45 protein-coding genes, 1 tRNA gene and 1 pseudogene (1 of these 47 only partly in view) are annotated in these 40,486 nt (G+C 57.4%); 39 read left to right on the top strand and 8 right to left on the bottom strand.

The window, feature by feature from the left end:
• Positions 1-377 precede the first annotated feature (377 nt).
• The 14 genes and pseudogenes from ACI2JR_RS15725 (at position 378) to ACI2JR_RS15660 (ending at position 7,355) form a co-directional block, all read left to right on the top strand.
• Positions 378-887 carry a hypothetical protein gene (locus ACI2JR_RS15725; RefSeq protein ID WP_462478942.1) on the top strand — a complete coding sequence of 170 codons (510 nt, stop codon included), beginning with the start codon at positions 378-380 and terminating at the stop codon, positions 885-887.
• A gap of 205 nt (positions 888-1,092) precedes the next feature.
• A complete protein-coding gene (locus ACI2JR_RS15720) occupies positions 1,093-1,308 on the top strand; it encodes a cell division protein FtsZ (protein ID WP_462478941.1) in 216 nt (71 codons plus the stop codon).
• Between the two features lies 1 nt (position 1,309).
• Positions 1,310-1,651, top strand: coding sequence for a hypothetical protein (locus tag ACI2JR_RS15715; protein WP_462478940.1), 342 nt, complete (start codon positions 1,310-1,312; stop codon positions 1,649-1,651).
• Between the two features lie 88 nt (positions 1,652-1,739).
• The gene (locus ACI2JR_RS15710) at positions 1,740-1,919 is read left to right on the top strand and encodes a hypothetical protein (protein WP_462478939.1); all 180 of its coding nucleotides are present in this window, start codon (positions 1,740-1,742) and stop codon (positions 1,917-1,919) included.
• A 7-nt stretch (positions 1,920-1,926) separates the two neighbouring features.
• On the top strand, positions 1,927-2,538 hold the full coding sequence (locus tag ACI2JR_RS15705) for an ERF family protein (protein WP_462478938.1): 612 nt from the start codon (positions 1,927-1,929) through the stop codon (positions 2,536-2,538).
• Positions 2,538-2,918, top strand: a complete 381-nt coding sequence (locus tag ACI2JR_RS15700; protein WP_462478937.1) for a hypothetical protein — start codon at positions 2,538-2,540, stop codon at positions 2,916-2,918. The genes ACI2JR_RS15705 and ACI2JR_RS15700 overlap by 1 nt, the downstream gene beginning before the upstream one ends.
• 22 nt (positions 2,919-2,940) lie before the next feature.
• Complete coding sequence (locus tag ACI2JR_RS15695) at positions 2,941-3,225, top strand: hypothetical protein (RefSeq protein WP_462478936.1); 285 nt, start codon at positions 2,941-2,943, stop codon at positions 3,223-3,225.
• A 13-nt stretch (positions 3,226-3,238) separates the two neighbouring features.
• Positions 3,239-3,766, top strand: coding sequence for a phage N-6-adenine-methyltransferase (locus tag ACI2JR_RS15690; RefSeq protein WP_462478935.1), 528 nt, complete (start codon positions 3,239-3,241; stop codon positions 3,764-3,766).
• Positions 3,763-4,932, top strand: coding sequence for a DNA cytosine methyltransferase (locus ACI2JR_RS15685; RefSeq protein WP_462478934.1), 1,170 nt, complete (start codon positions 3,763-3,765; stop codon positions 4,930-4,932). The genes ACI2JR_RS15690 and ACI2JR_RS15685 overlap by 4 nt, the downstream gene beginning before the upstream one ends.
• Complete coding sequence (locus ACI2JR_RS15680) at positions 4,929-5,150, top strand: hypothetical protein (RefSeq protein ID WP_073550158.1); 222 nt, start codon at positions 4,929-4,931, stop codon at positions 5,148-5,150. Before ACI2JR_RS15685 ends, ACI2JR_RS15680 begins: the two co-directional genes overlap by 4 nt.
• A complete protein-coding gene (locus ACI2JR_RS15675) occupies positions 5,147-5,719 on the top strand; it encodes a hypothetical protein (RefSeq protein WP_462478933.1) in 573 nt (190 codons plus the stop codon). Before ACI2JR_RS15680 ends, ACI2JR_RS15675 begins: the two co-directional genes overlap by 4 nt.
• Before the next feature lie 26 nt (positions 5,720-5,745).
• A complete protein-coding gene (locus ACI2JR_RS15670; RefSeq protein ID WP_462478932.1) occupies positions 5,746-5,964 on the top strand; it encodes a TraR/DksA family transcriptional regulator in 219 nt (72 codons plus the stop codon).
• A 3-nt stretch (positions 5,965-5,967) separates the two neighbouring features.
• Positions 5,968-6,060: pseudogene (locus tag ACI2JR_RS15665) on the top strand (helix-turn-helix domain-containing protein); the annotation flags it as partial.
• A 134-nt stretch (positions 6,061-6,194) separates the two neighbouring features.
• Positions 6,195-7,355 (top strand): tyrosine-type recombinase/integrase, encoded by a 1,161-nt coding sequence (locus ACI2JR_RS15660; protein ID WP_462478931.1) that lies wholly within the window; start codon positions 6,195-6,197, stop codon positions 7,353-7,355.
• An 18-nt stretch (positions 7,356-7,373) separates the two neighbouring features.
• Here ACI2JR_RS15660 and ACI2JR_RS15655 read toward each other — a convergent pair.
• A tRNA-Arg gene (locus tag ACI2JR_RS15655) sits at positions 7,374-7,450 on the bottom strand.
• 354 nt (positions 7,451-7,804) lie between these two features.
• Here ACI2JR_RS15655 and folD point away from each other — a divergent pair.
• Entirely contained in the window at positions 7,805-8,671 is an 867-nt protein-coding gene (folD, locus tag ACI2JR_RS15650; RefSeq protein WP_123755776.1) for a bifunctional methylenetetrahydrofolate dehydrogenase/methenyltetrahydrofolate cyclohydrolase FolD, read from the top strand.
• Position 8,672: 1 nt separating this feature from the next.
• On the top strand, positions 8,673-8,885 hold the full coding sequence (gene ybcJ / locus ACI2JR_RS15645; protein ID WP_004858878.1) for a ribosome-associated protein YbcJ: 213 nt from the start codon (positions 8,673-8,675) through the stop codon (positions 8,883-8,885).
• Positions 8,886-8,931: 46 nt separating this feature from the next.
• Here the strand turns inward: ybcJ and cysS are convergent, their stop codons facing one another.
• Positions 8,932-10,317: a cysteine--tRNA ligase gene (cysS, locus tag ACI2JR_RS15640; RefSeq protein WP_132728567.1), complete on the bottom strand. Its 1,386-nt coding sequence runs from the start codon at positions 10,315-10,317 to the stop codon at positions 8,932-8,934.
• Between the two features lie 172 nt (positions 10,318-10,489).
• On the opposite strand from cysS, the gene ppiB reads away from it, so the two are divergent.
• The 5 genes from ppiB to mnmH all read left to right on the top strand — a co-directional run bounded on the left by ppiB (position 10,490) and on the right by mnmH (position 14,668).
• The gene (gene ppiB, locus ACI2JR_RS15635) at positions 10,490-10,984 is read left to right on the top strand and encodes a peptidylprolyl isomerase B (protein WP_132728565.1); all 495 of its coding nucleotides are present in this window, start codon (positions 10,490-10,492) and stop codon (positions 10,982-10,984) included.
• 3 nt (positions 10,985-10,987) lie between these two features.
• Entirely contained in the window at positions 10,988-11,710 is a 723-nt protein-coding gene (lpxH, locus tag ACI2JR_RS15630; RefSeq protein ID WP_462478930.1) for a UDP-2,3-diacylglucosamine diphosphatase, read from the top strand.
• A 119-nt stretch (positions 11,711-11,829) separates the two neighbouring features.
• On the top strand, positions 11,830-12,339 hold the full coding sequence (gene purE / locus ACI2JR_RS15625; protein ID WP_462478929.1) for a 5-(carboxyamino)imidazole ribonucleotide mutase: 510 nt from the start codon (positions 11,830-11,832) through the stop codon (positions 12,337-12,339).
• Positions 12,336-13,412, top strand: coding sequence for a 5-(carboxyamino)imidazole ribonucleotide synthase (gene purK / locus ACI2JR_RS15620; RefSeq protein ID WP_132728559.1), 1,077 nt, complete (start codon positions 12,336-12,338; stop codon positions 13,410-13,412). The genes purE and purK overlap by 4 nt, the downstream gene beginning before the upstream one ends.
• A gap of 179 nt (positions 13,413-13,591) precedes the next feature.
• On the top strand, positions 13,592-14,668 hold the full coding sequence (mnmH, locus tag ACI2JR_RS15615) for a tRNA 2-selenouridine(34) synthase MnmH (protein ID WP_462478928.1): 1,077 nt from the start codon (positions 13,592-13,594) through the stop codon (positions 14,666-14,668).
• Positions 14,669-14,793: 125 nt separating this feature from the next.
• Here mnmH and ACI2JR_RS15610 read toward each other — a convergent pair whose 3' ends face one another.
• The 3 genes from ACI2JR_RS15610 to ybbA all read right to left on the bottom strand — a co-directional run bounded on the left by ACI2JR_RS15610 (position 14,794) and on the right by ybbA (position 19,218).
• Positions 14,794-15,939 carry a porin gene (locus tag ACI2JR_RS15610; RefSeq protein WP_132728555.1) on the bottom strand — a complete coding sequence of 382 codons (1,146 nt, stop codon included), beginning with the start codon at positions 15,937-15,939 and terminating at the stop codon, positions 14,794-14,796.
• A gap of 181 nt (positions 15,940-16,120) precedes the next feature.
• Complete coding sequence (gene ybbP, locus ACI2JR_RS15605) at positions 16,121-18,535, bottom strand: putative ABC transporter permease subunit YbbP (RefSeq protein ID WP_462478927.1); 2,415 nt, start codon at positions 18,533-18,535, stop codon at positions 16,121-16,123.
• Positions 18,532-19,218, bottom strand: coding sequence for a putative ABC transporter ATP-binding protein YbbA (gene ybbA / locus ACI2JR_RS15600; protein ID WP_462478926.1), 687 nt, complete (start codon positions 19,216-19,218; stop codon positions 18,532-18,534). The genes ybbP and ybbA overlap by 4 nt, the downstream gene beginning before the upstream one ends.
• Here ybbA and tesA point away from each other — a divergent pair.
• From tesA to ACI2JR_RS15585, 3 genes are read left to right on the top strand one after another with little or no spacing between them, the layout of a single operon-like run.
• Positions 19,189-19,812 (top strand): multifunctional acyl-CoA thioesterase I/protease I/lysophospholipase L1, encoded by a 624-nt coding sequence (tesA, locus tag ACI2JR_RS15595; protein WP_462478943.1) that lies wholly within the window; start codon positions 19,189-19,191, stop codon positions 19,810-19,812. The two genes, ybbA and tesA, sit on opposite strands and share 30 nt — an antisense overlap.
• A complete protein-coding gene (locus ACI2JR_RS15590) occupies positions 19,802-20,611 on the top strand; it encodes an SDR family oxidoreductase (protein ID WP_165905685.1) in 810 nt (269 codons plus the stop codon). Before tesA ends, ACI2JR_RS15590 begins: the two co-directional genes overlap by 11 nt.
• A gap of 58 nt (positions 20,612-20,669) precedes the next feature.
• Complete coding sequence (locus tag ACI2JR_RS15585) at positions 20,670-21,524, top strand: tetratricopeptide repeat protein (RefSeq protein WP_462478925.1); 855 nt, start codon at positions 20,670-20,672, stop codon at positions 21,522-21,524.
• Positions 21,525-21,632: 108 nt separating this feature from the next.
• Here the strand turns inward: ACI2JR_RS15585 and fetB are convergent, their stop codons facing one another.
• Both fetB and fetA read right to left on the bottom strand, forming a co-directional pair.
• Positions 21,633-22,415 (bottom strand): iron efflux ABC transporter permease subunit FetB, encoded by a 783-nt coding sequence (gene fetB, locus ACI2JR_RS15580; protein WP_132728543.1) that lies wholly within the window; start codon positions 22,413-22,415, stop codon positions 21,633-21,635.
• Entirely contained in the window at positions 22,402-23,079 is a 678-nt protein-coding gene (fetA, locus tag ACI2JR_RS15575) for an iron efflux ABC transporter ATP-binding subunit FetA (protein WP_462478924.1), read from the bottom strand. Before fetA ends, fetB begins: the two co-directional genes overlap by 14 nt.
• A 139-nt stretch (positions 23,080-23,218) precedes the next feature.
• Here fetA and ACI2JR_RS15570 point away from each other — a divergent pair, with 139 nt between their 5' ends.
• Together ACI2JR_RS15570 and ACI2JR_RS15565 are read left to right on the top strand one after the other, a co-directional pair.
• Complete coding sequence (locus ACI2JR_RS15570) at positions 23,219-24,136, top strand: SPFH domain-containing protein (protein WP_132728539.1); 918 nt, start codon at positions 23,219-23,221, stop codon at positions 24,134-24,136.
• Entirely contained in the window at positions 24,133-24,597 is a 465-nt protein-coding gene (locus tag ACI2JR_RS15565) for an NfeD family protein (protein WP_132728537.1), read from the top strand. The genes ACI2JR_RS15570 and ACI2JR_RS15565 overlap by 4 nt, the downstream gene beginning before the upstream one ends.
• On the opposite strand, the gene cueR is transcribed toward ACI2JR_RS15565, so the two are convergent.
• Positions 24,594-25,004, bottom strand: a complete 411-nt coding sequence (gene cueR, locus ACI2JR_RS15560; protein WP_132728535.1) for a Cu(I)-responsive transcriptional regulator — start codon at positions 25,002-25,004, stop codon at positions 24,594-24,596. The two genes, ACI2JR_RS15565 and cueR, sit on opposite strands and share 4 nt — an antisense overlap.
• A 285-nt stretch (positions 25,005-25,289) precedes the next feature.
• On the opposite strand from cueR, the gene ACI2JR_RS15555 reads away from it, so the two are divergent.
• From ACI2JR_RS15555 to ybaK, 13 genes are all read left to right on the top strand, one after another.
• Positions 25,290-27,422: a TonB-dependent receptor plug domain-containing protein gene (locus ACI2JR_RS15555; RefSeq protein WP_462478923.1), complete on the top strand. Its 2,133-nt coding sequence runs from the start codon at positions 25,290-25,292 to the stop codon at positions 27,420-27,422.
• Between the two features lie 2 nt (positions 27,423-27,424).
• Entirely contained in the window at positions 27,425-28,249 is an 825-nt protein-coding gene (locus ACI2JR_RS15550; RefSeq protein ID WP_462478922.1) for a hemin ABC transporter substrate-binding protein, read from the top strand.
• A 19-nt stretch (positions 28,250-28,268) separates the two neighbouring features.
• Entirely contained in the window at positions 28,269-29,606 is a 1,338-nt protein-coding gene (hutW, locus tag ACI2JR_RS15545) for a heme anaerobic degradation radical SAM methyltransferase ChuW/HutW (protein ID WP_462478921.1), read from the top strand.
• An 11-nt stretch (positions 29,607-29,617) separates the two neighbouring features.
• Positions 29,618-30,112, top strand: a complete 495-nt coding sequence (gene hutX, locus ACI2JR_RS15540) for a heme utilization cystosolic carrier protein HutX (protein ID WP_462478920.1) — start codon at positions 29,618-29,620, stop codon at positions 30,110-30,112.
• On the top strand, positions 30,112-30,735 hold the full coding sequence (chuY, locus tag ACI2JR_RS15535) for an anaerobilin reductase (RefSeq protein WP_462478919.1): 624 nt from the start codon (positions 30,112-30,114) through the stop codon (positions 30,733-30,735). The genes hutX and chuY overlap by 1 nt, the downstream gene beginning before the upstream one ends.
• 51 nt (positions 30,736-30,786) lie before the next feature.
• Positions 30,787-31,779 carry a FecCD family ABC transporter permease gene (locus ACI2JR_RS15530; RefSeq protein WP_207896622.1) on the top strand — a complete coding sequence of 331 codons (993 nt, stop codon included), beginning with the start codon at positions 30,787-30,789 and terminating at the stop codon, positions 31,777-31,779.
• Positions 31,776-32,546 (top strand): heme ABC transporter ATP-binding protein, encoded by a 771-nt coding sequence (locus tag ACI2JR_RS15525; protein WP_462478918.1) that lies wholly within the window; start codon positions 31,776-31,778, stop codon positions 32,544-32,546. Before ACI2JR_RS15530 ends, ACI2JR_RS15525 begins: the two co-directional genes overlap by 4 nt.
• 206 nt (positions 32,547-32,752) lie before the next feature.
• Positions 32,753-34,147 carry an MFS transporter gene (locus tag ACI2JR_RS15520; RefSeq protein ID WP_462478917.1) on the top strand — a complete coding sequence of 465 codons (1,395 nt, stop codon included), beginning with the start codon at positions 32,753-32,755 and terminating at the stop codon, positions 34,145-34,147.
• A gap of 104 nt (positions 34,148-34,251) precedes the next feature.
• Complete coding sequence (locus tag ACI2JR_RS15515) at positions 34,252-35,283, top strand: LacI family DNA-binding transcriptional regulator (protein ID WP_132728519.1); 1,032 nt, start codon at positions 34,252-34,254, stop codon at positions 35,281-35,283.
• Positions 35,258-36,277 (top strand): nucleoside hydrolase, encoded by a 1,020-nt coding sequence (locus ACI2JR_RS15510; RefSeq protein ID WP_132729013.1) that lies wholly within the window; start codon positions 35,258-35,260, stop codon positions 36,275-36,277. The genes ACI2JR_RS15515 and ACI2JR_RS15510 overlap by 26 nt, the downstream gene beginning before the upstream one ends.
• A gap of 208 nt (positions 36,278-36,485) precedes the next feature.
• Positions 36,486-38,987: a copper-exporting P-type ATPase CopA gene (copA, locus tag ACI2JR_RS15505; protein WP_462478916.1), complete on the top strand. Its 2,502-nt coding sequence runs from the start codon at positions 36,486-36,488 to the stop codon at positions 38,985-38,987.
• Positions 38,988-39,038: 51 nt separating this feature from the next.
• Positions 39,039-39,833: a TraB/GumN family protein gene (locus ACI2JR_RS15500; protein ID WP_132728515.1), complete on the top strand. Its 795-nt coding sequence runs from the start codon at positions 39,039-39,041 to the stop codon at positions 39,831-39,833.
• A 201-nt stretch (positions 39,834-40,034) separates the two neighbouring features.
• Positions 40,035-40,486: the 5' portion of a Cys-tRNA(Pro)/Cys-tRNA(Cys) deacylase YbaK gene (ybaK, locus tag ACI2JR_RS15495; RefSeq protein ID WP_132728512.1), read on the top strand. Its footprint extends 28 nt past the window's final position; only the first 452 of its 480 coding nucleotides appear in the window; its start codon is at positions 40,035-40,037; its stop codon lies off the right edge, out of view.

The raw sequence follows: 40,486 nt of genomic DNA, 5'->3' as shown, positions 1-40,486 counted from the left end.
CATAAAAAAATCCTTTAATTGTCTGTGGAATAACCAATTTATCAGTTTCCTTTGTCTGTGGAAAGCAGGGAAACCACGCGCCGGGCGTGGCTAAACATCCCGGCATAAATCGACATTATGGCTGCCATCGGGCGGCCTTTTTTATTACTGAGGGTAAGAGAATGCAGAAAGCAAAAGAAACAGTACTCGTTCTTCGTACTTGCAATGCAGATATGTCGGCTTACGGCGGCTTTGTCTGGCCTAAATCTGGCTTTGTTAAGGCTCCTGACTGGAAAAATACGACAGAATGCGGCAACGGTCTTCACGGTCTCCTGTGGGGTGAAGGCTCAGCCGGATACCTCAGCGAGAGCGACGATGCAAACTGGATGGTTTGTGAGGTGGAAAAGGATTTGGTCGTCGACCTTGAAGGCAAAGTGAAGTTTCCCGAGGCCAATGTCGTTTACTGCGGCGAGCGTGACGGGGCCATTAGTTACCTGATGGATAACGGCGGTAAAGGCTATGCGATCGTATACAGCACCCTGACCGGCGGCAATCGCAGCACCCTGACCGGCGGCGATTACAGCACCCTGACCGGCGGCAATCGCAGCACCCTGACCGGCGGCAATCGCAGCACCCTGACCGGCGGCGATTACAGCACCCTGACCGGCGGCAATCGCAGCACCCTGACCGGCGGCGATTACAGCACCCTGACCGGCGGCGATTACAGCACCCTGACCGGCGGCGATTACAGCACCCTGACCGGCGGCGAAAAAGCCACGCTCATTTTTAAACGCTGGAACGGCAAGCGTTACAAATTTTACATCGCCTATGTCGGCGAAGATGGAATTAAAGAGAGCACGGCTTATCGGTTGAATACCGCAGGTGAATTTGAGGAGTGCACAGAATGATTCGAGAAGAAGACAGGAGAGCATGGCGCTCGTTCAAGATTGAGCTTGCGGTTATTACCTACTGGCTCTGGTGTGCGCGTATGTATTCACTATGCAGGAGGCTGTATGAGCAGAAACGGCTGGCGCTCTCTCAGTTATGCACTTGCGGCATGCTCTGTGCTGTGGGTTTTAGCAATCTATCTATTGGCTAAAGCGTGGTGATGCCATGATTAATCACTACGGAACGAAAGCGCTTTTCCGGGATGAGGTTAAGCCAGGAATGTTAGTTAAACACAAGGGTCGAAACTTTCAGGTTTCAGCAGTACCGGAAGGAAAGCGAGTAATTTACTTAAATTCACTCATGGAGAAGAAGTCCGTCAAAGACCTGATGATTGAGGTTTATCTTGATGGGCGTGGTGAGCCGTTAATTGCAAGGGGGTAGTATGGAAGAACTTAAAATAGCTGAGAGTAAACAGGTTTGGTTAACTATTGGCAATACCGACAATACAGAGGGTCGTGGATTTCCTGTAGTGCTTTATGTTTGCGACTCATGGGAAACCGCCGTTCGACTTGGCAAGAAGAAATATGTGCAAGGCTCTGACTGCCCGGTAGAAAAGGCATTTGCTGTGAAGGTTGGAGCTAGATGGCTAATTCCAGGGAAGATTTATAGCGAAACAGTTGAAGACGCAGAGCGAAGAATTGCAAGAGAAAAACGCGAGGCGGTGATTGAAAAGTTAAAGTCTGCAGGATTATCTGAAGAAGAAATAGCAATCATCAGCCACTAACCCTCCCCCGCCAACCGAATAAACCAACCTACTTAACCATGTCGGCTATTACAGCGACGGGCTTCGTGCATTCTGAAAGGAGCTAAAAGTGATCCCTGTAGAACTAGCAAAAACACCAGAAGAGAGCCGTTATAAACGAGCAGTTCACCTTGCCGAGGCTCGTTACTGGAAAAGCTGCGGCAACCGCCGGATGAAGAAAGCAGCCCTGCAACTGGCCCGCAATGAGCGGATGAACAATCACTACTTCCTCGGCGATGCGCCGTTCTGAGGTAAATATGAGCAGTGAATTTTATAAGCGCCTGGCTCATATCCAGGCACATCTTAATGCCCCTAAAAACCAGTACAACTCTTTCGGGAAATATAAATACCGAAGTTGCGAAGACATTCTGGAGGGGGTTAAGCCGCTTCTGAATGGCCTTTTCCTTTCCGTCAGCGATGAGATAGTGCTGATAGGCGACCGGTATTACGTGAAGGCCACCGCGACAATTACAGATGGAACGGTCAGTCATTCTGCAACAGCAATGGCACGGGAAGAAGAGAACAAGAAAGGAATGGACTCCGCCCAGGTTACAGGGGCTACGAGTTCATACGCTCGCAAATATTGCCTGAATGGCTTGTTCGGTATTGATGATGCAAAAGATGATGACACCAATGAGCATAAACAGCAGCAGGAAGCCGAGCCACAAAAACAACCTGTCAAACAGCAAGCTTCGCCAGAACAAGTCCTAAAGGCATTTTCCGATGCGGCCGCAAAGAAAAACTCTACCGAAGAACTTAAGCAGGCATTTGCTAAGGCATGGAAGATGCTGGAAGGAACGCCTGAGCAGCACAAAGCGCAGGACGTCTACAACATACGAAAAGATGAACTTGAAGGAGTTATCGCTTAATGGCGCATTCAATCACCATCAGACTCAATAAGCCAGCACGAGAATTTCAGGCAGGAGAAAGCGTTGGCTTTAATATCCGTGCTGGCGTTCAGTATTACGATCGGCAGTCCAAGAAAAAGGAATGGACGAACTACAGTGCGGCGGTATTTGCCAAGCCTGGAGCTCAGGCCGATTACTATCGCAGCGTCTTGGTTGAGGGCGGAATCGTGGAAGTCACTGGAGAGAACATCAAGGTTGATGTTTACCAGGGACAGAACGGACAGTCAATTACCCTTGAGTTGCTAAACGCACGCATTGGCTTCGCTTCTTCAGGTCAGTCAGCGAATGGTCACGCCCACCAAACCACAGATAGCCAGTTCGACGAATCAATCCCCTTCTGATTTAACCACCAAGGAGTCATCCATGTCAGCACCTCTTAACGAGGCGAGATACCTGCGCCCCCCAGTCCGTACCGGCACAAAAGCAGAGGTGCTGGCGCGGTGCTTTGAAGCTATTTCCAATAACGATTATCAGACCCCAAGCATGGAAGAACGGCTTCAGCGTCGGTCAGAAAAGGATGTCTGGCACGACAACCTTGAAGCAAGCATGAAGCCCGGATTTGTGCCTGTTGGCCCGATGCGGCCGACAAGCGAAGACGAGAGATTCAAGCTCTACCGCACCCGCTACGGTGCCATCAGCAACGAATGAAAAGAGGTGCGCAATGACTGATTTCGGCGGATCGAAAACACCAAAAAATGAACGCGACTACTGGCAAACACCGATTGAAATTTTCAATGCGCTCGATCGCGAATTTGGCTTCTGGCTGGACGCTGCAGCCTCTGAGAGTAATGCGCTTTGCGCTCATTACCTCACTGAGCTGGATGACTCGCTGAGCAGCGACTGGACGTCACACGGCGCGATCTGGTGTAACCCGCCCTATTCCGATATCGGGCCATGGGTGGAAAAGGCTGCCGAACAATCCAGGGCGCAGTCTCAGGCTGTAGTGATGCTGCTGCCGGCTGACATCTCTACCGGCTGGTTTATCTCGGCTATGCAGTCAACTGATGAACTGCGGCTGATAACCGGCGGTCGCGTCCAGTTTGTTCCGGCATCCGTTACAGGCAAGCGCCATAGCAACCCAAAAGGCTCGCTGCTGTTTATCTGGCGCCCGTTCATCAGTCCGCGACACATCATCACATCCGTATCGCTGGCTGAGTTAAAGCGGATCGGCACTCTGGAGGCAGCATGAGCGCGGCAGCTTACTACAACGAGATCGACCCATTCGCGGCGCAGTGGCTGCGCAACCTCATAGCCGCTGGGCATATCGCCCGGGGCGAAGTTGACGAACGGAGTATTGAAGATGTCACACCTGACGACCTCAGAGGATTTACCCAGTGCCACTTTTTCGCCGGAATCGGCGTCTGGTCTCACTCACTCCGCCTCGCCGGATGGCCTGACGATAAACCAGTCTGGACCGGCTCCTGTCCGTGCCAGCCTTTCAGCGCGGCAGGCAAAGGAGATGGGTTTGCTGACGAGCGGCACCTTTGGCCGCACTTCTTCCACCTCATCAGCGAGCTCCGACCTCAGCATGTCTTTGGCGAACAGGTTGCAGCAGGTAACGCAAATGCTTGGTTCGACCTTGTACAAACAGACCTGGAAGGAATGGGATACGCCTTTGGGCTTGTGCCGTTTACGTCAGCGGGCATCGGTGCGCCGCACATCAGAGAGCGGGCCTACTGGGTGGCCAACGCCAACGGCGTCATCAGTGACCGGCGCGGGGACGTCAGGGCGTCTGGGCGGTATGAATATTCAAACGGCGGCGATGATGTCTGGCTGGCCGACGCCGACCACGATAGACAACAACCAAATTGCGGGGGCGGGTGCGGCCGCCAATGCGCCAAAGAGAGGAACCACGCTGGGAGGCGCATCGAGGATGGCAGGATGGGTAACGCCAACGTCACGCGACTGGAAAGACTCGGCGGGAATGACGGCGCAGCGGGAAGGGAAAGACAGACTGGACCAACTGCCGCGCCAGGCGTTCATGACTGGATGGCCCACTCCGAAAGAAACAGATGCACAGAAGGGGGCAAGAACACTGGATGGGGCGACGAAAGAAGCCGAGAGGCGAGGATGGAACAACGAGCTTGGCGTGACGGTTCATGCCTGCGGCCCCTTGAGGTTAACGGTTTTTGGCGAGATGCGGACTGGCTCTTTTGTCGAGATGGCAAATGGCGTCCAGTTGAACCCGGCACATTCCCGCTGGTTGATGGGGCTGCCGCACGCATGGGACGAGTCGAGCCCGGGGTGGCAAGAGTGGCAAGCAGCAACCGCGTCGGCCGCCTCAAAGGCTACGGTAACGCCATAAACGCCCAGGCAGCAGCGACTTTCATTCGAGCTTATATGGGGGTCGCATGACTCCAGAAGAAAAAGAAAACGCCCTCCGCGCCCAGGCTCGTCGCTGCGCAGAAGAGCTAACCAAGGCGATGAGCGTAAAGCCTAAACCGAAGTGGAACGCTGTATGCCCCCCCATCCTTCGCAAGCACTACGAGAAGGTCCGGCCTATGGGTGTCAGCCTAGTGAAATTTGTCAGTGTTATTGGTCGGCTTAGCGGCCGCTATGGAGTGGAATCATGAAAGAACGCGGAATGATATTTAACGCTGAGATGGTGCGCGCCATTCTCGACGGTCGCAAGACGCATACACGGCGGATTGTTAAAGGGGCTGCCGGCGCCGTGAAGTTCTGCAAGGAATGGGACATCAACGGAGAAGAAATTTTCGTTGTTCTCGGCGAAAAAGATCACACAGGAATGAATCCTGTTTTGGGTGCCACTTCCTGCCCCCTCGGTGCTGTAGGCGATCGCATATGGGTACGGGAGACGTGGAACAAATACAGCGGTCTTCTCACTTATCGCGCCGACCATGACTGGATTAATGAAATGCGCAAGGAGACGGTATGCACAGCTAAATGGCGTCCATCAATCCACATGCCGCGCTGGGCCAGCCGCATTCTGCTGGAAATCACCGACGTGCGTGTTGAGCGGCTGAACACTATCAGCGAAGAGGATGCAGGGAGAGAAGGTTATCCGGCAGATCCGGCGCCGTATGGCGGGGGAATGGATAAATGGCTGTGGTTCCGTCAGTTGTGGGACAGCATCTACCCAGAACAGAGCTTCAAGCACAACCCCTGGGTATGGGTTATCTAGTTCAAACGCGTTGAAGGCGGTGCAGCATGAGCTCAGAAATCATCGATCAGGCCAACGAATTGGCAGAGCGCCGCCTAGAAATGACCATCCAGAACATGCGGATCAACCATAACGCAGTTTCAGCTACTCACTGCTGCGATTGCGGGGAAGAGATACCTGAGCGGCGCCGGGAGGCGGTGGCTGGCTGCCAGCGCTGCGCGGAGTGTCAGGAAGAGGTAGAAGAACGCGGAAAGCATCGGAGGTGATTGATGGAATCACATAGCCTTACTCTGGACGAAGCCTGTGAGTTTCTGCAGATATCACGGCCTACAGCCACTAACTGGATACGATCAGGCAGGCTTATGGCAACCAGAAAAGACCCAAGTAAACCAAAGTCACCATACCTCACAACCAGACAGGCATGCATTGCGGCGCTAAACTCGCCGCTGCATACTGTCGGAGTGAGCGCGGGTGATGCACATAAAGAGGATCGCAAATGTCCATCTTCCGCAGAGGTGAAATATGGTACGCCTCGTACTCGCTCCCGGGCGGGAAGCGAATTAAGGAGTCTCTTGGGACAGCGGAAAAGCGGCAAGCTCAGGAGTTGCACGACAAAAGAAAGGCTGAACTCTGGCGAGTAGACAGACTCGGCGACTTTCCTGAAGTGACTTTTGAAGAAGCATGCCTCCGTTGGCTGGAAGAGAAAGCAGACAAGAAATCTCTCGATACCGATAAAGGCCGGATGGGATTCTGGCTTGAGCATTTCGAAGGGGTGAAGCTAAAGGATATTACCGAGGCAAAGATTTATGCCGTGGTTAGCAGGATGCAGAATAGGAAGGCAAAGGAGATATGGCAGCAGAGGGTTGATGCTGCAAAAAGGAAGGGAAAGGAAGCGCCAATATTTGAGGCTAAGCCTGTGACCACATCGACCAAAGCTAAGCACCTGGCACTGATGAAAGCCATCCTGCGCGCAGCGGAGCGAGACTGGAAATGGCTGGAGAAAGCGCCAGTAATCAAGATACCGTCAGTGAGAAATAAGCGCGTTCGGTGGCTTGAGCATGAAGAGGCGAAAAGGCTGATTGATGAATGTCCGGATCCGCTAAAGTCGGTTGTTAAGTTTGCGCTGGCAACCGGCCTGCGTCGTTCGAACATCATCAATCTGGAATGGCAGCAAATCGACATGCAGCGTCGCGTTGCCTGGGTTAACCCGGAAGATAGCAAATCAAACCGCGCTATTGGCGTAGCGCTTAATGATACTGCCTGTAAGGTTCTGCGCGATCAGATAGGGAACCATCATAAATGGGTGTTCGTCCATACGAAAGCATGGCATCGACCTGATCGCTCATTAACGCCTGTGGTAAGGAAAATGCGCGTTGATGACAACCGGGCGTGGAACTCTGCATGCAAACGAGCAGGAATTGAGGATTTTCGTTTTCACGACCTCCGGCACACCTGGGCAAGCTGGTTAATTCAGTCAGGAGTTCCACTTTCTGTACTGCAGGAAATGGGTGGATGGGAAAGCATCGAAATGGTCCGTCGATATGCTCACCTTGCACCTAACCATTTAACTGAGCACGCACGTCAAATTGACTCGATTTTTGCAGAAGATGTCCCAAATATGTCCCACAAGGAAAAATCAGCGACTGGAGGAAGTTGATAAGTGATTGATTATTAATGGTACGCCCTACAGGGTTCGAACCTGTGACCTACGGCTTAGAAGGCCGTTGCTCTATCCAACTGAGCTAAGGGCGCACTGAGGAAGCGGGAGCTTCGTGGAGTGAAACCGCCTGGAATTATACGGTCAACGCTCGGTGAGTCAATGCATTTTGCCACGAAACTGTTGATGCGTAACTGACTTGTCTACATATCCTGCAAAGGTTGCTCAAGGATTACTCAGCACCTGTTTTCAGCATGTTGTGCATTTGTGGCAATAAACCGCCAAAATCCCCCATTTAGCCCCTGATACCCCTTTATTTAACGGTGTCTTTAGCCTTCTGTTCGGTCAAAGAGGGATAAAAAATCAAACGAGGACTGACAGCGAGGCCGGCTTCTGACAAAATATCCGCATCCCCCTTTCGTTACGATACAGATGGAATCCTCTCTCTGATGGCAGCAAAAATTATTGACGGTAAAACGATTGCGCAGCAGGTACGCTCTGAGGTCGCGGAAAAAGTGAAGGCCCGTACTGCGGCCGGCAAACGCGCTCCAGGGTTGGCCGTCGTGCTGGTCGGCAGCAACCCGGCCTCGCAGATTTATGTCGGCAGCAAGCGCAAGGCGTGTGAAGAGGTGGGGTTCATCTCCCGCTCATACGATCTCCCGGAAACCACCAGCGAGGCGGAGTTACTGGAGCTTATTGATACGCTGAATGCCGATAACACCATCGACGGCATTCTGGTTCAGTTGCCGCTGCCCGCCGGCATCGACAACGTGAAAGTGCTGGAGCGCATTGCGCCGGACAAAGACGTCGACGGTTTCCACCCGTACAACGTTGGCCGTCTGTGTCAGCGCGCACCGCGCCTGCGCCCGTGTACGCCGCGCGGAATCGTCACGCTGCTTGAGCGTTACAATATCGACACCTATGGCCTGAACGCGGTGGTTATCGGTGCATCCAACATCGTGGGCCGCCCGATGAGCATGGAGCTGCTGCTGGCGGGCTGCACCACCACCGTTACCCATCGCTTTACCAAAAACCTGCGTCAGCATGTCGAAAATGCTGATCTGCTGATCGTCGCGGTCGGTAAGCCGGGCTTTATTCCGGGTGAGTGGATCAAAGAAGGCGCCATCGTGGTTGACGTTGGTATTAACCGCCTGGAAAGCGGCAAAGTGGTCGGTGACGTGGTCTTCGAAGACGCCGCCGAACGCGCTTCTTACATTACGCCTGTACCCGGCGGCGTCGGCCCAATGACTGTCGCAACCCTGATTCAGAACACCCTTCAGGCATGCGAAGAATATCACGACATTCAGGAGGCCTGAGATGGCGAATTTTTCTCTGGGTAAACACCCGCACGTTGAACTGTGCGATCTGCTGAAGCTGGAAGGCTGGAGCGAAAGCGGCGCGCAGGCGAAAATCGCCATCGCCGATGGTCTGGTTAAGGTTGACGGTGCGGTAGAAACCCGCAAACGCTGCAAAATCGTCGCCGGTCAAACGGTGAGCTTTGAAGGCCAGAGCGTCACCGTTACCGCCTGATCCCGAGACATAAAAACGCCCGGCATGCCGGGCGTTTTCTTATCGCTTACTTACGGCGCCAGGTGGTTCCCTGCGGGCCGTCTTCCAGCACAATCCCCATCTCGTTCAGACGGTCGCGCGCGGCATCTGCCGCCGCCCAGTCCTTCGCTTTACGCGCATCCAGACGCTGCTGAATCAGAGCTTCGATTGCTGCCACTTCGCCATCATCCGCCTGCGCACCGCTTTGCAGGAACGCATCCGGTTCCTGCTCCAGCAGCCCCAGCACGCCGGAGAGTTTGCGCATGTGCGCCGCCATGGCGTTGGCGGCGGCGACATCTTCCGTCTTCAGACGGTTGACTTCACGCGCCATATCGAACAGCACGGAATAGGCTTCCGGGGTATTGAAATCGTCATCCATCGCTTCAACAAAGCGCGCTTCAAAAGCTTCGCCGCCGGCTGGCGCCGCTGATTTGTCGGTCCCACGCAGCGCAGTGTACAGACGTTCGAGGGCAGAGCGCGCCTGCTTGAGGTTTTCTTCACTGTAGTTCAGTTGGCTACGATAATGGCCGGACATCAGGAAGTAGCGGATAGTCTCTGCATCGTAGTACTGCAGCACGTCACGCACGGTAAAGAAGTTGCCCAGCGATTTCGACATCTTCTCGCGATCAACCATCACCATGCCGGAGTGCATCCAGTAGTTCACATATTCGCCATCGTGCGCGCAGGTGGACTGGGCAATCTCGTTTTCGTGATGCGGGAACATCAGGTCCGAACCGCCGCCGTGAATATCAAAATGGTTACCCAGCTGTTTGCAGTTCATCGCCGAACATTCAATGTGCCAACCCGGGCGCCCGTTGCCCCACGGAGAAGGCCAGCTCGGCTCCCCCTCTTTCGACATTTTCCACAGCACAAAATCCATCGGGTTACGCTTTACGTCGACGACGTCAACGCGCGCGCCGGCCTGCAGCTGGTCCAGATCCTGGCGCGACAGCTGACCGTAGTTCGGATCGGTCGGGACCGAGAACATCACGTCGCCGTTGTCCGCCACGTACGCGTGGCCGCGCGCAATCAGCTGTTCGGTAATCTCAATAATCTCCGGAATATGGTGCGTCGCGCGCGGTTCGAGGTCCGGGCGCAGAATATTCAGCGCATCGAAGTCATGATGCATTTCGGCAATCATGCGATCGACCAGCGCGACAAAGCTTTCACCGTTCTCATTAGCGCGCTTAATGATTTTATCGTCGATGTCGGTAATGTTGCGGACATACTTCAGCTTATAGCCGAGAAAACGCAGATAGCGGGCAACGACGTCGAAAGAGACGAAAGTACGGCCATGGCCGATATGACAGAGATCGTAAACGGTAATACCACACACGTACATGCCCACTTCCCCGGCATGGATAGGTTTAAACTCTTCTTTTTGGCGCGTCAGTGTATTAAAAATTTTTAACATCGAAGATTCCGTGTAGACGTGTGTGGATATAGGTCGCGTATTCTAACCTTAATTCAACCCCGAAGCAGCACACAATGCAAGGTGATCGAACCCTGCGGTTATGCTATAACAGCCCCTTATGTCACGCCCAACTTTGGGTTTAGCACCACAATTATCGGAACAGGATGCAAAAATGGTTACTTTCCACACTAATCATGGCGATATCGTAATCAAAACGTTTGACGACAAAGCGCCGGAAACAGTTAAAAACTTCCTGGACTACTGCCGCGAAGGTTTCTACGACAACACCATTTTCCACCGTGTTATCAACGGGTTCATGATCCAGGGCGGCGGTTTTGAGCCGGGCATGGAGCAGAAAACCACCAAATCCCCGATTCAGAATGAAGCCAACAACGGCCTGAAAAACACCCGCGGTACGCTGGCAATGGCCCGTACTCAGGCGCCTCACTCCGCCACCGCGCAGTTCTTCATCAACGTTGTCGATAACGACTTCCTGAACTTCTCTGGCGAAAGCCTGCAGGGTTGGGGCTACTGCGTATTTGCCGAAGTTGTTGAAGGCATGGACGTGGTCGACAAAATCAAAGCGGTTGCTACCGGCCGTAGCGGCATGCATCAGGATGTGCCGAAAGAAGACGTTGTGATCAAAAGCGTCACCCTCAGCGAGTAATTCGTGGCGACACTTTTTATTGCGGATTTGCACCTGCAAACAGAAGAACCGGCGATCACCGCCGGTTTTCTGCGCTTTTTGCGTGGAGAAGCCCGCGAGGCCGATGCGCTGTATATCCTCGGCGATCTGTTTGAAGCCTGGATCGGCGATGACGACCCAAACCCGTTGCATCAGGAAATCGCCTCTGCGCTGAACGAGTTAACCCGCTCGGGCGTCCCCTGCTATTTCATTCACGGTAACCGTGATTTTCTCATAGGCCAGCGCTTTGCACGCGCCTGCGGTATGACCCTGCTGGCGGAAGAAAAGGTGCTCGAGCTGTACGGTCACCGGGTACTGATTATGCATGGCGACACGCTCTGCACCGATGATGCCGGCTATCTGGCCTTTCGCGCCAAAGTGCATACGCCGTGGATTCAACGTCTGTTCCTTGCCCTGCCGCTGTTTATTCGCCGTCGCATTGCCGCGAGAATGCGCGCCGACAGCAAGGCGGCCAACAGCAGCAAGTCGATGGCGATTATGGATGTTAATCCGCAGGCCGTGGTTAATGTCATGGAAAAACATCGGGTGCAATGGTTGATTCATGGCCATACCCATCGCCCTGCCATCCATTCATTAAACGCCAACGGCGAACCCGCTTTTCGCGTGGTCCTCGGGGCGTGGCACAGCGAAGGCTCAATGGTCAAAGTCAGCAAAGACGACGTCGAACTGATTCCTTTCCCGTGGTAATTTTCCGCGTTTTTTCACCTTATCTCAGGTGACGCAACCGTTTTCCTTGCCAGAAGATCATGTTATTCTCTGTGGCCTCTAAAGCAGTGTGAAGCACACCCACAGGAGTTTTAAGACGCATGTCTTCCCGCAATAATTCGGCGCGTATCGCCATCGTGATGGGGTCCAAAAGCGACTGGGCTACCATGCAGTTTACCGCAGAAATCCTTGATGCCCTGAACGTGCCGTACCATGTTGAAGTGGTCTCCGCACACCGCACGCCCGATAAACTGTTCAGCTTCGCCGAAGGCGCGGAAAGCAACGGTTATCAGGTGATTATTGCCGGCGCGGGCGGCGCGGCGCATCTGCCGGGCATGATTGCGGCGAAAACGCTGGTGCCGGTCTTAGGCGTTCCGGTACAAAGCGCGGCGTTAAGCGGCGTAGACAGTCTTTACTCCATCGTCCAGATGCCGCGCGGGATCCCGGTCGGCACGCTGGCCATCGGCAAAGCCGGTGCCGCCAACGCGGCCCTGCTGGCGGCGCAGATTCTGGCTCAGCACGATGCTGAACTGCATCAGCGCCTGCGCGCCTGGCGTCAGGCCCAGACCGATGAAGTGCTGGAGAATCCGGACCCGCGGGGTGCGGCATGAAGCAGGTCTGCATCCTCGGCAACGGCCAGTTAGGCCGTATGCTGCGTCAGGCCGGCGAACCGCTGGGTATCGCCGTCTGGCCGGTCGGCCTTGAGGCCGATCCTGAAGCGGTGCCGTTTCAGCAAAGCGTGATCACCGCAGAAATCGAACGCTGGCCGGAAACGGCGCTCACCCGCGAGCTGGCGCGCCATCCGGCGTTTGTTAACCGCGACGTATTCCCGATTATTGCCGATCGTCTGACGCAAAAGCAGCTGTTCGACAAGCTGGGGCTCGCCACCGCGCCGTGGCAGCTGCTGGCGGATAAAAATGAGTGGCCGGCGATATTCGCGCGTCTCGGCGAGCTGGCCATCGTGAAACGCCGCGTCGGCGGTTACGACGGTCGTGGCCAATGGCGCCTGGCTGAAAGCGACATCGCCCAGCTGCCAGATGATAACTACGGCGAATGTATCGTTGAGCAGGGTATCAACTTTTCTGCCGAAGTCTCACTGGTTGGCGCCCGCGCGCGGGATGGCAGCACGGTATTCTATCCGCTGACCCGCAATCTGCATCAGGACGGTATTCTGCGCGCCAGCGTCGCCTTCCCGCAGGCCAATGCCCGCCAGCAGGATCAGGCTGAAAACATGCTTTCAGCGATTATGAACGAGCTGAACTACGTCGGCGTGATGGCGATGGAGTGTTTCGTCACCGCCGACGGCCTGCTGATTAACGAGCTGGCGCCGCGCGTGCATAACAGCGGCCACTGGACGCAGAACGGCGCCTCCATCAGCCAGTTCGAGCTACATCTGCGGGCGATCGTCGGATTACCGCTGCCGCCGCCGGTGGTAAACAGCCCGTCGGTGATGATCAACCTGATCGGCACCGGGCTTAATTACGACTGGCTGAAGCTGCCGCTGGTACATCTGCACTGGTACGATAAAGAGGTACGTCCGGGGCGCAAAGTGGGTCACCTGAACCTGACCGATAGCGATACCGACCGTCTGAGCGCGACGCTGGAAGCGTTGAAACCCTTACTGCCGCCCGAGTACGCCAGCGGTGTTTTCTGGGCACAATCTCAGTTGACCTCTCTCTCCTGACCCATGCAGGTTGCAGAACCGCCGCCAGCGCATCTGCAGCCTGCATGCGAACGGCTATTTGCCGGGGAATTGATCTTCCCCCTTCCCCGGCATACATTCAGGCGCGTAGAATCCCCTCCTTGCTTTAAAGATTTTCTCGCTTTAAAGATGCATTCCGTTTGACTTCAGAAGGATGACCCATGACAAATGGGACGGATTACCGCACCATTCTCACGGCGGATACGCCACTCATTGACGTCCGCGCCCCGGTCGAATTCCGCCAAAGCGCGCTCCCCGCAGCGCTTAACCTACCGCTGATGAATGATGAGGAACGCGCAGCCGTCGGTATCTGCTATAAACGCCAGGGAGCTGAAGCGGCTTTAGCGCTGGGCCATCGGTTGGTGAACGGCGAACTGCGGGACAGCCGCATCGCGGCATGGCGTGAAGCCTGCCTACGCTATCCTCAGGGCTATCTGTGCTGCGCGCGCGGCGGCCAGCGTTCCCACATCGTGCAGCAATGGCTGCGCGAATCCGGCATCGATTACCCGGCGATCGTCGGCGGCTATAAAGCGCTGCGCCAGGCCGCCATGCAACTCACCGAAGAGCTGGTCCAGCGGCCGATCGTGCTGATCGGCGGCTGCACCGGCAACGGTAAAACCCAGCTGGTCTGTTCACGTGCCGATGGGATCGATCTGGAAGGCCTCGCCCACCATCGCGGTTCATCGTTTGGCCGCACGTTGCGCGAACAGCACGCGCAGGCAACATTTGAAAACCACCTGGCCGTGGCGATGCTAAAAAAAGCGCGGCAGCACAGCCGCTGGGTGCTGGAAGATGAAGGGCATACGATCGGCGCGAATCATCTGCCGGAATGTCTGCGTCAGCGAATGGCGCAATCGCCGCTGGCGGTGGTCGAAGACCCGTTTGCTATCCGTCTGGAACGCCTGCGGGAAGAGTATTTTGAACGTATGCACCGCGACTTTATCGCCGCTTATGGCGAGGAGAAAGGCTGGCAGGAATACAGCGAATATCTGCATCACGGCCTGTTCGCCATTCGCCGTCGCCTGGGACTACAGCGTTTTGCCCAGCTCACCGCCCTGCTCGACGACGCGCTGGCGAAACAGTTGCGCAACGCCAGTAGCGAAGCTCATTTCAGCTGGCTGATTCCGCTGTTGCAAGAATATTACGATCCGATGTACCGCTATCAGCTCAGTAAAAAAGCGGACAAAATCATCTTCCGCGGTACCTGGTACGACGTCGCCTCCTGGCTGGCGCGCTGACCTGCGGCTCCCGGGTCGCGGTTTACGCCTTACCGGGCTACCTCTTAAGCCGTCGTTCTTGTAACCCGGCTAAGCGCAGCGCGAACCGGGGATAAACGGCATCGCGCTGCGCTGAGGGTGATGGCTTAGAAGTCGTAGCGCAGACGCACCAGATTCATATCGCCCAGGTTGTCGGTGCTGGAGGTAAAGACGTGCTCGTAATCGACGCGGAAACCATAATCCAGCTGGAAGCTAATCCCCAGACCGTTATCAATTCGCTGATAGTTGCGGCCATTCACGTACTCCAGGCGATCGCCCATAAAGTACGGCTGAACAGATTTAACCGCGTACTGACCAACCGGGAAGGTATACCCGGCGAAGTACTCAATCCCCCAGGCATCTCCGGCGAAGTAGTTGTCGACGTCGGCTTTTTTGGTGGTCAGGAAGTTCTGATACCAGCCGCCGCCGAAGGAGAAGGTCCAGTTATCCGGCGTCCAGCTTAGCGCCGTACCCACGATATTCTGATCGTAGGATTTATTATCCGCGCTTGACGGATCGCGCATTTCGGCACGGGTGTAGTTCCACGCGGTACCCCAGGTCAGATCTCTGGTGATGTGGTAATCCGCGCCCACCGAACCGCCGCCTTTACGCTTATAGCGCAGGCCATTGCCCGGCAGATATTCGCTATCCTCGAACAGATAAGAGGCATAAAGATCGACATCGCCAACGGTTTTCTTATATTTCAGCATATTACGAGAGCGATACGAACCATCGTAGTCGCCGTTAATCCCGTTGCCCGGCGCCTGGGCGACCATGTCGTAATCCCAGATATCGGTTTTCACCCCGACCACGTCGTAGTAGATACTGTTTTGCTGACCGTAGGTTAAGGTCCCCCAGGTGTCGCTCTTCAGCCCGGTATAGAGCATACGGCGCGAGGTATTATTGGCGCCTTCCGCATAGTGGTTATCCCAGTCAAACAGCGCCGGAATATTCACCCCCAGCTCGTAATAGCTGATCCAGCTAATATCATCAAACAGATAATAATCCGCGGCGAAGCGGAAACGGGTGCCGCCATCAAAGCCATTACGCTTATAAGAACCTTTGTCACCGTCACCGGACATCATGTTGAACTGCGGACGAATACTCCCGCCGACGGTGAAATTCAGGCGGCTCAACGGATCCCCGGCCTGCGGGTCTTGTTTCAGCAGCGTAATCTCAGCCTGGGATGCGAAAGAGGTTAACGCCAGGGTCGCGCCGATCGTCATCGCCAGCGCTTTTATTTTATGTGCCATGCTTTCTCCTCGAGTAATAAGCAACCTTATAATTCCTGGTTGAATATTAACTGCGATTTGACTCGCCGTGTTGTCGGTTTTTTAATGTTTAGTGCTCTTAAAAATCAGCAACTTATCATTTTGTGCGCTTAAAAAAAAAGCGCCGGTGATTTCACCGGCGCGTCATCAAAATGCAAAATAACTAGTGGCTGAATTGACGAAACAGCGCCTTGCCCTTCAATAAGCGCAGCCCCAGCCAGCCGCCGCATAATGACAGCAGGAAGGCGCCGCACAGCGGCAGCATCACCCACAGTCGCCAGTCCGGCGTCCACGGAAAATCAAAAACTTTGGTTTGCAGCATCGCCAGCGCCACCTCCGCCCCTATCGCCGCCACCAGCCCGGAAACCACGCCCAGCAGAGCGAACTCGGCCCACAGGGTGGTACGCAGTAGTGATTTCCCGGCCCCCAGCGTCCGCCAGACCACCAGCTCCTGATAACGCTGACGCATACCGACCTGAACCTGAGCCAGCAGCAGCAAAATGCCGCAGGCGGTCACCAGCACCACCATCACCTCCAGCGCCCGGCTGACCTGGGTTAATACCTGGCCCACCTGACGAAGAATCGCCCCAATATCCAGCAGGCTGACGGTGGGGAATTCACGGTTAAGCTGCGTCAGCAGCGTACTGCCATTATCCCAGCGGAAACTGGTCAGCCAGCTCTGCGGCTGCCCGTCGAGCGCGTTCGGCGGGAAGATAAAGAAGAAGTTGGGCCGCAGGCTCTCCCAGTCCACCTTGCGCACGCTGGTGACTTTAGCTCTGAAGTCCTGGGTATCGCCGGTAAAGGTCACGCTATCTCCGGGCTTAATCCCCAGCCGCTGCGCCAGGCCTTCCTCAATAGAGACCTCCCCGGCTTTCGGCGGCCAGCTTCCGGCCACCAGCGGATTATGATCCGGCCGCTCGCTGCGCCAGGTCAGGTTCAGCTCACGGTTCAGCGCCTCGTCCTTGCTCCCCTCCGTCGCCTGACCGTTAATCTGCGTCAGACGGGCGCGAACAATCGGGTAAAACTCGCTCGCCGTCACCTGGTGCCCCGCGAGGAAGGTTTTCACCGGCGCAACCTGATCCGGCGCAATATTAATCAGAAAGTAGTTGGGGCTTTCCGGCGGGAGCTGCTGCTGCCAGCGATCCAGCAGATCGCCACGCAGAACCAGCAGTAAGGCTAACAGCATAAACGACAGCGAGAAAGCCGCCAGCTGGCTTAGCGTCGACCACGGTTGACGCAGCAGACGGTTCACCGCGAGGCGCAAAGGCAGCGCTTTCAGCGTCACCCGCTTCAACACCCACAGCAGACCCCACCCCAGCAGGCCGCACAGCAGCGCCAGCACCACCGCCCCTGCCAGGACCGCCCACAGCAGCGGGCTGCCGCCCATCAGCCAGGCCAGCAGCAGTACCACCACCCCGCACACCAGCGGAATATAGAATTTCAGCGGCCAGACGTTGGCGACGATATCCTGGCGCAGTACCCGCAGCGGCAGCGTCGCCAGCAGCAGCCGATAGGGCCGCAGCCCCACCAGCAGTGAAATGACCACCATCGCGCCGATGGCCCATAGCCACGGCCAGCCGCTGGCAGGCGGCAGAGCGGCCGGCAGCACCGGTTTCAACATCACCAGCAGGATCTGCTCCAGCCCCGCGCCCATCGCCCCACCGGCCGCCACCGCCAGCGTCAGTAGCATCAGCCACTGGCCGACAATAAGCTTACGCAGCTGCGCTCGCCCGGCGCCGAGCGTTTTGAGGATCGCCACCAGATCGTAGCGGCTGCGGCAGTAATGACTCATCGCCACCGCCACCGCGGCGACCGCCAGCAGCAGGGTCAACAGCGCGGACAGCAGTAAAAACTGCTGCGAACGCTCCAGCGATTTGCCTAAGGCGCTGTCATCCTGCTCCAGACCAATCCAACGGTGCTCCGGGCCCAGTTTGGGTAACAGCCACTGCTCATAGGCCGCCAGCTGCGGCGCCGTACCGGCGAACTTATAGCGCCAGGAGACCCGACTCCCGGGCTGTACCGCGCCCGTTCTGGCGACGTCGGCGGTATTCATCATCAGCCGGGGCGCCATCTGGAAGGGGTTAAACCCGGCATCCGGTTCCTGGGTCACTTCTCCGGCAATGCGCAATCTGGCATCGCCCACGTCAATGGTATCGCCGGTTTTTAAATTCAGCAGCGCCATCAGACGCGGCGCCAGCAGCACGCTCCCGACCTGCGGTTTTAAGCCCGGCGGCTGGGTTTCCAGTTTGCCGTACAGCGGGTAGGAATCGTCAACCGCCTTGACGTCCGCCAGCTGTGGCGTATCGCCGGCAAAGGTCATGGTGGCGAAATTCAGCTGCTCCCCGACCGTTAGTCCGCGCCGACGCGCTTCGTCAATCCACGCCGCGGGCACCTCACGCGAGCTGCGCAGCGTCCGGTCCCCGGCCATAAATTCGCGGCTCTGCTGGCTCAGCCCCTTTTCCATGCGATCGCTTATCGACCCCAGCGCCAGCACGCAGGCCACCGCCAGGCTCAGCGCCAGCCAGACGATCAGCAGCGAAGGCGAGCGCCATTCGCGCCAGAACCAGCGGGCAATCATGCTTCCTCCTGCAGCTGGCCTTCCACCAGCCGCAGGCGCCGGTCGCAGCGCGCCGCCAGCAGCGGATCGTGGGTCACCAGAATCAGCGTGGTGCCGTGTTCGCGATTGAGAGAGAACAGCAGATCGGCGATTTTATCGCCGGTGTGTCGGTCAAGGTTGCCGGTCGGTTCATCGGCAAACAGCAGTTCAGGCCGGCCGTTAAAAGCGCGAGCCAGCGCCACCCGCTGCTGCTCGCCGCCGGAAAGCTGCGCCGGCAGGTGGTGAAGCCGTTTGCCCAGCCCCAGATGCTCCAGCAGCGCCCGGGCGCTTCCCCGGCTTTGGTTGTCGGTCTCGCCGCGGAGCAGCGCCGGAAGCTCGACGTTCTCCAGGGCATTCAGGGTCGGGATCAGCATAAATGACTGGAAGACGAAACCGACGTGCTGCGCCCGCAGCCGCGCCCGCGCCTCTTCGTCCATGTTATGCAACGGCTGCCCGAGTAAAGCGACTTCGCCGCTGCTGCCGTCGTCCAGCCCGGCGAGAATGGCCAGCAGCGTCGACTTGCCGGAACCCGACTCGCCAATCAGGGCGATGGTCTGCGCCGGTTTGACAACCAGCTCAACTCCGGTAAGGATGGAGAGCTGATGCTCTCCCTGACCGACGGACTTCTTAAGATGATGAACTTCAAGTATGTTTTCCGCTGGCATTTGCCTTTCCTGTTTCTGATTTTCTTTGCCTGCCGTGCCATGGCGGCAGACAAGCTGTTAGTTCTCGGCGATAGCCTGAGCGCCGGCTATCGGATGGCGGCCAACGCCGCATGGCCCGCGCTACTCAATGATAAGTGGCAGTCAAGAACCCCGGTTATCAACGCCAGCATCAGCGGCGACACATCGCAGCAAGGGCTGGCAAGACTGCCGGCGCTGCTCAAACAGCATCAGCCGCGCTGGGTACTGGTGGAGCTGGGCGGCAACGACGGGCTGCGCGGTTTCCCGCCGCAGCAAACGGAGCAGACCTTGCGTAGCGTTATTCAGGATATCAAAGCGGCCAACGCTCAGCCGTTACTGATGCAAATTCGCCTGCCCGCGAACTATGGGCGCCGTTATAATGAAGCCTTTAGCGCGATGTATCCGGCCCTCGCCAGGGAGTTTGATATCCCTCTGCTGCCCTTTTTTATGGAGGAGGTCTATCTGAAACCCCAATGGATGCAGGATGATGGCATCCATCCTAATCGCGATGCCCAGCCTTTTATTGCCGACTGGATGGCAACCCGACTGGCTCCCTTAGTTAATCATGACTCCTGATTCTCCGGAGTCGCTTGCAGGTAAAGTTATGCAAAAATCGGTTTTAGTTACAGGATGTTCCAGCGGTATTGGCCTTGAAAGCGCGCTCGATCTCAAACGCCAGGGTTTTCATGTTCTGGCCGCCTGCCGCAAAGCTGACGACGTTGCGCGGATGCAGGAACTCGGCCTGACCGGCATTTTGCTCGATCTCGACGACCCGCAAAGCGTTGAACGCGCCGCGGCGGAGGCGATCGCCCTGACCAACAATCGCCTGTATGGTCTGTTTAATAACGCCGGGTATGGCGTTTATGGCCCGCTGTCCACCATCAGCCGCCAGCAGATGGAGGCGCAATTTTCAGCCAACTTTTTTGGCGCCCACCAGCTGACGATGCTGCTGCTTCCCGCGATGGAGCCACACGGCGAGGGGCGTATCGTGATGACCTCCTCGGTGATGGGGATTATTTCCAGTCCCGGTCGCGGCGCCTACGCCGCCAGCAAATATGCGCTGGAAGCCTGGGCCGATGCCCTGCGCATGGAGCTACGCTATAGCGGCATCAAGGTCAGCCTGATAGAGCCCGGTCCCATTAGCACCCGCTTTACCAGCAACGTCAACCAGACGCAGCACGATAAGCCCGTGGAAAACCCCGGTATCGCCGCGCGCTTTACGCTCGGCCCGGAAGCGGTGGTGGAAAAAGTACGCCATGCTTTTAGTAGCGATAAACCTAAATTGCGCTATCCGGTGACCGTTGTGACCCACGCCGTGGCCTTGCTCAAACGCCTGCTGCCCGCGCGGATGATGGACAAAATTATCCAGGGTTGAGTTGAAGCTCCGGCTGCCGCCCCCATGTATACCCAAAATCGACTAAAGAGATGCGCTCATGTCAGTACAGAATGTTATCAATATTACCGAAGCTAACCTGCACCAGACGCTGGAGCAATCCGTGACGGCGCCGGTGCTGTTTTATTTCTGGTCAGCGCGCAGTCAGCACTGCGAGCAGCTGACGCCGGTCCTCGAAGGGCTGGCTGCGCAATATAACGGTCAGTTCACGCTGGCGAAAGTTGACTGCGACGCTGAGCAAATGCTCGCCTCGCAGTTTGGTCTGCGTTCAATTCCGACGGTTTATCTGTTCCAGAACGGCCAGCCGGTAGACGGCTTTGAAGGCCCGCAGTCGGAATCCGCTATCCGCGCGCTGCTGGACAAAGTCCTGCCGCGTGAAGAAGAGCTCAAAGCCCAGCAGGCGCTGGCGCTGATGCAGGAAGAGAAGTATCTCGAGGCGCTGCCGCTGCTGAAAGAGGCATGGCAGCTGTCGAACCAGGACAGCCAGATTGGCCTGCTGCTGGCGGAAACGCTGATCGCGCTGCAGCGTTCTGATGAGGCCGAAACGGTGCTGAAAACCGTTCCGCTGCAGGATCAGGATACCCGTTATCAGGGGTTGGTTGCGCAGATTGAGCTGCTTAAGCAGGCGGCCGACACGCCGGAAATTCAGCAGCTGCAGCAGCAGGTTGAGCAAAACCCGGACGATGCGCCGCTGGCGGCCCAGCTGGCATTACAGCTGCACCAGGTCGGGCGTAATGAAGAGGCGCTGGAGCTGCTGTTCAGCCATCTGAAGAAAGATTTAGCCGCCGGCGACGGCCAGGTGCGGAAGATGCTGCAGGAGATCCTTGCCGCGCTCGGCACCGGTGACGCATTAGCCGCGAAGTATCGTCGCCAGCTCTATTCGCTGCTGTACTAATCCCCTTATCCGCGTTAATCCCCCGGTCACGCTACGCTTACCGGGGCGACGGGCGGCATCGGCGGATAGCCCGGGTGGCGGCACGCGCGCCGTCGCCCGGGGAACCGTTTACGCGTGTTTTTTCAGCTGCGTCACCACCAGCTGATGGCGGGCGTTAAAGAACTTGCGGTAGGTCAGATAGCCGGCGATGATCGTCGATAAGCTGGCGGTCGACAGCAGCATAAACGTCACCATAATCTGATACTTAATCGCTTTCACCGGGTCAATGCCGGCAAAAATCAGCCCCGACATCATCCCGGGTAAACTCACCAGCCCCACCGTTTTCGCCGAATCAATCGTTGGGATCAACGAGGCGCGAATACTGTCGCGAATCAGCCCCGCGGCCGCCATTTTCGGCGTCGCCCCCAGGCTGAGCTTCTCCTGAATCTGCTGCTGCTCGCTGCTGAAACGCTGCCCCATATTGTTGTAGCACAGCCCGACCGCCACCATCGCGTTGCCGGCCACCATCCCGGCGATCGGAATCACCTGCATCGGCACAAAGGCAATCGAACCAGAAAACACCAGCACCGCCAGCGTCAGCCCGGCTCCGGTGGTGATCGCAATAAACGACGACACAAACGCCTTATCGATATATTTACTGCGTTTCTGCGCATTCCACGCGGCGTTAAAGCAAATAAACAGCACCATGAATAGCGTCAGCAGCGCATGATTCACATGGAAGATATATTTCAGGACGTAGCCGACAATAATCAGCTGTACCACCGCCCGACAGATACTCCAGATGATATCTTTTTCCAGCGCCAGCTTTTCCCGGTAGCTGACGATAATCGCCACCAGTACCAGCACCATCGAAAGCGCCAGCGATTCGTTGGTAATATTATGCCCGTTCATGAGACACCTCCGCCGCGTGGCCACCTGCCGGTTGCAGGGTAATCACTTCATCCGCATGGGCAATTTCATTGCTATCATGGGTGACCCACAGGACGGCAATATTTTTTTCCGTCGCATAGCGATGAATAATATCGTTTACGTTGCGTTTATTGCTGTCATCCAGCGCGCTGGTAATTTCATCGAGCAGCAGTACCTGCGGCAAAAATTGTAAATTACGAATGAGCGAAACCCGTTGCTTTTCTCCCCCCGACAGCTCATTAATCGATTTTTCCAGCGTATTGTCAGCCAGGCCAAAGCGCTGCAAATCGCCGATCAGCGCCTGCGGATCCGGCTGTTTATTACGGATCTGCCAGGGGAAAATCAGATTGTCATAGACCGAGTCGCCAAAGAGCACCGGGGTTTGCGCACAGTAGGAGACCTGCTGGCGGTAGCTTTCCGGCGACAGCGTATTAATATCCTGACCGGCAAAAAAAATCTGTCCCGAGGTGGGGCTAAGCAGCGAGGCGATAATTTTCAACAGAGTGCTTTTCCCGCAGCCGGAAGGCCCGGTAATCAGCTTAAATTCGCCCGCCTGCAGCTGGAGGCTAATATTATTAAGAATGACCGTCTCGTCAATGCGAAAGCCAACCTCATCAAGACGCAAAATAGCGTTATTTTCCTTCATTATTGTTCCACTTTTTTCCCACAAGGCAACGAGTTTACCCCAGTTTCCTTTCACCAGGATGAGGAGAAAGATATACTCAATTTAAACATGCGTCATTTTTTCTGGCGCCTCATCAGGCAATAAAACAGGAGGTTTTTTGATGCTGATTTTTATCCCTATTCTCATTTTCGTCGCGCTGGTCATCGTGACCGCGGGGGTGAAAATTGTCCCCCAGGGCTACCAGTGGACCGTCGAGCGTTTCGGTCGCTACACCGTGACCCTGCAGCCGGGCTTAAGTCTGGTGGTGCCGTTTATGGATCGCATCGGCCGCAAGATTAATATGATGGAGCAGGTGCTTGATATTCCCTCCCAGGAGGTGATTTCACGTGATAACGCCAATGTAACCATCGATGCCGTGTGCTTTATTCAGGTCATTGACGCGCCGAAAGCGGCTTATGAGGTCAGCAATTTGCAGCAGGCGATCGTTAACCTGACGATGACCAATATTCGTACCGTCCTCGGCTCAATGGAACTCGACGAAATGCTCTCCCAGCGCGACAGCATCAATACTCGCCTGCTGCATATTGTTGATGAAGCGACCAACCCATGGGGCGTCAAGATTACCCGTGTTGAAATTCGCGACGTCCGTCCGCCGGCAGAGCTTATCGCCTCGATGAACGCCCAGATGAAGGCCGAACGAACCAAACGCGCCTATATTCTTGAAGCCGAAGGGATACGTCAGGCCGAAATCCTCAAAGCCGAAGGGGAGAAGCAGTCGCAGATCCTCAAAGCCGAAGGCGAGCGACAGTCGGCATTCTTACAGGCCGAGGCCCGTGAGCGTTCCGCGGAAGCGGAAGCCCGCGCCACGCAGATGGTCTCTTCGGCGATTGCTTCCGGGGATATCCAGGCGATTAACTACTTTGTCGCGCAGAAATATACCGATGCGCTGCAGAAAATTGGCTCAGCCAATAACAGCAAAGTGGTGATGATGCCGCTGGAAGCCAGCAGCCTGATGGGATCGATTGCCGGTATTAGCGAACTGCTTAAGGAAAGCGCTGGCGAACGGAAAAAATCATGATGGCACTCATTCTCGCTCATCCGCATATTTTCTGGCTGAGCCTTGGCGGACTGCTGCTGGCGGCGGAGATGCTCGGCGGCAACGGCTATCTGCTGTGGAGCGGCATCGCGGGCGTCGTCACCGGGCTATTGACCTGGATGCTGCCGTTCGGCTGGGAATGGCAGGGGGCGCTGTTTGCCGCGCTGACCCTGCTGGCCGCCTGGCTGTGGTCGCACTGGCTACGCCGGCAGGTCAAACGCCAGCAGCCGGTTGACGCCCAGCTAAACCAGCGCGGGAAGCAGCTGCTCGGGCGTATTTTCACCCTCGAGACCGCATTGGTTAACGGCCATGGCAACGTCCGCGTCGGCGACAGCTCATGGCCGGTGGTTGCCGATGAGGACCTTGCCGCAGGCTGTCATGTGGAAGTCATTGCGGTCGAAGGCATTACGCTACGGGTCAGGGCCGTTCCTCCCCGCCTCTAAACCTGCGCCTTGCGATGGCAGCAGCCGGAGAGATTGTCGATAATCGGGCACTCCGCGCCGTCATCGCCGGGGCAGGATTCCGCCAGCGCCAGCAGATGCGTGCGCATATTTTGCAGCTCGCTGATATGGCGCTCAATATCCGCCACCTTCTCCAGCGTTCTGCGCTTAACGTCCGCGCTATGTCGCGACGGATCGTTGAACAAAAAAATCAGCTCCCGACACTCCTCGAGATTGAAACCGACCTGCCGCGCCTGGCGCAGTAAAGTCAGCTCTTCCAGGTGCCGTTGGCCGTAGCGGCGATAGCCGTTTTCGCTGCGCAGCGGCGGCGTGACCAGCCCCTTCTCTTCATAAAAGCGAATCGCTTTACTGGTTAAACCGGTTTTTTTTGCCACATCGCTGATATTCATTTTCCCTCCCCACTGCGGCGTCTTCTGCTCTCTATTGTAGGGCTAATCTCGCCATCCCCCACCCTTTCCTTGATGAATAAATATAAGCCATATCTTTCATCAGGTTAATGTTTCCCCTGCTCCCCCCTGACGCGATATCCATCACAAAAAATAACTTACCTCGCGTGAGAAATTGACCCACATCAAAGGTGCATTCTGTTTACACCTTAGTGACTGGACGCGCAGTTGATAAAACCCTATAAACGCGAATGCGATTAATTATCATTACAATTAAAGGTTACTTTGATGATGCCAGGAACATACCTGGGGAGCCTGCGCCTCTCCCCCCTCTCGTTATTTGTTGCCGCTACCGTTGCGGCGGCAAGCCCGACCATCTCAGCGCAAAATACCGGCGAAGAGACGCTGGTCGTTACCGCTAATCGTGCGGAATCCAGCCTCTGGGAGAGCCCGGCGACGATCCAGGTGATTGACCGCGCCACGCTGGATAAATCAACCAGCGTTTCTATCGCCGACGATCTGCAGGATATTCCCGGGGTTGAGGTGACCGACAACGCGCTGGCCGGCCGCAAGCAAATTCGTATTCGCGGCGAAGCCTCTTCCCGGGTGCTGATTTTGATCGACGGTCAGGTTGTCAGCTACCAGCGCGCCGGGCAGAACTACGGCGCCGGGCTGCTGATTGACGAATCGGCTCTCGAGCGTATCGAGGTGGTAAAAGGCCCGTACTCGGTTCTTTACGGCTCACAGGCCATTGGCGGCGTCGTCAACTTCATCACCAAAAAAGGCGGAGATAAGCCGCTCGCAGGCAGTATCAAAGCCGTCTATAACTCGGCCACCGCCGGCTGGGAAGAGTCTGCCGCCGCCTGGGGCAGCATCGGCAGCTTTGACTATCGTATCAACGGCAGCTACTCCGATCAGGGCGATCGCGACACCCCTGACGGCAGGTTGCCCAATACCCACTTTCGCAATAACGCTCAGGGCGTCTGGCTGGGCTACCATCTCGATCGCCATCAGTTCGGCCTGTCGCTCGATCGCTACAAAACCGCGACACAAACCTGGCTTAGCGATGCCGATAACCAGTATGACGAATTCAGCGTCCGCATCCCGAAACTGGAGCGCGAAAAGGTCGGGGTATTCTATGACTATGCTGCCGACGGCGATTACCTGAAGAAAATTCATTTCGACGCTTACACCCAGACCATTGAGCGTAAATTTGAAAACCGGGTCAAGACCACCCAGCCGATTCCCAGCCCGCTCATTCAGGCCCTGACGGTCAGCAATCAGACCCATACCCAGGATAAGCAGTACACCCAGGGCGTCACGTTACAGAGCAACTTCTCGCTGCCGGCGAACAACGAGCTGGTTCTCGGCACCCAGTATCAGCATGACAAGGTGAAGCAGGACTCCAGCAGCAGCACGCGCCAGACTGCCGCCACCGGCTTCTTCGATATCCAGAGCCACACCCTGTCGCATATTGAAGCCCAGCAGAGTAACACCTCATTGTTTGCGCAAAACGACTGGCATTTCGCCGACGACTGGACATGGACCGTTGGCGCGCGTCAGTACTGGCTCTCCTCGCGACTCGATCGTAGCGACAGCCTGAGCGACGGGGCCCGACAGTCCTCCGCTGGAAAATCGGCACATGACGATGAGTTCGTCACCTCCACCAGCCTGCGCTATTCCGGTTTTAAAGATATTGAACTGCGCGCCGCCTATGCGCAGGGGTATGTCTTCCCGACGTTAACCCAGCTGTTTATGCAGACGTCTGCTGGCGGCGGCGTGACCTACGGCAACCCCAATCTGCAAGCGGAACACTCCAATAACTATGAGCTGGGCGCCCGGTATAAAGGGAATATGTGGCTGATTGACGGGGCGATTTACTACTCCGAAGCCAAAGACTATATCGCCAGTCTGGCCTGCTCAGGAAACGCGATCTGTAACGGCAACAGTAGCTCCTCACGCGGTGAATATTACTACTACGACAATATTGACCGCGCCAAAACCTGGGGCATGGAGCTGACAGCGGAATACAACGGGTGGGCCGTATCCCCCTATCTGAGCGGCAATATTATTCGTCGTCAGTACCAGGGCGCGGCCCTCAAAACCTGGGATACCGGCGAACCGACGCTGACGGGGCGAGCGGGCCTGAAACACACGCTGCTGCTGAATGCGCTCAACGTTTCTTCCGATCTCTTCGTTCGCGCCGCCTCCAGTGCCAAAGATAACACCGGCAGTAAGGAGATTAACTATCCGGGCTGGGCCACCCTTAACCTCGCCTTCACGACCGAGTTTGGCCCGCAGGATCAGTATCAGGTCAACCTGGCGCTCAATAACCTGACCGACAAGCGCTACCAGACCGCCCATGAAACGATTCCTGCCGCAGGTTTTAACGCCGCGGTGGGCTTCGCATGGAATTTCTGACGATGAAGAGACTTATCGCAACCTTACTGGCTCTCGCCTGCGTCTGTAGCGCGCAGGCCGCCGAACGGCTGGTCGTCGCGGGCGGTTCGCTAACCGAACTTATCTTCGCGATGGGAGCTGGCAACCGCGTGGTCGGGGTAGATGAAACCACCTCTTATCCCCCGGAAACCGCCGCGCTGGCGCATATCGGCTACTGGAAGCAGCTCAGTAGCGAAGGCATTTTGTCCCTGCGCCCGGAGCGCTTTATCACCTGGCAGGATGCCGGGCCGCAAATCGTTCTCGACCAGCTACGCGCGCAACAGGTCAACGTCGTCACTCTGCCGCGCGTACCGGCTACGGTGGAACAGATGTACGCCAATATTCGCGAGCTGGCAAAAACGCTACAGACGCAGGAACAAGGCGAAGCGCTGGTGAACCGTATCCAGCAGCGCCTGGAACGCGTCCAGCGCAGCGTGGCGGCGAAAAGCGCGCCGGTCAAAGCGCTGTTTATTCTCTCCGCTGGCAGCAGCGCGCCGCAGGTCGCCGGTAAAGGCAGCGTCGCAGACGCCATTCTGAGCCTGGCAGGTGCCCGGAATGTGGCGACGCACAGGCAGTACAAAAGCTATAGCGCGGAATCGCTGATTGCGGCCAATCCGCAGGTGATTGTCGTGACTTCGCAAATGGTCGATGGCGATCTTAATCGTCTGCGCACGATAGTTGGTCTAACCCACACCGCCGCCTGGAAAAATCAGCGTATTGTCATCGTCGATCAAGCGCTGATCCTCGGCATGGGCCCTCGCGTCGCCGACGCAGTTGAGTCCCTGCACCAGCAATTTTGGCCTCAATAGATGGATTTGATGTAGACGTATGAATACTCACAACGCGCTGGATCTCACCCCGCATTTTGCGCTGGAGGGCAACCAGCCATTTAAAGATCGTCGCGCCACCATGCCGTGGCGCGGCGCGATCCCGATAGCCAAAGAGCAGCTGTCGCAAACCTGGCAAGCGGTCATCAGCCAGAGCGTGCCCCGGCGTAAAAGACTGGTGTACTTACACATTCCCTTTTGCGCCACCCACTGTACGTTCTGCGGTTTTTATCAAAACCGTTTTGCGGAGGATCATTGCGCCCGCTATACCGATGCTCTGCTGCGGGAAATCGCCATGGAAGCCGACAGCGCGCTGCACCAGTCGGCCCCCATCCATGCGGTTTACTTCGGCGGCGGTACGCCGTCTGCGCTATCGGCGCGGGATCTGGCGAGGATCATCACCGCGCTACGTGAACAGCTGCCGCTGGCGCCGGATTGTGAAATCACGATTGAAGGCCGGGTGCTTAACTTTGACGCGAACCGGATTGACGCCTGTCTGGATGCCGGCGCCAATCGTTTTTCCATCGGCATTCAGTCCTTCAACAGCAAGATCCGTAAGAAGATGGCCCGCACCTCCGACGGCCCGACGGCGATAGACTTTATGCAGAGGCTGGTGAAACGCGATCGCGCCGCCGTGGTGTGCGATCTCCTATTCGGCCTGCCCGGCCAGAATGCGGCGCTGTGGGGAGAAGATCTGGCGATCGCCGGTGATATTGGTCTCGACGGCGTCGATCTCTATGCCCTCAATGTGATCCCTCATACGCCGCTGGGCAAAGCCGTGGAAAACGGCCGAACCGTGGTCCCTTCTCCGGCCGAGCGGCGCGACCTTTATCTTCAGGGCTGTGATTTCATGGACGATGCGGGCTGGCGCTGCATCAGCAACAGCCACTGGGCGCGCACCACGCGTGAACGCAACCTTTACAACCTGTTGATTAAACAGGGTGCCGACTGCCTGGCATTTGGCTCCGGCGCGGGCGGTTCGGTCAACGGCTACTCGTGGATGGTCGAACGTAATCTCGCGGCCTGGCATGAATCCATCGCCGCCGGGAAAAAACCGCTGATGATGATGATGCGGACCGCCGAGCGCGGTTACCAGTGGCGCCACACCCTACAGGCGGGCGTTGAAACGGCGCGCATTCCGTTGGCTGAACTGACGCCCCATGCCGAAAAGTTAGCCCCTTTACTGAGCCAATGGCACCGGGCGGGACTCACCCGCGATGCCTCTACCTGCCTGCGTCTGACCAACGAGGGACGTTTCTGGGCAAGCAATATTTTGCAGTCTCTTGATGAACTGATTCAGGAACTTAATGCGCCGCGTATTGCGGTCGGGAAACCCTAACAGGAGTATTTATGAGCCATGTTTCTTTGCAGGATTTTTTAAAGACCGAGCCGGACGGCACGCTGGAAGCGATCGCCGAGCGGTACAACACCACCCTTCTGGAGGTAGTGCGAAACCTGCCTTCTCTGACGCTGGTCTCCGGCGACCGGTTTGACACCGTCTGGGAAACCGTCTGCGAATGGGGCAAAGTCACCACCCTGGTCCATACTGCGGATGTCATCCTCGAGTTTACCGGCGAGCTGCCTTCCGGCTTCCACCGCCACGGCTACTTCAATCTGCGCGGCAAAAAGGGCATGACGGGGCACATCAGGGCAGAAAACTGCACGCATATCGCCTTGATCGAACGTAAATTTATGGCAATGGATACCGCCTCCATCCTTTTCTTTAACAAGGCAGGCAGCGCCATGTTCAAAATCTTCCTTGGTCGCGATGAGCACCGCCAGCTACTGAGCGAACAGCGCAACGCTTTCCATACCCTGGCCGCCGCTCTAAAGGAGCATGCCTGATGACGCCGTGGTTACTCTTCGGCGCCGGCGGCCGCGGCGTGGGGGCCAACACGCTGGCACGCGCGCTGGCAGAACGCCGCCCGGTGATTGCCGTGGTACGCCAACCGCAGGCCGCCGCTGAGCTGCAACAACAAGGCGTGCTGGTTTTCAACGGCGATGCCTGCGATGCAAGCATCGTGGCCAGCGCCTGTCGGGCCGCCGGGGCGGATGCCCTGATCATCTCCTCAATGGGCGGATCGCAGGATTACCTGGCGCACCGTACCGTTATCGATGAAGCCGAAAAAGCAGGCATCCGGCGGATGATTCTGGTGACCTCGCTGGGCTGCGGCGACGGCTGGCCCTTCCTGTCGGCACGCGCGAAGGCCGCTTTTGGCCCGGCCGTGCGCGAAAAAACGCTGGCGGAAAGCTGGCTGCAAACCAGCACGCTGGAGTACGCCATTCTTCGTCCCGGCGGGCTGCTCAACGGTGAAGCGACCGGCAAAGCGCTCAGGATACAGAATCGGGAGTGCCACGGCTTTGTGCGCCGCGCGGATGTCGTCGCCCACATTGCTGAACTGGCCGCTGCGCCCGCACTCAACAACCAGATCTACAGCCTGGTTGAACCTGAACTGAAACCGGCGTAATCCCCTCACGGCGCGGAACATCCGTGCCGTAAAGACGTAATGGAGTTTCGCGTGCTCAAGGATTCACTCTCTTCCGTCAGCGTGCTGGCGGGTCTTTCACTGCTCCTGATCGCACTGGTGCTGCTCGGCGCCAGCCAGGGGGCGCTGCACATCAGTTTCAGCGCCCTTTTCGCGGAGGAGTATCGTGCTATCTGGCTGAACATTCGCCTGCCGCGGGTTCTGCTGGCGGTACTGGTCGGCGGCGCGCTGGCCACCGCGGGGGTCATTATGCAGGGCCTCTTTCGTAACCCGATGGCCGATCCCGGCCTGCTTGGCGTCAGCAGCGGCTCTGCGCTGATGGTCGGGGTGGCGATTGTGCTGCCGTTTTCGTTTCCCGTGATTCTGGCGCTGTATGAGCAGATGATTTTTGCCGTGGCGGGCAGCCTGGTGGTCTGTACGGTAATCTTCCTGATCGGCCGGCGCCACAGCCACGGCGGCATGATGCAGCTATTGTTAGCCGGTATCGCCATCAACGCCCTGTGCGGCGCGGCGATCGGCGTGCTGAGCTATATCGGCGATGACCAGCAGCTTCGCCAGCTCACCCTATGGTTGATGGGCAATCTTGGCCAGGCCCAGTGGCCTACGCTGCTGGTAGCCGGTTCATTTGTCCTGCCGGCGATTGCCGCCACGATCTGCCTCGCCGGAACGCTGAACCTGCTGCAGCTTGGCGATGAAGAAGCGCACTACCTCGGCGTCAACGTCAAACGTAAACGCCAGCAGCTGCTGTTGCTCAGCTCGCTGCTGGTCGGCGCCGCCGTATCGGTAAGCGGCGCGATCGGCTTTATCGGGCTGGTGATCCCGCACCTGATTCGCCTGACCACAGGGGCAGATCATCGCTGGCTGATCCCCTGCGCCACTCTGGCCGGCGCCTGTTTACTCCTGCTGGCCGACACCCTGGCCCGCACTCTGGTACAACCTGCGGAAATGCCCGTCGGTTTGTTGACCAGTCTGATCGGCGGCCCCTATTTTCTGTGGTTGATATTACGCAGCCGGAGGCCGTCATGATCGAGGCGCAAAATCTGGTTTATATCGCCGGGGGCCGGCGCCTGACCGATGATGTCTCCCTGACCTTAGCGGGTGGAGAGATCGTCGCCATTCTCGGGCCGAACGGCGCGGGAAAATCCACGCTGCTGCGCCAGTTAACGGGCTATCTGAAACCGCACAGCGGGCGCTGCACGCTGCTGGGTAAACCGCTGGCGGAATGGTCGATAAGCGAACTGGCAAAGCGCCGCGCGGTGATGCGTCAGAATAGCCAGATGGCGTTTCCTTTTCGCGTGCAGGAAGTGATCCGCATGGGCAGGCATCCCTATCGCACACATCATTCCGCCGATGAAACGGAGTACATCATGCCGCTGTGCGGCTGCCGCGAGCTGGCCTCCCGCGACTACCGGCGGCTCTCCGGCGGCGAACAGCAGCGGGTACAGCTGGCGCGTCTGCTGGTACAGCTCTGGGAGCCCGTTCCCTCCGCCAAATGGCTATTTCTCGACGAACCGACCTCCGCGCTGGATATTCACCACCAGCAGCACCTTTTTCGCCTGCTGCGTCAGCTGGTGCGCGAGCGGCAGTTCAACGTCTGCTGCGTGCTCCACGATCTCAATCTTGCCGCGCGCTACGCCGATCGTGTCGTGCTGATGGAAAAAGGCAGGGTTGTCGATAATGGTCAGCCGCAGGCGGTACTGAAACAGCGGGCGTTGAATGCACTCTACGGCGCTGACATCACGGTGTTAAACGATCCATCGAGCCACTCACCGCTGATCGTCCTCGATCGGTAAAGCCTGTGGGGCATCGATTCCGGTGCTCCATTTTCTGTAACAATTGCCTGCTATAAGTGATCGCTTTCGCAATCCTGACTCGTTCACCTTTCAATTCTACGCGGGTAGATTTATTAATTTGCGACAGAAACAGAATATCTACGCGAGTAGAACATGAAGAGTCTAAACCGGCGATTTTTGTCGACAGCTAACGTCAAGGAGCTCTAATGAACACGCATTCATCCGCCGTTCCCCTGACTGACGGCCAGCAGGCCGCGCAGGAACGACTGGAAACCCCCGAGGGGCGCCGCGAATTCTGGCGAGCGACATTTTCCTGCTGGCTAGGCACCACGATGGAATATGCCGATTTTGCTCTGTATGGCCTTGCCGCAGGCATTATCTTTGGCGATGTCTTCTTTCCGCAGGCCACCCCGGTGATGGCGCTCCTTTCCAGCTTTGCCGCCTACTCCGTTGGCTTTATCGCTCGCCCCATCGGCGCACTGCTGTTCGGCTGGATCGGCGACCATCACGGCAGGAAAATCGTCATGGTCATCACCATTGGATTGATGGGCATGTCAACTATGCTGATCGGCCTGATCCCCAGCTACGCCCAGATTGGCATTTGGGCGCCGGTATGCCTGGTGATCCTGCGATTTTCTCAGGGGCTGGGAGCCGGAGCCGAACTTTCAGGCGGAACCGTTATGCTGGCTGAATATGCCCCGGTAAAGCGGCGCGGGCTGGTTTCCTCCATCATCGCGCTGGGCTCAAATAGCGGAACATTATTGGCATCACTGGTCTGGCTAATCGTTCTGCAAATGGATAAAGACGCCCTGCTAAGTTGGGGATGGCGCATTCCTTTTCTCTGCAGCTTCCTCATCGCCGCTACCGCATTGTTTATTCGCCGCCATATGCGTGAAACGCCGGTCTTTGAACGGCAAAAAGCGCTCCTGCAGGCCGAGCGCGCGAACGCGCTTCGCCTGGGCCAGGAAATGCAGCGCCGCGACCCCCGTAGCTTCTGGCAACGCACCCGGGCGTTCTGGACGATGGTCGGCCTACGTATCGGTGAAAATGGCCCCTCTTATCTGGCCCAGGGATTTATCATTGGCTATGTCGCCAGGGTGTTGATGGTTGATAAATCGGTCCCGACCGTTGCCGTGTTTATCGCTTCGATTCTGGGGTTCGCCATTATTCCCCTGGCGGGCTGGCTTTCCGATCGATTCGGCAGAAGGATCGTCTATCGTGGGTTCTGCCTGTTGCTAATCCTGTACGCGTTTCCGGCATTCATCCTGCTGGATTCCCGTGAACCGTGGATTGTCATCCCGACGATCGTGAGCGGCATGGCGCTCGCGTCACTGGGTATTTTCGGCGTTCAGGCCGCGTGGGGTGTGGAGCTTTTCGGGGTGGCCAACCGCTATACCAAAATGGCCCTGGCGAAAGAGCTGGGCTCGATTATGTCTGGCGGTACCGCACCGCTTATCGCCTCGGCGCTGCTCTCATTTTACGGACACTGGTGGCCTATCGCCGTCTATTTCGCGCTCATGGCCGCGATTGGTCTGGTCACCACATTCTTCGCACCCGAGACGCGCGGACGGGATCTCAACTTACCCGAGGATGCGATTTGAGCCCAGGAACGCGGGATGCGCGTTCTTTAGCAAAGATTTTTGTCGCATAAGGCCTTATGCTGTCTGGAAAAAGAACGCTCAGAGCTGAGTCAGGTAGGAACCTCGTGACCCAATCACATTCACCACGCGTAACACGTTCTGATGTTGCAAAAGAGGCGGGAACGTCTGTCGCCGTCGTGAGTTACGTTATTAATAACGGTCCGCGCCCCGTCGCGGAGGCGACCCGCCAGCGCGTATTGCAGGCCATTAAGAAAACCGGTTACCGACCAAATGGTATCGCGCGCGCCCTGGCTTCCGGAAGCACGCAAACCTATGGCCTTATTGTACCTGACGTCTCTAACCCGTTTATTGCCTCCATGGCGCATGCCCTGCAACGCGAAGCGTTTGCTGATGGCAAAGTTCTCCTGTTGGGCGATGCCGGCGACAGCAGCGGGCGTGAGCGTGAACTGATTAACAATATGCTCCACCGTCAGGTCGATGGGCTGATCTATACCAGCGTTGACCGGCATCCTTACATTGAGCTGATTCAGGCGAGCGCTACCCCCTGCGTCATGCTGGATCGCGTCGATCCGGGGCTCAATGTCAGCGTGATTCAGGTCGATGAGCAGCTGGCGGCCTGGCAGGTGACGAAACATCTGATTGATCACGGCTACCGCGACATTGGCATTATTTGTGGTCCACGTGAAATGTTGAATACCCAGGATCGTATCCGGGGATGGCAGCTGGCGTTGCAGGAGGCATCGCTGGCGATCAATCCCGCCTGGATCTTTTCGACCAACTATACCCGCGCGGGAGGTTATGAAGCCGCCAGACGGATGTTGCAAGGGCAACCGCCGCGCGCGCTGTTCGCCACCAATGAACAGCAGGCCCTCGGTTGTTTACGCGCGCTGGCAGAACACGGGCTGCGGGTGCCGCAGGATATGGCGCTGGTCTGCTTTAACGCAACGCAAGAATCGGCTTACAACGTACCGTCGTTAACCGCCGTCCGACAACCCGTTGATGAAATGGCCCGTGCGGCAATCAACATGTTGAAAAACTGGGACGGAGAGGTGCGCCGCGTTGAATTTGCGTTCTTTTTACGAGTGGGAGAGTCGTGTGGCTGCCAGGGACATGAAGTACAACCCGAGACAAGATAAAAATCAATCCATGCGCCTGATTATCGACTGCGACCCGGGCAATGGCGTTCCCGGAGCCAATATCGATGACGGCCTCGCGCTGGCACTCGCCATTGCCGCGCCGCAAATCACCCTCGAGATGATAACGATCGTCGCAGGTAATACCCCGGTAGCAACCGGATATGCCGTCGCCAAAGATTTCGTTCAACAATCCGGGATTGCCGTTGCGGTCTATCGCGGCGCGGCGCGCGCGCTCAGAGAGGATCCTCAGCCATGGCGCGAAAAACTCGATCATGGCGTCGATCGATTTGGCTTACGCCAACTATGGTCAGATGTCCCTGCTCCGCCGGCGTGTCCGGAGGCCAGGCCTCTTGCGCCTGAAGCCATCGGGGAATGGATATGCCGCCATCCCGGCGAGATCACCCTGGTTGCAACAGGCCCACTGACGAATGTGGCTATGGCGCTGCAGCTTTATCCGCAGATGGTGCAGGCGGTGAAAAATATCGTAATAATGGGCGGGGCGTTCAATGTTCCGGGCTACATAAAAGACACCAATTTTGGGCTGGATCCTGAAGCGGCTCATGCCGTGCTCACCTGCGGCGCGCCGATCGCCCTGGTGCCAATGGATGTCACGACAAAAACCCAAATGCGCCATGCCGATTTGGATCGTCTGGCGCAGAGGGACAACGCGCTTAGCCGCTATCTGGCGCAAACCATTCGACCGTGGATCAGCTACTCGATGCAGACCCGTAACCTGCCAGGATGTTGGATCCACGATGTTCTGACGATTGCCTGGTTACTCGATCCCTCTCTCGCCACCACGACAGAGGACTATCTGGACGTCTCTCTCGAAGGCCTCACGCGCGGTATGACCTGCCGCTATGGACGGGAGGCATTGCGCCTGGACGTGGGGATCCCTGAACCCAAAGGCGCAATGGTAAAAATTCTGCAAAGTATCGATAACCATCAACTGCTTGCGCTGATTGAACACTATATTCACCATTACCGGGCCTAGCGTCGCAGCTCAGCAACCAGCGGCCTTCGCACGCTGCGCGGGCCGACGTTTTCCCACCACAGGGCTTTCCCCGCACCGGGCAGCCACCTTTCAGCTATCGCGGAGGAACACTGAAGACGCGCGCATAAAATAAACCCTTGACCCTCCCCTTGCTGGAAGGTTTAACCTTTATCACCGTGAGTTCATCCCTGTAATAAAGGAGTATGTCATGTCCCAAACCATCGATCTGGCCCTCGACGGACTGTCCTGCGGTCACTGCGTCAAACGCGTGAAAGAAAGCCTCGAACAACGTCCCGACGTTGAGCAGGCGGAGGTGACCGTTAGCGAAGCGCACGTCACCGGTAGCGCCAGCGCAGAAGCACTTATCGAAACCATCAAACAGGCCGGGTATGGTGCGGAGTTAAGCCACCCAAAGGCTAAACCGCTGGCAGAATCAACAATCCCGTCGGAAGCACTGACAGCGGCCTCCCCTGAGCTTCCGGCAGCCCATGACGAGGATGACAGTCAACAGCTGCTGATCAACGGCATGAGCTGCGCCAGCTGCGTCTCCCGGGTACAAAACGCGCTGGCCGCGGTACCGGGTGTGGTACAGGCACGGGTAAACCTGGCGGAACGCACTGCGCTGATTATGGGCAGCGCGTCCGCTGCAGAATTAGTCCAGGCGGTGGAGAAAGCAGGCTACGGCGCGGAAGCTATCGAAGACGATCTCAAGCGTCGCGCACGCCAGCAGGAAACCGCTATCGCCATCATGAAACGCTTCCGCTGGCAGGCCATCGTCGCCCTGCTGGTCGGGATCCCGGTGATGGGCTGGGGGATGATCGGCGATAATATGATGGTCAGCGACGCTAACCGCTCGCTGTGGCTGGCTATCGGTCTTATCACCCTGGCGGTGATGGTCTTCGCCGGCGGCCACTTCTATCGCAGCGCATGGAAAAGCCTGAAAAACGGCACCGCCACCATGGACACGCTGGTGGCGCTGGGAACCGGGGTGGCGTGGATCTACTCGATGAGCGTCAACCTGTGGCCGCAGTGGTTCCCGATGGAGGCGCGCCACCTTTACTATGAAGCCAGCGCGATGATTATCGGTTTGATTAATCTCGGCCATATGCTGGAAGCGCGCGCCCGCCAGCGCTCGTCAAAGGCGCTGGAAAAACTGCTCGACCTGACGCCGCCGTCGGCGCGGGTCGTCACTGAAGAGGGTGAAAAAAGCGTCCCGCTGGCCGAGGTTATGCCGGGGATGACCCTGCGTCTGACCACCGGCGACCGGGTCCCGGTTGACGGCGTAATAAGCGAGGGGGAAGCCTGGCTGGATGAAGCGATGCTGACCGGCGAGCCGATCCCGCAGCAGAAAGGCGACGGTGAAACGCTTCATGCCGGTACGGTCGTGCAGGACGGCAGCGTTCTGTTTACCGCCAGCGCCGTCGGGAGCCAGACCACCCTTGCGCGTATTATTCGCATGGTGCGCCAGGCGCAAAGCAGTAAACCGGAGATTGGCCAGCTGGCGGATAAAATCTCCGCCGTCTTCGTACCGGCGGTGGTCGCTATCGCCCTGTTCAGCGCGGCAATCTGGTACTTCTTCGGGCCAGCGCCGCAAATTGTCTACACCCTGGTGATCGCCACCACGGTGCTGATTATCGCCTGCCCTTGCGCGCTGGGGCTGGCGACGCCGATGTCGATTATCTCCGGCGTCGGGCGGGCGGCGGAATACGGCGTACTGGTTCGCGATGCCGATGCGCTGCAGCGCGCCAGCCAGCTGGATACTCTCGTCTTCGATAAAACGGGTACGCTGACCGAAGGCAAGCCGCAGGTGGTGGCGGTAAAAACCGCGGCCGGCATTGACGAAGCGACCGCGCTGCGTCTTGCCGCGGCGCTGGAGCAGAGCTCCAGCCATCCGCTGGCGCGCGCGATTCTGGATAAGGCGGTGGGCAGCCCGCTGCCGACGGTGAATCACTTCCGCACCCTTCGCGGACTGGGCGTCAGCGGCGACGCCGACGGTCACGCGCTGCTGCTCGGCAACCAGGCGCTGCTTAACGAACACAGTATTGCCACCGGGGCGATGGAAAGTGAGATTACCGCTCAGGCATCGCAAGGCGCCACGCCGGTCCTGCTGGCGATAGATGGCCAGCTCGCCGCCCTGCTCGCCATTCGCGATCCGCTGCGCAGCGACAGCGTGGCCGCGCTGGCGCGCCTGCATCGACAGGGCTACCGTCTGGTGATGCTGACCGGGGATAACCCGGTCACCGCCAACGCCATCGCCAGAGAGGCGGGGATTGATGAAGTTATTGCCGGCGTGCTGCCGGACGGCAAAGCCGATGCCATCAAACGTCTGCAAAGCCAGGGACACCAGGTCGCGATGGTCGGCGACGGCATCAACGATGCCCCGGCGCTGGCACAGGCCGATGTCGGCATTGCGATGGGCGGCGGCAGCGATGTGGCCATTGAAACGGCGGCGATCGCCCTGATGCGCCACAGACTGAACGGCGTCGCCGATGCGCTGGCGATTGCCAAAGCCACGCTGCGCAATATGAAGCAAAACCTGCTGGGAGCCTTCGTTTATAACTCGTTGGGTATTCCGATTGCCGCCGGGATCTTATGGCCGCTCACCGGAACCTTGCTTAATCCGGTGGTCGCCGGAGCCGCCATGGCGCTCTCCTCGATTACCGTGGTCAGCAATGCTAACCGGCTGCTGCGCTTTAAGCCGAAAGACTAGATGTTGTCACCCATACGCGCTAGCATGAGGGCTTCACACTACGGAGCGCGTATGGGCCTGTTAAACCGGATAAAAATGCTGTGGCGAGCCGCCGTCGGCTCGTCTTATTCCTGGCCCGCACTGGATATTACCCTTCCCGGAGAGCGCTATTTGCATCTGGTTGGCAGTATTCATATGGGCACCCGCGACATGTCGCCCCCACCCGCCAGACTGCTAAAAAAGATTCGTCAGGCCGATGCCCTCATCGTTGAGGCGGACATTACCGGCAACGAAACGCCCTTCAGTAACCTCCCCGTTTACCCGCCTCTGGCTGAACGCTTAAACGCGGAACAGCTCGGCGAACTGGAAGCGCGAGCCGCCGAACTGGGGCTGTCGACGGCGCTGTTTGACAGCCAGCCGCTGTGGCAGGTAGCCATGGTGCTGCAGGCGACCCAGGCCCAGAAGCTGGGACTGCGCCCGGACTATGGCATCGATTACCAGCTGCTGATGGCGGCGCGCGAGCACCGCGTACGGGTGATGGAGCTGGAAGGTACCGACAGCCAGATAGCGCTGCTGCGCGATCTCCCGGATGGCGGGCTGGCGCTGCTGGAAGATACGCTGACCCACTGGCGCACCAACGCCCGTCTTCTACAGGTGATGATCGGCTGGTGGCTGGAGCAGCCGCCGGCCAAAGGCGCGACCGCGCTACCCACCACCTTTAGCCAGTCGCTGTACGATGTCCTCATGCACCAGCGCAATCTGGCCTGGCGCGAGACGCTGCTGGCGCTGCCGCCGGGGCGCTACGTCGTCGCCGTCGGCGCGTTACATCTATACGGTGAAGGGAACCTGCCCGATATGCTGACGTAAAAAAATGGCCAATATTTCTATTGGCCCGTCAAAGAGGAATTTCATCATTATTATTATCCCGAGATTTGCACCTCGGATCGTTCGATTGTCGCTCAAAGTGACCATCACTGCCAATACTATTGCGCAAGATGGTACTATTTTTTACACATTCATCAGGCGTATGCTGACTGCACGTGAGATCGGTTAGTAAGAAGGATAGCTATGACTCCCGCCGTTAAGTTACTCGAAAAAAACAACATCCCTTTTAAGGTCCACAGCTACGATCACGACCCCAGCGAAACCAACTTCGGCGACGAAGTGGTGCGTAAACTGGGACTGAATGCGGATCAGGTTTATAAGACGCTGCTGGTGGCGATAAACGGGGATATGAAGCATCTGGCCGTGGCGGTGACGCCGGTTGCCGGCCAGCTGGATTTGAAAAAAGTGGCCAAAGCCCTGGGGGCGAAGAAGGTGGATATGGCTGACCCGCTGGTCGCCCAGCGCACCACCGGCTATCTGGTCGGCGGTATTAGCCCGCTTGGGCAGAAAAAGCGCCTGCCTACGCTGATCGATGCGCCGGCGCAGGCGTTTACCGCCATCTATATTTCCGGCGGCAAACGCGGGCTGGATATTGAGCTGGCGGCCAGCGATTTAGCGCGGATCCTCGAGGCGAA

The organism is Klebsiella sp. NPDC088457 (assembly GCF_044900465.1).
GTDB lineage: Bacteria > Pseudomonadota > Gammaproteobacteria > Enterobacterales > Enterobacteriaceae > Klebsiella.
The sequence above is the reverse complement of the archived record's forward strand: the minus strand, read 5'-3'. Positions and strand labels throughout refer to the sequence as shown.

Coding starts and splice junctions, on each gene's coding strand:
- ACI2JR_RS15720 (WP_462478941.1), top strand. CDS start 1,093: ATGATTAATCACTACGGAACGAAAGCGCTTTTCCGGGATGAGGTTAAG.
- ACI2JR_RS15715 (WP_462478940.1), top strand. CDS start 1,310: ATGGAAGAACTTAAAATAGCTGAGAGTAAACAGGTTTGGTTAACTATT.
- ACI2JR_RS15705 (WP_462478938.1), top strand. CDS start 1,927: ATGAGCAGTGAATTTTATAAGCGCCTGGCTCATATCCAGGCACATCTT.
- ACI2JR_RS15700 (WP_462478937.1), top strand. CDS start 2,538: ATGGCGCATTCAATCACCATCAGACTCAATAAGCCAGCACGAGAATTT.
- ACI2JR_RS15695 (WP_462478936.1), top strand. CDS start 2,941: ATGTCAGCACCTCTTAACGAGGCGAGATACCTGCGCCCCCCAGTCCGT.
- ACI2JR_RS15690 (WP_462478935.1), top strand. CDS start 3,239: ATGACTGATTTCGGCGGATCGAAAACACCAAAAAATGAACGCGACTAC.
- ACI2JR_RS15685 (WP_462478934.1), top strand. CDS start 3,763: ATGAGCGCGGCAGCTTACTACAACGAGATCGACCCATTCGCGGCGCAG.
- ACI2JR_RS15680 (WP_073550158.1), top strand. CDS start 4,929: ATGACTCCAGAAGAAAAAGAAAACGCCCTCCGCGCCCAGGCTCGTCGC.
- ACI2JR_RS15675 (WP_462478933.1), top strand. CDS start 5,147: ATGAAAGAACGCGGAATGATATTTAACGCTGAGATGGTGCGCGCCATT.
- ACI2JR_RS15670 (WP_462478932.1), top strand. CDS start 5,746: ATGAGCTCAGAAATCATCGATCAGGCCAACGAATTGGCAGAGCGCCGC.
- ACI2JR_RS15660 (WP_462478931.1), top strand. CDS start 6,195: ATGTCCATCTTCCGCAGAGGTGAAATATGGTACGCCTCGTACTCGCTC.
- folD (WP_123755776.1), top strand. CDS start 7,805: ATGGCAGCAAAAATTATTGACGGTAAAACGATTGCGCAGCAGGTACGC.
- ybcJ (WP_004858878.1), top strand. CDS start 8,673: ATGGCGAATTTTTCTCTGGGTAAACACCCGCACGTTGAACTGTGCGAT.
- cysS (WP_132728567.1), bottom strand. CDS start 10,317: ATGTTAAAAATTTTTAATACACTGACGCGCCAAAAAGAAGAGTTTAAA.
- ppiB (WP_132728565.1), top strand. CDS start 10,490: ATGGTTACTTTCCACACTAATCATGGCGATATCGTAATCAAAACGTTT.
- purE (WP_462478929.1), top strand. CDS start 11,830: ATGTCTTCCCGCAATAATTCGGCGCGTATCGCCATCGTGATGGGGTCC.
- purK (WP_132728559.1), top strand. CDS start 12,336: ATGAAGCAGGTCTGCATCCTCGGCAACGGCCAGTTAGGCCGTATGCTG.
- mnmH (WP_462478928.1), top strand. CDS start 13,592: ATGACAAATGGGACGGATTACCGCACCATTCTCACGGCGGATACGCCA.
- ACI2JR_RS15610 (WP_132728555.1), bottom strand. CDS start 15,939: ATGGCACATAAAATAAAAGCGCTGGCGATGACGATCGGCGCGACCCTG.
- ybbP (WP_462478927.1), bottom strand. CDS start 18,535: ATGATTGCCCGCTGGTTCTGGCGCGAATGGCGCTCGCCTTCGCTGCTG.
- tesA (WP_462478943.1), top strand. CDS start 19,189: ATGAACTTCAAGTATGTTTTCCGCTGGCATTTGCCTTTCCTGTTTCTG.
- ybbA (WP_462478926.1), bottom strand. CDS start 19,218: ATGCCAGCGGAAAACATACTTGAAGTTCATCATCTTAAGAAGTCCGTC.
- ACI2JR_RS15590 (WP_165905685.1), top strand. CDS start 19,802: ATGACTCCTGATTCTCCGGAGTCGCTTGCAGGTAAAGTTATGCAAAAA.
- ACI2JR_RS15585 (WP_462478925.1), top strand. CDS start 20,670: ATGTCAGTACAGAATGTTATCAATATTACCGAAGCTAACCTGCACCAG.
- fetB (WP_132728543.1), bottom strand. CDS start 22,415: ATGAACGGGCATAATATTACCAACGAATCGCTGGCGCTTTCGATGGTG.
- fetA (WP_462478924.1), bottom strand. CDS start 23,079: ATGAAGGAAAATAACGCTATTTTGCGTCTTGATGAGGTTGGCTTTCGC.
- ACI2JR_RS15570 (WP_132728539.1), top strand. CDS start 23,219: ATGCTGATTTTTATCCCTATTCTCATTTTCGTCGCGCTGGTCATCGTG.
- ACI2JR_RS15565 (WP_132728537.1), top strand. CDS start 24,133: ATGATGGCACTCATTCTCGCTCATCCGCATATTTTCTGGCTGAGCCTT.
- cueR (WP_132728535.1), bottom strand. CDS start 25,004: ATGAATATCAGCGATGTGGCAAAAAAAACCGGTTTAACCAGTAAAGCG.
- ACI2JR_RS15555 (WP_462478923.1), top strand. CDS start 25,290: ATGATGCCAGGAACATACCTGGGGAGCCTGCGCCTCTCCCCCCTCTCG.
- ACI2JR_RS15550 (WP_462478922.1), top strand. CDS start 27,425: ATGAAGAGACTTATCGCAACCTTACTGGCTCTCGCCTGCGTCTGTAGC.
- hutW (WP_462478921.1), top strand. CDS start 28,269: ATGAATACTCACAACGCGCTGGATCTCACCCCGCATTTTGCGCTGGAG.
- hutX (WP_462478920.1), top strand. CDS start 29,618: ATGAGCCATGTTTCTTTGCAGGATTTTTTAAAGACCGAGCCGGACGGC.
- chuY (WP_462478919.1), top strand. CDS start 30,112: ATGACGCCGTGGTTACTCTTCGGCGCCGGCGGCCGCGGCGTGGGGGCC.
- ACI2JR_RS15525 (WP_462478918.1), top strand. CDS start 31,776: ATGATCGAGGCGCAAAATCTGGTTTATATCGCCGGGGGCCGGCGCCTG.
- ACI2JR_RS15520 (WP_462478917.1), top strand. CDS start 32,753: ATGAACACGCATTCATCCGCCGTTCCCCTGACTGACGGCCAGCAGGCC.
- ACI2JR_RS15510 (WP_132729013.1), top strand. CDS start 35,258: ATGAAGTACAACCCGAGACAAGATAAAAATCAATCCATGCGCCTGATT.
- copA (WP_462478916.1), top strand. CDS start 36,486: ATGTCCCAAACCATCGATCTGGCCCTCGACGGACTGTCCTGCGGTCAC.
- ACI2JR_RS15500 (WP_132728515.1), top strand. CDS start 39,039: ATGGGCCTGTTAAACCGGATAAAAATGCTGTGGCGAGCCGCCGTCGGC.